Raw genomic sequence first — 57671 nt, 5'->3', positions numbered from 1 at the left:
AAGTAAGTAGCTTTTTTTATATCCTCTTTTTCCTTCGGAGCTAATGCATCCAGTAAAAATTGTGCATGATCAGTAAGTACTTTTAACCAAAATTGATGCTCAAACAACGCACTTTCTTCATAATTTCTCTCCACTAAATCCCCTCCGTCTATTCATCCTTCTCTATCACTTGAAGTTTATATCCATCCGGGTCTTGTACCACAATACTCTTCTCACTTTTGTTTTCTGTGTATGCGATTTTATAAAATACTAACCTCTTCTTTACATTCTCTATGTTAGAAATTGAAAACGTTAGAACATCAACTGAGTCCGTAACACTCTTCTCACGCCCGCCCAAACTGCGCTTCATAATAAAACTAATTCTCGTTGAGTCAGCATCATACCAAACCCCTGTTACATCTAATTGAGGTCTTTCTAAACTAGGTTTAATTCCTAAAATCCCTTCGTAAAAATACAAAGTTTCCTTTAAGTTTTTCACTTCCAATACAATGAATTGTTTCACATTCTCCACATTCATTCCCCCCGTACCTATTACTTTTTTATATGTGTCATAAATGCCTATTATGTCTGAATACAATACGTAGTAATGAACACTTAAGGAGGTTTATTCGTGAATAAATATATGAGATCATTCGTGCCCTATCATAGTCCTCTCGATCCCTGTCCTCCTATTGGAAAAAAATATTATTCTACTCCTCCTAATTTATTTTTAGGCTTTCAACCGCCAAACTTACCACAATTCACACCAAAAGAAGCACTACAAAAAGGGACTTTATGGCCTGTTTTTTATGACTATTATGAAAATCCTTATAAAAAAGGGCGGTGACTACTGTCGTGAATCAATCGCTACCAGAAGAATACTATAAACTTTTACTGGAGCTTCAAGAACTGGACTTTGTACTAGTTGAACTCACTCTTTATTTAGATACACATCCAGATGACACCGCTGCGATTAATCATTTTAATGACTTTTCCTATAAACGGAGAGTATTAAAACAAAAGATGGAAGAAAAATACGGACCACTCCAACAGTTTGGAAACAGCTATTCTAATGCCCCTTGGGAATGGAGCAAAGGTCCTTGGCCATGGCAAATATAAAGGAGAGAAACTATGTGGATTTATGAAAAGAAATTACAATACCCAGTTAAAGTGGGAACTTGCAATCCCGCACTTGCAAAATTATTAATCGAGCAATACGGTGGTGCAGATGGAGAATTAGCTGCTGCACTACGTTACTTAAATCAACGTTATACAATTCCTGATAAAGTCATTGGCCTACTTACTGATATTGGTACAGAAGAATTTGCTCACCTTGAAATGATTGCTACGATGGTTTATAAGCTGACGAAAGATGCGACCCCTGAACAAATGAAAGCTGCTGGTCTTGACCCTCATTACGCTGATCATGACAGTGCTCTTCATTACCATAACGCTGCTGGTGTTCCATTTACTGCAACCTATATACAGGCTAAAGGTGATCCAATTGCCGATTTATACGAGGATATTGCAGCTGAAGAAAAAGCACGAGCAACATATCAATGGCTCATTAACTTATCCGATGATCCAGATATAAATGATAGTCTACGCTTCTTACGTGAACGTGAAATCGTTCATTCACAACGTTTCCGAGAAGCGGTTGAAATTTTAAAAGAAGAACGCGATAGAAAAATATATTTTTAATACACGTATCCTAGCGATATGTGTTTTTTTACGTTAAAAGTTAAATCCTTCCTATTAAACATATAAATAGTATATTTATTCGATTTAATGCATTATTTTTTAATATTTTCAAAATTCCCTATTGCTTTCTAGTCATCAGACCTTTAAAATAATAACAGTTACTCGACAAATTGTTTGAATTTTCGACAAAAACACTCATTAGGAGGATTTTCTTTATATGCATACAACTTTAAAACCAGCGCAAATACTTTCGATTAGTTTATTACTATTCGCAGTTTTCTTCGGTGCTGGTAATATGATTTTCCCGCCCCTTCTCGGTCTTTCTTCCGGAGAAAATATGTGGGTTTCCATTACAGGTTTTATTATTACAGACGTCGGTTTATCTTTACTTGCTATCGTTGCTGTTGCCCTTGCTGGTGGTAGTTTTAACACTTTAGCGAGCCGTGTTCATCCAAAATTCGCAGCAGTATTCGCTATCATTATTTATCTTTCAATCGGCCCACTATTTGTTATTCCACGAACTGGATCTGTATCTTATGAAATCGGGATTGCACCACTTTTCCCAGATCAATGGTATTCTATGTTAGTTTTTAGTGCGATTTTCTTTACATTCGTTTACTTCTTATCATTAAATCCATCCAAGCTAGTAGATCATATCGGTAAAATATTAACGCCAATTTTACTTGTAATTATTGCAATTATGGCAACAAAAGCGATTCTTTCACCAGGGACGTTTGCAGAACCTATCGGTGACTATAAAGACATCCCGTTTTTCAAAGGATTTCTTGAAGGATTTTTAACGTTAGATGCAATTGGGGCTCTCGTACTATCAACAATTGTTGTAAATGCAATTCGTCAAAACGGTATACAAGAGAAGAAATCTATCGCAAAATATACAATCATTTGCGGAAGTATCGCTGCTCTATTCTTAACAATTGTTTATTTCTTACTCGGTTATATCGGAGCTTCAAACGGAAACTTAGGGCAATTCGAAAACGGTGGTCAACTATTAGCTACTGTTATGTATCAATTCTTTGGGACAAGCGGTAATGTTTTATTAAGTATCGCCATTATCTTCGCTTGTTTAACAACGGCAATTGGTGTTGTAAGTGCATTTGCAAATTACTTCACAACAGTGCTAACAAATATTTCATACAAAAAGCTTGTGCTATACGTTTGTATCTTTAGTTTCGTTATTTCAAACTTAGGATTAAGCTTATTAATTAAAATCACACTACCTGTATTAATTATTTTGTACCCAATTACAATCATTTTAATTTTCGCATCATTTATCGATAAATATACGAAACGTAAACCTTCTGTCTACATCGGAGCGATGATCGCAGCATTCATTATTAGCTGTATTCATGCACTTGATAATGTGGAAATGATACCAGATTTTATCGCTAATATCGTACACACCATTCCTTTTTATAACTTAGGAATTGGCTGGATCATTCCAGCAATAATCGGTGGTATAATTGGATACTTTATTCCGCAAACAGAAGCTGCAGGTGAAGTTTCTACAAAATAAAGAAAAGAAGCAAGCATGAAATCCATGCTTGCTTCTTCTTTCTCTTCACATCGTATGTTTAAAAGTAAATAACTCTTCTTTTGACTGCAAAGCAGATTGTTCCTCTTCTACATCTTTCCTCTTTCTCTCCCCTCCTAACCTTACTTTCAACATTGCCTCTTCTATACTTTTCACAATCATATTTCCTGAAAAAATAGTTAGTCCGAAAAATGTAATTGGGACTAGAGGAATCCATGGATGCACTGTTAATGATCTAAAGTATACTCCAATTAAACCTGACCATTCATGCGTATAAGATTCCACCTCTTTTATAGGTCCACCAAACGTAACAGTCCCACCAAAGAACACTTCAAGTAATCCTAAGTGCAGTAAAATAGTAAGACTCTGCGTAAACTGTTGAAGAAATACGAGTATAAAAGTCATATAGAGATGCGGAAAAAGATGTTTTATAACAATACGTCTTCTCGATCCGCCTAATATGCGCGCGGCATCAACAAATTCTTCCGTTCGCAATTTACGAACTTCCTTCGCAACATACAGTGCAATAACTGGCATTACAAGCAGTACAAGTAATACCACTTGAAACGAAGCCCTTTCAAAAAAGGTTGTGGTCTCCTCTCCGCTTCCAAATGCATTTGCAGATTGAAGAAAAAAATACGCAATCATAACTGTTGGAATAACTGTAAAACTATCAAAGAAAGCCTCAATTTTTGAAAATCCTCTTTTTATATACGTTCCGAGTACGACACCGAAAAACACACCTATTACCATTCTAAGTGCCGCAATTAAAATAGATATACCAATCGTCCACTTCGCGCCTTCAATGACTAAATGTAACAGGTCATACCCTTTCCGGTCTGTCCCGAGTAAAAATTGTAATGAAGGTGGAAACGGTGGCACTTGTGGATTTTCATCCACATCATATTGCAATGTAACTTGTCTAATATGTCCATCATTCCATAACGTATTTCCGATGCTCAAAAGAACTAATAGGAGAAGAAACCCAATGCTTATCCAAAATCTTTTATCACGTTTTATATACGTCCACATATTATAATCTCTCCTTCATCGCAGCCGGAATGAGATAATGAAACAATTTAAATAAAATAAAAATCGGAATATATATAAGAAGCACACTAACGATGAAAACCTCAACTCTAATACCGAAATACGATTTCAAAAACATAAAAATACCACCCGTATTAAAAATCCATTCTATAATATATAAATTAGATAACATAAAAAAGATATTCGTTTTCGCAAAGAATAATGTACTAAGCAACACATTTCGTAAAATATGACGATTTAAAATATGAAAACGCCCCAGCCCTTTCGCCTTAGCAAATAGTACATAATCTTTTTCTAGTTCATTTTCAAAACGAAGCACGACCATTTTTACAAACATAATCGTAGTCGGGATGCTCAAACACAATATTGGCAACCCTCTAATCGACTCGCCTCCAATTGAAGCAATTTGAAAAGGTAAAAAACCTGTTTGTTTAAAAAACCATACAACTAAAATTTGTGATACTAAAATAAGAAGGATATCTGGAATGGATTCTAGGAAGATGAGAAATGATTTAATTCGATGTTGTATACGCGGTGAACTACTCATAATTACATAAACAATACAAAATGCTACAAATAATGAAATAAAAAAAGCAGCTAAAAAAATAATAATCGTTTCTTTATAATGGACGAACAGCTGCGGAAATAAAAATTTACCTCTCACATATTGCAAATTGGAAATATCCATTAAGTTCACAAACACTTCTTTTAAACTCTGTATGTACTTTGATACATCCAGCTTAAATCCATAAAACAATTTCGGCAGAGCCCCTAAAATAATAATCCCCAAAATCGAAATAAGAAATTGAATCGTCACTTCCATCCCATTCAAAAATACCTTTTTGACCATTTTCACCCTTCTCTCTCTATAATTTACCCCCTAATTTTATTCTTAATTTTCTGAATTGTAAATATTTTAAAGACAAAAAATCACTAAGCTATGATCCTAGTGATTCTTTATGCGCATGCCTTTCTCTTTTCGCAAACGGCATATATAAAATAAAACACCCAATAAGCGCTGCGAGTTCTAATGAAATAATATAGTAAGGATGCGGTCCTAACATATCGAGTAATGAAGCTGTTTCTGGCTTATGAGCTAAAAACATATAATTACCACCTGTTTTGTAATTCACAAACGAAACAAGCGGAATCAATATGTTTAAAAATATCATCGTACGCTTAATAGATTGCAAGGTCGGTCTATAGCCTTCCACCCAAGTCATAAAGAGTGGTGCCCAAATAAGCAATACATGCGCGATAAAATATTCAATGAAACGAAAATGCGGAAAAACATATTGCAAATTTGGTGTTAAAATGGCTTGTGATGCACCAATAATTCCCGTAAAAAATACAATCTCATATATACGGTAACTTTTCGTTACAATCATAATCGACGCTAACAACAAACTAATTGTACATAACTCAAACGGTAATGAAGTAGCTAGCTCAAAAATCCCCGCTTTCCACTCCCACATATGAAGCCCAATTTCACTACCTATAAATAAAAATGCAATCGCATATCGAACCGTTATATTCCACTCATTTTGACGTAATAAATCTTGGTATTGATACAGAAAAAATATCCCCACCAACATAATAAATAATATAATGGCATGTTGCCTTGAGTATGGAATAAACGGTTTTAATGGATGCGCACTAAAATAAGCTTCCATCTTCCTTCCTCCTTTCCTCCATACAATATTATTGTAAGAAAGAAACGACGAGTCAATTCATTTGCTTACACTAGGACAACCTCTACCTTACATTTGCATATTCATACCTTACAAAACTGTAAGGTTATTGTAAGCTAAAACGATTTGTCAGATTCTTCACCTCTTCTATACTTAATGTAGATACTAAAACGAACGAAAAGGTGATAAATAGATGAAGAAGAAAAATAAAGTGTTAATTACTAGTGTAGTAGCAATCGGAATTGCAGCTGGATCATACTTTGCATTTGCTGGTGGCGGTTCAGAAGTAGCAATGGCATATAGCGGATATAAAGTAACTGAAAAACAAATCCAAAACGCGCAAAAATTTGGTGGCGAAGTTATTCCAAATGGAATTGAAACTATTTCATTCGATCCAACAAAAGGAACATATGAATTAGCTGTTAAAAAAGGCGATGAAGTGAAAAAGGGTCAGCTTCTATTTAAATACAATGATCCGACTGCGAAACAAGGTGTAACAGAAGCAGAAATGCAAAAGAAAATCGCACAAAAAGAAGTAACGTTGTTCCAAAAACAAATTGATGCGGCGAAACAAAAATTACAAAAAGATAAAAATGCAGGCCTTCCTGCTGAAGCATTAAAAGCATCAGAAGCTGAAGTTGGGCAATTAGAATCACAACTTGAAATGAAAAAGTTTGAAGTTGAAAAAGCTGATGAAATGATTAAAGCAGCAAAAGAGAAAGTAAACACTCTTTCTGTAACAAGTCCTGCTGATGGCGTAATTGATGATATTGTGAAAACTGCTGACGAAAAAACAGGTATGAGCGGGGTTACTCTTCGTCACGCTGGTCAATTTAAGGTAAAAGGTCAACTTTCTGAATATGAGCTTGCTAGTATGAAAGTTGGGCAAGAAGTAACTGTTTCATCAAAAACTGTCGCTGGTAAGACTTGGACAGGAAAAGTAACAGAAATCGGTTCTACACCATTAAAGAGCATGGATGAAAATAAAACTGTTTCTAACTATCAATTCACTGTCACATTAGATAATAGTGACGAATTACAAAACGGCTTCCACGTTTACGTAACAAGTAAATCTGGCGAAGCAACTGGTACAATTGTTCCGAAAAGCAGTATCGTGAAAAAAGGTGACAAAAATGTTGTCTTCGTTGTAAAAGACGGTAAGGCGAAAGAACAAGCAGTTACTGTTGAATTCGAGACTGATAGCGAAGCAAAAGTTTCTGGAGTGAAAAAAGGAGAGGAAATTATCTCTAAACCTGAAAAAGACTTAAAAGATGGTATGGAGGTTGTCGCCCAGTGATTAACTTAAAAGGCATCACGAAATCCTTCCAAAATGGTGCAGAGTCCGTTCAAATATTACACGGAATTGACGTAACACTGAACCAAGGAGAATTCACTTCTATTATGGGACCTTCTGGTTCTGGTAAATCAACATTAATGAACATTATCGGTTGCTTAGATAAACCGACGACAGGTACGTACGAACTAGCCGGTCAAAATATTTCAAACATGACTGAAACAGAACTTGCACACGTACGTAATAAAGAGATCGGATTCGTATTCCAAAACTTCATGTTATTACCGAGACTTACAGCGCTTCAAAATGTAGAACTACCTCTTATTTACGCTGGAGTCGATAAAAAAGAAAGACGCGAGCGCTCATTAGCTGCTTTAACAAAAGTCGGTTTAGCTGATCGCGCTACTCACTTACCGAACGAATTATCAGGTGGACAAAAGCAGCGTGTCGCTGTTGCACGTGCAATCGTAAATAACCCAAAATTCATTTTAGCCGATGAACCGACGGGAGCACTTGATACGAAAACAAGCACACAAATTATGGACCTCTTTTACGAATTAAATAAACAAGGCTCAACAATCATTATGATTACCCATGACCGTGAAATCGGGGAAGCTGCAGCACGTCAAATTGTAATTCGTGACGGAAATATCGTCCAAGATTGGAGAGGTTAATTTTGAATACGAGTGAAAATATACGCATGGCCCTTTCCTCTATCTTTGCTCATAAAATGCGTTCTATTTTAACGATGTTAGGTATTATTATCGGTATTAGTGCCATTATTACTATCATTTCAATGGGTGATGGTACAAACGCAAAGTTTAAAAAAGAATTAGGCCAAGGAAAAGATAACGAAGTAACGATTTACTACAACAATCCTGATTACGGAACAGATAGTGCCAAAATCACACCTGATATGCTAAACCGTCTGCAAACTGTACCAGGCGTTAAAGATGTGTATCCAGACGTAAGTATGAAAGTAAAAGCATCTGCTGGTTCAAAAGATGTAAATCTTGATTTAAAAGGTGGAACAGGCGCCTTTATGACAGATTCGAAAATAAAATTAGTTCACGGTCGTGAATTAAATGACAGTGAATTAAACCAAGCAATCCCTGCTGTTATATTAAATGAAGAAGCTTTCAACAAATTATTTAGTAGTGGTTGGGAATCAAATCAATACACAGATATAAAAGGAAAGCCGTATAAAATAGTTGGTGTATACGAAACGAAAAACGACTTTGGAATGCCTATGCCTGAAGGTTATACATCACTTGAAAATGCGCCTGTCATTTCAGGAGTAAATGAGTATGACTCTGTAAGATTAACAATGACCTCTCCGACAGAACGTAAAAGTGTAGAAAAACAAGCCGTTTCTGTCTTAAACGAAATGAAAGCTCCTAAATTTGAGCACAAATTCGAAGCACAAGACTTAGGTGAATTTACGAAACAACTAGACGAATCAATCGGTATGATGAAAATGGTATTTGGTGGTATTGCTGCTATCTCCTTACTTGTTGGTGGTATCGGTGTAATGAACATCATGCTCGTATCTGTAACAGAACGTACACGTGAGATTGGTATTCGTAAAGCACTTGGTGCAACACGTGGTAAAGTATTAACACAATTCTTAATCGAATCTTGTATTTTAACAGGACTTGGTGGTTTCATCGGATTCATGCTCGGTATTTTCTTCGCTTGGATCGTCTCAATCTTTGCTGGATGGCCACTCGTTGTCTCAAAAGAACTTGGACTTCTTGCAGTAGGTATCTCCATGTTAATCGGTATTATATTCGGTTTACTACCAGCTAACAAAGCTGCCAAACTGGATCCAATTGAATGTTTACGATATGAATAAACAAAAACGTAGGAGTTTACACTCCTACGTTTTTTATTTATCTACTGAATTGAGTTTCTTCTATTATATATGTTTCACGTTACAACTATCATTCTAATACTCTTCATTATTTATAGGTACTAAGGCTATTATCTAATTCTATTATTGCAAAAATACTATGTAACAGACGAAAATCAAGGCGTAATTTTTTCCATACTTCGACTGATTTTGTAACAATTATACCGATATTTTTTTAAATTTCACCTCATTTATATATTTTCACGCCTAAAAAGATTATCGTTTTATAACTAATTTTCCATTCAAACAGTAAAATATGCTACTTTCGTAACGCTATAGATATCACCTAGAAATATTACTGTAACATTATTAACGTTACAGTAATTGAAATACTACTCATTTTGTGTTTCATATGCCCTGATACGCCAAAAAACAACAAGGAAGCGCTATCAGGATATTTATGGAATTGTTACAGAATATTAATGCCCCGTTACGAAAGCTTTGTAATTTTATGTTTTTCGCAAATAAGAAAATAATGGTTGCTATAATGAGGTCAACGAAAACAAATGCAATGGAGGCTATTATGAAAAAATTTATGGGTATAGCAACAGCAGCGGTTTTTGGTCTTGGGATTTTCACAACATCTGCTAAAGCAGAAACAATCGTAACGACTGACGTACTAAACGTACGAGAAAACCCAACTACTGAATCAAAAGTTGTAGGAAAATTATTAGATGGATATAAAGTAAATGTTTTACATACAGAAAATGGTTGGTCAAAAGTTCAATTGAATAGCGGTAAAGAAGCTTTCATAAGCGCTGACTATACAAAAGACACTTACTACGTAACAGCAAACGTATTAAACGTACGTGCTGGAGCAAACACAGACTCAGAGATTCTTGGTAAGTTGAAAAAAGATGATGTAATTGAAACAACACACCAAGTACAGAATGATTGGATTCAATTTGAATATAACGGAAAAACAGCTTATGTTCATGTTCCTTACTTAACAGGTAAAGCACCAGTTAAAGTTCAACCAGTAGTTAAAGTTGAAAAAACGACTAATGTTCAAGATACAGCTAAAGTTCGTGAAGCAGTTAAAGCTCAGGAAGTAGCTGAAACTCAAGCAAAAGCTAAAGCTCAAGAAGCAACTAAAGCTCGTGAAGCGGCAGAAGCTCAAGCAGAAGTTAAAGCTCAGGAAGCAGCTAAAGCTCGTGAAGCAGCTAAGGCTCAAGCAGAAGCTAAAGCTCAGGCAGACGCTGAAGCTCAAGCAGAAACTAAAGCTCAAGAAGCGGCTAAAGCTCGTGAAGCAGCTAAAGCTCAGGAAGCAGCTGAAGCTCAAGCAGCGGCTAAAGCTCAAGAAGCAGCTAAGGCTCAAGCAGAAGCTAAAGCTCAGGCAGATGCTGAAGCTCGTGAAGCAGCTAAAGCTCAAGAGGCAGCAGCTGAAGCTCGTAAAGCAGCTAAGGCTCAAGAGGCAGCTGATCGTGAAGCGGCTAATAAAGTTCAAAAACCAGCTACACAACAACCTGTTGCAAAAGAAACTGAGAAAAACACACAATCTTCTTCTCGTGAGTTCCAAGTTGTAGCAACAGCTTACACAGCAGATCCACTTGAAAATGGTTATAAAGCAGGCGACCAAGTAAAATCAGCTTTAGGTCATAACTTAACAGCTAATCCAAACATGAAACTTATTGCAGTTGATCCAAGTGTAATTCCATTAGGTTCAAAAGTATGGGTTGAAGGTTACGGAGTAGCAATCGCTGGTGATACTGGTGGAGCTATTAAAGGTAATAAAATCGACGTTTTAATGCCAGATAAAGGTACATCAAGTAGCTGGGGACGTAAAACAGTTACGGTTAAAGTATTAAACTAGTTAGTAAAAAAGAGTCAGTCTCATCCTTGAGGCTGGCTCTTTTTTTACTCTATTAAACTACTGAAAAATGACATAGTAAATGAAATTATATCAACGATTTTTCGAATATATCTATCGTAACTTATAATATATCAACGATTCGACAAGAGATATCGATTTACCGACAAATTTTGATATTAAAAGTACTTTAATATTAAAAAGGCGATCCAAAATTTGGAACGCCCCCTATCTTCCCTATTCCACACAAGTAAACTGCGTCCAAGCTCCTACATAATCTAGTAAGAATAACTCCTCTTCCGCAATTGTACCGACGATATTTTTCCGTTCATCTATCGGCATTTCTTTCAGAATGATTTGCAGTTCACCTTTATACTTACCAAATGAATTGTTTCCAATTACAACTTGCCCTCTTTCCTGCAGCACACTTTCACGCACTGGGAAGTCATAATCTTTGTACTTTTTACGTACTTCTGTAGAACGTATCATATACTCTGTTATGTCGCCGCGTCTTACGTGTAACTCTTGCAGCGTCGCTTTCTTTTCTATTTCAGTCGCTTCGTCTACAAAATGTACCTTTAGCTGTAACATGTAACGATTGAAGTTTCCTAGTTTCTCTAACTCTTCTTCACTCGCATAAGCATTTCCGATAATCACATCATCGATAAGCCCTGTTGCCCATAAGTGCTTCGCTTGTACTTCAATCGGCAAGTTACGATGCTCTTCTAACGTACATAATCCGTCGTTAATATCCCATGGACCGATGTTTGCAGCATGTGATGTAATAAAGGCTGCCGTACGAATACCGTGTTTTTTAAAGCGTTCACTACAGCGAATGAAATAATCATACGGAAGACCAGTGAATTTTTGCGGATAAAAATTATGGCAACCAATTAAAGCTGATTTATTCGCTTGATGCGAAAGAATATTTTCTAAGTACGCAATATCGTTACTTACATTTAACTCAATTTTTAAACCGTACGGATTATTCGTCATTTTCGCTTCAGTTAACCCGTCGAAGCCTACATCTAAACGAATACCGTCTGCGCCTAACTCCGCGAAGAATGATAAATCGCTATAACTAATACCAAGCTGATCAAACACAGCCGGAGCTACATCTAAAATAACTTCCATATTGTTATCTTTTGCGTGATTGATAATCTCTTTAAATTCAGCTACAATTTCTTCTTTCGGACGATTCACAGATAACAAACAAGTAAATATTCTTGAAAAACCGTGTCGTGCCGCTGCGGAAATATAAGCCATATCTTTTTCTTTCGTTGAATGTTCTGGGTAAAGTGAAATTCCTAATTTACGCTCCATGCTTTTGCATCTCCTTCATACGTTGTATTAATGCCATGCTCGTAAATCTATATTTTGCAGATAAACACGTTGCACATAAAATTGTCGGTACAATAATTACGTACGGTGATTGCAATCCTAACATTACATATGCACCCATTGAACAACCGATAAATAAAACTGATACTAGTAGTAACACTAATAAAGATTTACTTTGTACCCATTTCGAATAATGGGCAATACACTGTCCGACCACGAATGTAATTAAGATGATAATTGCTCCGAGCATTCTGTTTTCTCCTCTCCTGCTAATTGTTGTTTCTCATACATTTTGAAGAATGGATAGTAAATAACGAACGAGATAACAAAGTTAACAAGTACAAGTACACCAGCCATAATTGTCCAGTCCGTACTAATCACCGCTGCAATTGGTGCTAACATCGTAAATGGCAGTTTCGCCATCATGAGTGGAATCATACCTGAAACAACTGCGAAATATGATACTGTCGTTGTCACTAACGGTGTAATAACGAACGGAATAATTAAGATTGGGTTCATTACAATTGGTGCACCGAAAATAATTGGTTCGTTAATATTGAATAAACCTGGTACGAATGATAATCTACCTAACTCTTTTAGGAACTTAGATTTAGAGAACATAAACATAATTACTAAAGCTAACGTTGAGCCTGATCCGCCAATCCATACGAACCATTGAATGAATTGCTCTGTAAATAAGTTTGGTAACTGATGTGCATTTCCTGTAGCCGTGAACACTTCCATATTTTCAAGAATTGCTGAATCCCACATCGGACGAATAATTGGTCCTAAAATCGCTGGTCCATGTATACCGAATGACCAGAAAAACACGATTAAGAATACTGTTAATAAACCACCGAATAAATTATTTCCTACTAATACTGATTTTAATGGTGCGATTAAATATGTAATTGCTGTATTTACATCGAATTTCAAACCGTAGCGAATGCCCCAGAATAAAAGAATAACTGCTAATGTTGGAATTAATGCTGCAAACGAATTTGAAACTGCTGGTGGTACACTATCTGGTAATTTAATCGAGATATTATGCTTAATCATAAAATGATAAATTTCTACTGCAATTAATGCTGTAACAATTGCGCCAAATAAAGACGTTGCACTTAATGTTCCTACTGAAATATATCTACCTGCATCAATAACACCTGGTACAGCTTTCGTAATTTGAATTGGTTCAACTGATGCTAGTAAAAAGGCGAGTACAGATAATAACCCTGCACTTAACTGATTGAGCTGATAAAAGTTCGCGAGCGAAGCCCCTACACCAAACGCTGCGTATAATGCCATTAGTCCTACTGTAAATCGAAATGGAATATCTAAAATATGGCGAAACGGTGCAATCCATTCCATATATGCATCAATTGGTAAATTTAAAAAGATAACGAAAAATGATCCGACGATCGTTAACGGTAATGTAGAAATAACCCCGTTTCGAATTGCTAATAAATGTCGTTGTCCTGCAATCTTTTGCGTTGTTGGCATAATCTTTTGTTCCATAAAACTCATAAACCCATTCATCAATAGCCCTCCTCTTTCTCTCTACTATAAAAGAATGAAATAAACTTTATAACATTATAATGTTTATATTTAAAAAGATATAATTATGCTAAAACTAATTGTTCTGCTTGCTTAAGCACTTTCAAACCATCACACATACCATAATCTCGTTGGTCTATAATCGCAACTGGTATGTTGTATGAGTTCGCAAGAAACTCTACAGCTGGAAATAAATATTTCACTTGTGGACCGATTAAAACGACATCTGCTTCCTTTATTTCAAGTTTCACAAGTTCTGAATCAACCGCCTTAATTTTATAATTCTTCCCCTGTTTCTTTGCCTCTTCTTGCATTTTTCTTACGACCATACTCGTTGACATACCTGCTGCACAACATAATAAAATGTACATCTTATACGGTCACTTTCTCTTCTACTCGTTTATGAAGAGCAATAAATTCTTCAGCCAGTTCTTTCACTGTAATTGCATTCATTAAATGATCTTGTGCGTGCACTAACAGTAAACTAATTTCTGCATGATTTCCTCTTGCCTCTTCTTGAATTAAATCCGTTTGAATACGGTGTGCTGCTGAAATTTCCTCACTAGCAAGTTTCATCTTTTCACCGGCATTCCCGAAATCTCCTTGTCTTGCAAAAGCAATTGCTTCAAGCGCCGCGCTTCTCGCATTGCCACCATGTAAAATTAACGCAAATGGAGTTTGCATATCAGCCATTTTAAATTCCCCCAAGCTATATGTTTTCTATATTTTTATCTTATTATGAAAACGCATACAATTAAACATAAAAAACTTCCGTTATGTAACGGAAGTTTTTATATACTTTTTCAAAATGATAATAAAATTTCTTGAAAATCTTCAATTACCTCGGTCTGAGTAAGTTTCTCTATCGTAGTTTGACTAGACATAATATCATATAAAAAATCATAAAGCCTTTGCAAATCTTCATTATTATTGCGCTTTACACTAAATAAAATAATTACTTGTACTTTTTTATCTCCCCAATCAACAGCCTTTTCAAGTGTGCAAAACATCAGAAAAGTTTCCTCACTTAATAACTGCATCGGATGCGGGATTGCAACTGAATTCCCAACCGCTGTCGGAGACGTATTTTCTCTTTCCATAACAGAAGCATAAAAGTTTTCTGGTACATAGCGTTTCTCAGCAGCTTTCTCACATAAAAACTGAATAACATCCTCTTTCGTAGAAGCATTATGATTTAAAAAGATTAAATCTTCCTTAATATAAGGCTGCACACTAGTATTCACATGCGTAAACAACCGCTGACCAATCGATTTAATCTCTTTATCATCAAATATTGAATTCACTTTTATAACTGGAACAGGCAAGCCACTCGGTATATGAATCGTACTAATAATACAATCTATTTTTTCTTTATAAAGATCTTCTACTTTCAATTGATAATAGCCTGTAATACCTACAATCTCTAATTTATCTCGGAACTGTGATAAAATTTTATATTTTAATAGTTGTGCACTTCCTTGACCAGTCGCACAAACTAATAAGCATCTTTTCTTTTGATTTTGCTCCTGCAAACGGCTCATCGCTCCGCCGAAGTGAATTGCAATATAACCAATTTCACTTTCAGGGATTGATTCACCCGTATATTCACCAATGATATCTCCAACAAGAACCGCAATTTCAAAAGCATACGGATAATTCTTTTTCACTTCTGCCAAAAGAGGATTTCTCGTATTTAACTTATACTTCAAACGATTTAATAACGTTTTTAAATGAATACCAAATCCAAATAATAATTCTTCATCATAATAAAAAATAAGATTCCGTTCTTCCGCTACTTTAAAAAGAATATGTTGCATAAATGCATATATATCTTTTCCTAATAGCTCTTCTACATTTTCATAGCGATCTCTCGTTGTAACAGCAGTACTTAATAAATGCATCGTCACATATAATACTTCTTCTTCTGGAAATGAAAATTTCAACTCTTTCTCTAAATCTCCTAAAATCTGCTTCGCAATTGTATATTCTTTCTTTAGTATAAGTTCTGATTGCTCCGCATGCATTCCTTTTATATAGTGTTGACTTTGACAACGCTTTAATGCGATTGCAATATGAATGACTAAATTATCAATTTCTATATCAGATAAATATATTGTTCCGCCTTCAATATACTTTAATATAATTGAACGAATGAGTGATATATGAGGTAGCGATAAATATGTCTCCGTCTGCTCAAATTGCTCATGAAACGGAGTATGATCATAACGCGGTAAACCATATTGTGATAAACAAGAACGAATATTAAATTCCTCTCCAACAATACGTATACCATAATACGGTCTCTTCTCAATTTGTAATTCATAGCAACCACATATATCTGTAACATCTTTCATAATTAAATTGACCGTTGATTTGCTCACATACATCTCTTCCGCTAATTCTGAAAGCTTCACATATCCCTCTATCATTAAAACACGCTGCAGAATGTACGCTATTCTTTCTTCATAAGAAGTTGGGATCTTTTCCATCTGTTTTTGAAATAGACTCACACAAAAGTCTTCAAATTTCTTCTTTTGTATAATTTCTAATTCGTACCCATTCCCTCTTTGCGATTCGATTTTCGCTCCGTTTTCTTCCAATATATCATTTAATAATTTTATATCCTTTTGAATCGTCTTCGTTGATACATGTAAACGGCCTGCTAAAAAAGCTCGATTTAACATCGATTTCTCTTCTAAAAATTCCTCTAAAATAGAAATTAATCGCTGATGCACCTTTGTCATAGCTCTTCCTCTCGCTCTTTATATATAAAGGGGGAAAAGCTGCTGAAATCAGTAGTTTTTCCCCTTTATATTCTCTCTATTTCTTTAATGTAAATCCGAATTTATCCCATGCTTGTAAATAGTCTAGTAAGAAAATCTCTTCTTCTACAATTCGACCAACTACATTTGTTTTTCCTGTATTCACCATATCTTTTAATGCAATTTGTAATTCGCCTTTATACTGGCCATATTGTTCATTATCAATTAATAAATCTCCACGCTTAATTTCGCGCGTATTATGAGGTTTAAATTCTTCTTTTTTATATTTCACACGACTTTGTGTAGAACGAATCATATATTCAGATACATCTCCGCGATAAAAATGTGGTTCGTCTAATACGATAATTCTTTCTAGTTCTGTCGTTGTATCATATATTTCTATATCAAATGTTTGTTTCTCTTTATTTAATGCACCTAGTGCTTGTAATTCTTCTTCTGACGCATATGCGTTTGCAATAATAACATCATCAATTAATTCAGTCGCGAATAAATGCTTCGCCTGTGTTGTCATCGGTAATTCACGATGCTGCTCTAATGTACATAACCCTTCTGTTACTGGCCAAGGTCCGTATGTTGCATCAAATGATGAAATAAAAGCTGCCGTTCTCATACCGTAATCTTTAAATTGTTTCGAGCATTTAATGAAATGATCGTATGATAATCCTGAATAACGATGCGGATAAAAATTATGACAACCAATTAAATTTTCACGATTTGGTCTATGACTCATAATGTTATCTACATACTTCGTACCATTGCTCATATTAATCTCAATTTTCAAACCATACGGATTATAAGTCATAATTGATTCTTCTAATCCTGAGAAACCGACATCTAAACGAATACCGTACGCACCTAATTCATGGAAGAATGATAAATCATTATACGAAATACCTAATTGTTCAAAAACAGATGGACTAATATCAACTAATACTTGGAACCCTAATGCATTCGCATGAGAGATCGTTTCTTTAAATTCTTCTATAATTTTCTCTTTTTCTCCATCCACAGATAATAAACATGTGAACACACGTGTAAATCCATATTTACTTGCTAATGTTAAATACTCCTTATCTTTCTCTACTGTTGAATGTTCTGGATAAATAGAAATACCTAATCGTCTCATATGTACACGCCTCTTTCTTCACCATATTGTAAACCTTTTCAAATATATGTAGTGAAAAAGTATATATCCCCTTCTTGTTCACTACTCTTTTGAATCCGCTTTCTTTAAAGAAAAAACAATTTCTATCATTCTTAACACCTACAAGTCTATACATCTATACTTTACATCTTTTTTTCATAGTTGTGTAGCTTTTACACAAATTTGTCAGTTTTTCATCTTAAAAATTGTTATCCGTTTTCAAGACACCTTCCTTGACTGTTACATTGGCCAATACATATACTCGAAAGAAAAGAGAAAACTTTATATAGGGGATGAATATATGGGAGAAGCAATACTCGTAAAACGAGAACCGTTATGGACGAAAGAGTTTGTTGCTTTAATTTTTGCAAACTTATGTATGTTTTTAGGGTTTCAAATGTTAATTCCAACCTTACCTGTTTATGTGAAAGAAATTGGTGGCACAAGTTCCAATATCGGATTTGTTGTCGGCATGTTTACCGTTGCGGCACTTTTTGTTAGACCGCTAACTGGGAACGCCTTGCAAAAATTCAATAAAAAAATCATTTTAATGATCGGCACTGCTATCTGTTTACTCGCTATGGGCAGTTACCTTTTCGCCTCAACTATCTTTCTCTTGCTTGCTGTTCGTATTTTACACGGAGCTGGTTTCGGTATTACAACGACTACATATGGAACTGTCGTTTCTGATTTAATTCCCTCAGCTCGCCGCGGAGAAGGCATGGGATATTTTGGCCTTTCTGGAACAATTGCAATGGCCCTCGGTCCACTTATCGGACTATGGCTTATGCAAACATATAACTTCACAATTCTTTTTTTATGTGCATTATCGTGCACAATTGTTTCATTAATATTAACGAAACTACTTCAAATCCAAAAATCGAAACAGCCTCCACAACAATCATCTAGTACTTTTCTCGATGGATTTATTGAGCGTAAAGCTTTACTTCCTTCATTATTAATATTATGTATTACATTAATGTACGGAGGAATCGGAAGTTTTATCACTCTATTTGCTACAGAAGTCGGCATAGCTGATATTAGTCTCTTCTTTTTATGTAACGCACTAGCAATCGCTGTAACTCGTCCATTCTCTGGAAAGCTATATGATGCGAAAGGCCATACATTCGTCATCATTCCGGGGGTTATTATAACTTTTACAGGCATTATTTTATTGTCGTATACGACGACAATTCCGAGCTTAATTATTGCTGCAGCATGTTACGGAAGTGGTTTTGGAGCGATCCAACCTGCACTACAAGCATGGATGATTGACCGCGTAGCACCGCATCGACGCGGCGTAGCAACGGCTACATTCTTCTCCGCATTTGACCTTGGAATCGGCGCTGGAGCGATTATATTTGGATTTATTGCTCATTTTACAAACTATGCAACTGTATATCGTTACTCCTCTCTATTACTTATTGCTTTTCTCTTCATTTACATTACAAGCATAAGAAAACAAAAGCATGGCGATAAAAACACGGAAAAAGCTGCTGGATAATTCAGTGGCTTTTTTATCGTGTTAAAAGAATTATTTCCCCTCGTTTTGCTGTTATAAAACTACATGCATTTTCCTACATATTTTTTAACTTTCATCAAAAAATATACGATGAACTCGCAGACGCTTTCCTTAATATTCGACTGAACAATATTATTCTAAAAAGTGTGATTTCTTTACAAAATTAAGATTTATACAAGATGAAAACCAATAGAACACAGCTGTTTCTTTAAGGGATTGTAAACTTTTCTTCTCTTTGTAAATTTAGTGTAAATTTTACTAGCAAACCGTTTACAGTGCCTCAAGGTTCAGTTAATAATTACATCGTACATGAAATTTAAGGAGTGGAATGCGTGGAATATAATGTTCAAGATATGATCTTCCAGTTCATTGGTGGATTAGGTATTTTCTTATTCGGGATTAAATACATGGGCGATGGACTGCAACAAGCAGCTGGAGATCGTCTTCGCGATATTCTAGATCGTTTTACAACAAACCCACTTATGGGTGTACTAGCAGGTATGTTAGTTACGGTATTAATCCAATCCAGTTCAGGAACAACTGCTTTAACAGTCGGACTTGTAAGTGCCGGATTTATGACATTAAGACAAGCAATCGGTGTTATTATGGGTGCAAACATCGGTACGACAGTTACTGCATTTATTATCGGAATTAAAATCGGAGAATATGCTCTCCCAGTTATGGCAATTGGAGCAATCTTACTATTCTTCTTTAAAAATAAAAAAGTACATTCTGTAGGTCAAGTTGTATTCGGTTTTGGTATGTTATTCTTCGGTTTAGAATTAATGAGTGCAGGTATGAAACCTCTTCGTTCTTTAGAATCATTCCAAGAATTAACAGTTAGCATGAGTGATAATCCAATTTTAGTAATTGTTGTTGGTACAGTCTTTACTTTAATTGTACAAAGTTCAAGTGCAACTATTGGTATTTTACAAGAACTATTCGGTCAAGGTGCAATCGATTTACAAGCAGCTCTTCCTGTATTATTCGGTGATAACATCGGTACAACAATTACAGCTGTATTAGCAGCAATCGGTACTTCTATTGCCGCAAGACGTGCAGCATTAGTTCACGTTATCTTTAATATTATCGGTACAATTATCTTTACAATTTTATTAGTACCATTTACAAGTTTAATTCAATATTTCCAAACATCATTAAACTTGAATCCAGAAATGACTATTGCATTTGCACACGGAACATTTAACGTAACAAATACAATCATTCAATTCCCGTTCATTGCAGTGTTAGCATGGATCGTAACAAAAATTATTCGTGGTGAAGATGCAGCGATTGACTTCAAACCACAACATTTAAATCCAATCTTTATTGAACAATCTCCAGCCATCGCTTTAACTGAAGCTCAAAAAGAGATTATCCGTATGGCTGAGTTCTCATTACATGGATTAAAAGAAGCAAATCAATTTTTAAATACACAAGACAAAAAACACGCAAACATGGCTACTCAATTAGAAGGAGCTATTAACAATTTAGATAAAAAAATTACCGAGTATTTAGTTTTATTATCAGAAAAGCCACTTTCACCTACGGATTCTGAAAAACATTCTGTTTTAGCAGGTGTTGTTGGAGATATTGAACGTGTCGGTGATCATGTAGAAAACCTTGTAGAACTTGTAGATTTCCAAATTTCAAACCGTGTTTCACTATCAGATGAAGCATTAGCTGAATTAAACGAAATGCTTGAGTTAACAATTTCAACACTGCACGACTCAGTTGAAGCTTTAACAAACTTCGATACTGAACTAGCTCAAACTGTTATTGCAAAAGAACGCAAAATCGACCAAATGGAACGTGTTCTTCGTAAACGTCACGTATTACGTCTAAACGAACGCAGCTGTTCAGGTGATGCAAGTATCATCTTCGTCGATATGGTAAGTAACTTAGAGCGCATTGGCGATCACGCTGTAAATATCGCTGACGGTGTTTTAGGTGAACAAGGAAAAATCAATTTAAAACAATCATTATAATAAGAAAGAGACGCTAACGTAAGCGTCTCTTTTTTCATTATATTTTAACAACTGTTCTTCCTTTTAACTTTCCTTGCAATATAAGTGTAAACTTCTTCTCTAATTCTTCTAATGTACATTCTTCTATATAAGACAGTAACTCTTTATTTCCCCATTCATTCGCTAAAAGCGTCCAAACATCTCTTCTCACATCTACTGGACATTGCACGGAATCTACCCCTAAAAGGCTTATGCCCCGTAAAATAAACGGATATACCGTTGTTTGTAGTTCCTGACCTGCCACATTACCGCATGTCGTTACACAACCACCATACTTTACTGTTTTTAAAGCTGTTTCTAACATACGTCCACCTACAGTATCAATAACTCCGGCGTATATCCCTTTTAACATCGGTCTTCCTGATTCATCATTCAATTCCGCGCGATGAATCACTTTTTTCGCTCCTAGACGTAGTAGCATATCTTTCTCTTCCATTTTTCCTGTCGCTCCTACTACGTTAAACCCTAACTTACTTAATATACTAACAGCTACACTCCCTACGCCGCCTGTAGCACCCGTTACTAAAACATCTCCCATATTAGGCTTGATTCCTGCTCCAATAAGCTTATATACCGACAAAGCCGCAGTAAAACCTGCTGTCCCATACATCATACTTTCCTTTAATGACATTCCTTCTGGTAAAGGCACGACCCAAGATGATGGCACGCGAATATATTCTCCGAAACCACCAGAGGTATTCATACCTAAGTCATATCCCGTTACAATAACTTGATCTCCTACCTTAAAAGAGTTATCTTCACTACTCACAACTTCTCCTGCAGCATCAATTCCCGGCGTATGAGGATATGTTCTCGTAACACCTTTATTACCAGTAGCTGAAAGAGCATCTTTATAATTTAATGAAGAATAATGAACTTGTATGATTACGTCTCCCTCAGGTAAACTACTTACTTCTCTCTCAACAACTTTACTTACAAACTGATGATTTTCCGTTTCATTCACAACGATTGCTCGGAATAATGTATGATTCATTATGCTCTCTCCTTTATCCGTCAAATTCTTCCTTATTATATAGAAAAAATAAGTAAGCTTACTCATTTCTTCTTGGCTATATTTCAACAAATCTTACTTCCCTATCACTTTCTCATAATATATATTTTCATTTCTACTAAAAGCCCTTATACTTATTCTACATCTGACAAATAATATATAGAAAATCTGACTTTTTATAAATAAATTGAATTTTTACGAAATGTAAATGATTTGTAATGTTTTTTTTCGCTAAATTTCATTATAATAAGTGGATATGAGTGTCGTATTTCAATCCAAATGAAGGAGTACAGGAAATGGAGCAAAACCCATCTTTGCAAGAAAATACACGCAGTAACCCGAAAAAAAATAAGAAAAAAATAAAAGTTATTATAAGCGCTATACTATTCGTTTTATTAATAGGCGGCGGTTATACTTGGTTTTTAGTAAATAAAGCATCTTCTGCTGTTCGAAATGCCGCACACGATTTAGCACGCGGTGATAAATCTGATTTACGTGATAAAGCTGTTAAACCTATTACGAACAATGTCTCTGTTTTAATAATGGGTGTTGATGAAAGCGATGTCCGAGGAAAAGAATATGGTGACGCTATAAGAACAGATGCGCTTTTACTTGCAACTTTTAATAAAGATAGCAAAACTGTTAAACTATTAAGTATCCCACGTGACACATATACTTATATTCCAATAGAAAAGAAAAAAGATAAAATTACACACGCTCATGCATTCGGTTCTGCTAAAAACGGAAAAAATGGTGGACCACAAGCAAGCATTGATGCAGTTGAAAAATTAATGAATGTTCCTGTCGATTATTTTGTAAAATTCAACTTTAAATCATTTATAAAAATCGTCGATGACTTGGGCGGTGTTGAAGTTGATGTACCAGTTGAATTTACTGAGCAAGATAGCAATGATAATGCAGAGGCAATTCACCTAGAAAAAGGTGTTCAAAAGTTAAATGGCGAAGAAGCTCTTGCTCTTGCTAGAACAAGACACATCGATAGTGATGCAATGCGTGGACAACGTCAACAACTCGTTATCGAAGCTATTTTAAAGAAACTAACAAGTGTTGGTTCTGTAACAAAAGTTGGCAACATCATTGATGATATTAACGGACAATTCGTTACAAACTTAACATTTGATGATATGCTTTCATTCTATAAATATGGATCGGATTCGGAAATTGAGAAATTACAAATCCAAGGTGATGATTGCTATATGGCAAAAGGTGACGATACTTGTAGCAAATCTGCTGGTGGTGGTCGAACTTACTACTACAATCCAGATAAAAAAGAATTAGCTAATGTTACAAATGAACTTCGTACTCATCTTGGGCTACCTGCATATACAAAGTCTGACTCAAACTCTGATTCGAAAAAGACAAAAGAATCTAAGTCTGAAAATTCAAGTGAACGCGAATCAAATAACAATGAAGTGAAAAATAAGAACAAAAATAGCAGTGAAGATACAGAAACATCGTCTAATGACAATGAATAATATAGAAGCGGTTCTCTATGGAGGTAGAGAACCGCTTCTTTTTATTCTTCCAAATATAAAAATCAGAACTTTCTAACTATCTTTTTTAATATTTTTAAATTATAATAAATAGTAGCAATCTATTCCAATTATCAGGGGGCTCATACATATGAAAGCTGCAGTAAAACATAACATCTCAGATTTTAAAGACTACTTAAAATCTAACGATATATACATGGAAGAAAATATAGATGAAAATGATGGCTCTGTTCATTTTTCAGTAGGATTAGAGACTGAAGCTGGCGCAAAGATTCAACTTATCGCTGCTTTCCAAAACGAACATCCTACGGTGGATATATACTGCTTCAATGTTGCTCACGTGCCTGATGCAACATCAACAAATGATATTTTACATGTCATCAATGAATTAAATACATCTTATCGCTTTGCAAAATTCACATTAAATAAGCAAAATGCAATTGATATTTCAACATCTCTTGCATTCTCAGAACCAAACTTTAATCCCGCACTTGTCTTTGAACATACGAGAATGCTATATAAATTAGCAAATGACGAATATAAAAACTTAATGAAAGTTATTTGGGCATAAAGTAAAACTATAATCCGTTAGGTTTACGGGCAATAAATAAAAGGATGGGCTGTAAGCAGCACCATCCTTTTATTTTGATATCATATCGATCCACATTTTAACAGCAGTGCCTACAATTAAAGTGGACAATACATATTGCAGTACTTTTTGATTTAGCCTCTTCCCGACTCGTGCTCCAAGTGGCGCAGCAAATATACTGGCAACCGCAATAATTAGAGCTGGAATGATAACTACTTGCCCAGTAACCATTTTTCCTATAGTAATCCCTATTGAGGAAATAAACGTAATAGCGATAGATGTTGCGATCGTCATGCGCAGTGGTAATTTTAAAATAACTAGCATAATGGGAACTAAAAGGAACGAACCTCCAGCTCCTATAATGCCTGAAGCTCCCCCTACAACGAACGCTAACAAGCTTGCTAACCATTTATTATACTTCACATCTCCACTATTATTTTGTTTCGGTACAAACATCATAATAGCTGCAATTGTAGCTAATGCTGCATAAACAACATTGACTGTATGTTCCTCTAATATGTTAGCACCGAAACTCCCTATGAAGCTTCCTATTAATATACTAGCTCCCATATACATAACTAACGTTTTATTCATGTCATTACTTTTCCGGTATGCCCAAGCGCCTGCAAAAGTTGCAAAGAATACTTGTACCGCTGTAATACCGCTCACTTCATGTGATGTATAGCCAGAAAATCCCAGCAATACCGGAATGTATAAGATCATCGGATAATTAATAATCGCACCGCCAATTCCAACCATTCCTGATATAAACGATCCTATAAATCCAATTATAAAAAGTAATACGACTAAGCTCATCTTACATCCCCTCCCTTCTAGAAAGAAGATGAATTAAATGAATAAGTTTACATTCCCATCCGAAGCATCTGCTAAATAAGCTCCTACTCCTGCAAACTCTACCCCTTCCATAATCTCTTCCTCTTTTAACCCTAATAAATCTACTGTCATTTGACAAGCGACAAGTTTAATCCCCTGTTCTTTCGCCAAATCGATTAAATCTGGTAAAGGCATCGCATTATGTTTTTTCATAATACCTTTAATCATCTTTGGTCCCATACCTGCAAAATTCATTTTTGATAATCCCATCTTATCCGCACCGCGTGGCATCATTTTTCCAAACACTTTTTCTATAAAAGTTTTCTTTACCTTCACATGCTCATCTTTCCTTAAAGCATTTAATCCCCAAAAAGTATGAAAAATAGTTACCTCTTGATCATACGCCGCTGCACCATTTGCAATAATATAAGCAGCCATTGCTTTATCATAATCTCCGCTAAATAAAACGATTGTTGTTTTCTTCTGTTGTTCCATGTTGTTCTCCCTCCGATTACCTATAGGGGTATTTTATCATTTATAAAAAGGCTCAAATCATGTATCCCTGTACTATACGACTTTACCTTCCCATGCTAACATACCACCTACCATATTAATTGCTTGAAAACCGTAGCTCTCTAAAAACTGAACTGCTCGTGCACTTCTTCCGCCAGAACGACAAACGATAATATACTCTTTCTTTTTATCCAACTCATGCATACGAAACTCTAATAGTCCTAGTGGAATATTACACGCTTCTGGAATTTTCCCTTCGGCTACTTCTTCTACTTCACGTACGTCCACGATATTTACTGCTTCTTTACGTAACAACTTTTCTTCCAATTCTTTTACTGTCATTTCTTTCATTTTAAATTCCCTCCTCACAAACCATTCATACCGCCTGAAACATTGATAACGTGCTGAAATCCTAATTTCTTTAATACCTTTGCTGCTTGCTTACTTCTCATTCCACTTTGGCAAATAACGATTACTTCCTTATTCTTATCTAATTGATTCGCCTTACTTGCTAGATCATTTAGGGGGATATTTTGAAAGCCTTTCATATGATTCCCTCTATATTCACCTACTGTACGGACATCAATAAAATACTTCCCCTTTTTCCCCACTATACTTTTCAATTCTTTGCCATTTATATTTTGAACACCTTTCACTGGTAAAAATCGTGAAATAACAAACCATGCAGCAAGTACAATGAAAAGCGTACTTAATATTGTGTTCATATAACCAACCTCTCTACATTTATAAACATGCTACGCCTTCTTAATCCAAAACTTCAGCACCTCAGCTTCTTCTACATGCTTTACGATGTCATGACCACTTTTATTTGCCCACGCTGGAATATCCTTAACTGATCCTTTATCCGTTACATGTATTTCTAACACTTCTCCAGTTTGTAGAGCATCCATTGCTCTCTTTGTTCTTACAATCGGCATTGGACATGCTAAACCTTTCGCATCTAACACTTGTTTTATATTCATCATCAATTCCTCCATTTTTTATTTATTTCATTATTCGTGCACTGCACAACGATTTGGACCAATCTCCATTTCACGCTCTTTATCCACACTTGGGTGAATTTTACCCATATTGGTTTGACGAATTTCTTCATATGCATTTGGCTGAGGTGGTAAGTTTTCTGTTACAACTTTACGGAACTCTCCCTCATCCTCAATATTTAATCCTGCATTATGCTCAAATAAATCTTTTAATTTTGCACTAACGATACCACTTTCGTTCATTTCACTTATTTTTGAATAATGAGCCGGTAACACAACTAAATTTTGAGATAGCTCTTTATATCGGCTATACAAAGTATTACGTAAATCACTCACCCAATCTTCAGCCTTACCAGCAAGATCAGGACGCCCAATTGAATCTACAAATAAAATATCGCCTGATAATAAATAAGAATCATCTACAATGAATGACGTACTTCCAATCGTATGCCCTGGTGAGTATAATGCGTCAATTACAATTTTAGTACCCCCCACCGTAATAACAGATCCTTCAACAAGCGGTTCGTATGAGAAAACAACTTCCTCTGCATCTTTTGGTGGTAACCAATACGTACCACCTACCTTTTCCGCTAACTTACGTCCTCCGGAAATATGGTCTGCATGTAAATGTGTATCCATTACATTCGTAATCGTAACGCCATGCTCTTTCGCAAATTCTTCATATGCTTCAACTGTTCTTACTGCATCAATAACTGCTGCTTCACCATTTGAAACGACCATATAAGATAAACAGCCTTTTCCAAGGCGGTTAAACTGATACATACTTCCACCATTTTTTAAATCTCCAACTTTTATAGGCTTTACATATTCACTCCAAGCCTTCATGCCACCAGCTAAATAATAAATATTTTCTAATCCAGCCTCTGTTAATTGCTCTGCTACAAATATAGAAGACCCTTCTTTTGCACATACTACTAAAACATCTTTATCTTTAGGTAATTCACTTACAATATGATCTACACCATCTAACAAGTCAAAGTAAGGTCTATTAATAGAAGAAACTTGTTTCCCTTCAATTTTCCAATCTTCATAATCCGCCTCATTACGAACATCTAAAATGAATAACTCTCCGAATAACACTTTCTCTGCCACATCTTTTGCTTGTAATGCTTTAACATTCATCTCATTACCCCCGTAGGTATATTTTTATTTAAAAAATTTTATTTTTCAACATTCCCTTTCCACTCTAACGTGCCTGGGATGACATTTTTCACATTTGCATAACCTTTCTCTTTCAACATGTGACAAGCTACATCACTACGGTTACCAGTTCGACAAACGACGTAAATTTGCTTCGTCTGATCTAATTCCGCACTACCAAGTTCGCCTAATGGAACTGAAATAGCCGATGGAATATGACCAAAAGCGAATTCCGCTGCTTCGCGAACATCTAATACAATGCTCTCTTCTCCATGAGACAATATAGACTGTAATTCTGCATTCGTAATTGTATGTGGATATTTCACAATTTCATTCACTTCATGCTCGTTTGCTTTCCTAACATAATGCACCAATACATTATCCTCGTGTTTCGTCCCGATATATTGATGTCCTACTTTACCCGCCCAACTTTTTATATCTACCGTAGATCCTTTATCTGTTGCCTGAACTTCAATTACTTGCCCTGGTGCTAATCCTTCTATCGCCTTCTTCGTTTTCACAATCGGCATCGGACAAGCCAACCCTTTACAATCTAAACTCATATCCACTTTTATACTCATAATTGATTCCTCCACAACTTATATACATATACCTGTAGGGGTATATTAAAATGTTTTTGAAAATCTGTCAACAATTATGTCTGACAGATTATCGGCTTTTTACAAGTAATTGAACAGCTTCTTTAATTAACTCTTCATTTGAAGCATTACCGCTTTCAAACTGCTCACGCAAACATTGCTCTAAATTTGTCCCAACAACAAGTCCAATTGTACGATCAAGTGCAGAACGAGATGCCGTTAACTGTGTAATAACCTCTCGGCAATCTTTTCCTTCTTCCATCATACGAAGTACACCACGAACTTGACCTTCAATACGTTTCAATCTATTTTTCATATCTTGATTATATTCCATTCTATAATCACCTCATTACCATTATGTCACTATTTATAACCTATGACAATATATTATACCCTATAGGGTATTTTGTAAACCCCTATTTTTAATATTTATCTTATATGTTCACAAAACAAGAAGTGAAACCTTACTATATAGGCTTTCATCTTCCACCAAATTTTGAAGTGGAAGATGAAAAAATATTAATATACAACACGTTCTGGTACTACTGTTCCGTATAATTTAAAGCCACCATCTAAGTTCTTTACCTTATATCCTTTTTCCATTAACATGCGCGCTGCAACATACCCTCTCATACCAAGTTGGCAAGTGATATATATTTCTTTGTCCATTGGCACTTCATCCAATCGATCACGTAATTCATCTAACGGAATATTAATAGAGTCTTTAATCATTCCCTGTTTTAGTTCATTAGGCTCTCGAACATCAATAAGATATCCACCATTTTTAACAATGTGATCTATTTCATGCCATTGCACTGTGTCCACAAAACCATCTACTATATTACTTGCCGCATACCCCACCATGTTTACTGGGTCTTTTGCAGAAGAATAGGGCGGGGCATATGATAATTCTAAATCCGGCAAATCGATTACAGTTAAGTTTGCCTTCATTGCCGTTGCAATAACATCAATACGCTTATCTACACCATCACGCCCTAACGCCTGCGCTCCATAAATTTTTCCACTTTCTTTATTAAAGATTAATTTTATTAGCACAGGCGTAGCATTCGGATAATATCCCGCATGAGAATTTGCCTGTACATGTACTACCTCATAGGGTATATTTAGTCGTTTTAATATTTTCTCATTCACTCCAGTCGAAGCAACTGTTAAATCAAAAACTTTAGCCACAGAAGTTCCCATCGTACCTTTATATAAAGAATCCGTATGACCATGAATAATATCTGCTAACATGCGACCTTGACGATTAGCTGGCCACGCTAAAGGAATCAGCGTTTCTATTTCTGTAACAAAATCTTTCACTTCAATCGCATCACCAATTGCATATACATATGGGTCAGATGTTTGAAATTTCTCATTTACCTTTATCGTTCCTCTAACTCCCAATGCTAATCCTGCCTCTTTCGCTAAACTACTCTCTGGTTGTACACCAATTGCTAAAATAATCATATCTGTTTTTATAACTGAGCCACTTTTTAAACGTACAATAGCCCCGTCTTCTTCTAACGCATCTACACCATCTTCTAAAACAAGCTCAACATTGTGATTTCTCATATGTTCATGTATGTATGCTGCCATTTCATAATCGATTGGTGGCATTACTTGATTCGCCATCTCTACAAGAGTAACATCAATCCCGCGTTCTCTTAAATTCTCAACCATTTCCACTCCAATAAATCCTCCACCAATAACCGTCGCATGACGTGGTTTCTTCTCATCAATATACGCTTTTATACGATCTGTATCAGGTACATTTCGTAACGTAAACAACGCCTTCGCTTCTTCAATGCCCGGAATAGGTGGAACAATTGGTTTCGCCCCTGGTGAAAGAATCAAAACATCATATTCCTCGTTATATGTTTCATCTGTAGTTACATTCTTTATCGTAATTGTTTTCTCTTCTTTATTAATCTTTACAACTTCACTCAATACACGTATATCTAAATTAAAACGTTTTGACATCCTTTCAACAGTTTGTACTAATAACTTTTGTCTTTCTGTAATGACACCGCCAATATAATATGGCAATCCACAGTTTGCGAACGAAATGTATTCACCGCGTTCAACCATAATAATTTCATCTTCCTCACTTAAACGACGAAGCCTTGCAGCTACTGATGCCCCGCCAGCAACTCCGCCTACTACAACAATTTTTCTAGACATATTTCAAACCTCCATGTTATTTATTATTTAATTTCCTCATGCATTAAACAAAAACCTATACCTGTATGGGTATATGATAGAGTGTAAAAAATTTAATTTCAATCAGTATGTCTTTCTTTCACAAATTTGAAACAAATAAAAAAGAACTTAGATACCTCCAAGTTCTTTTGCGTATAGTTCTATAACTTTCTGCACGATTAAACCAATGTATAAATACGTGTTTTGAAAATTTAAATACACCTGTATTTAAAGTTTCAAAATCAATAGCTTCTTCACATAAGGTTAGATCCATTCCACGTAAAATTCTTTAATGCCACAACCTGAGAAAACGAATCCCAATGGACTCTTTTTCTACAATGATATATTTATTTTTTTCGTTGCACCTCTATCATTAATCATAACCATCTGTGTCTCGTTATTTGGCAAAAATACGATATATTTTCCCGTTCTCACATTCCTCCAAATAACTTTTCCTTCTTCGTCTGTTTTCCCTATTGAGATCCCAATTTCTTTACTGGGTTCAGGTGATTCGTCTTTCATAAGTATAATTTCAAAATCTTTTATTGGCTGTTTTTCTTTATTTTTCACGTGAAAAGTTACAGAATTAACAACCTTACTAAACTTCTTTTCATTATTTACTATATAACTAGTCATTACGATTATGACCAATACACAAAATAAAATCCATAAAAGCTTATTATATTTATTCAGACCATTTTTTAAGATTATTAAAAACATCGTCTGTCACCCGGTTTCCAGAATTCCAAGAATTACTTCCTACTGTATGGGTAGCTATTATTGTTACACCCGTACGAGAATAGTCATGATATACGGGTGCTCCACTTTGACATCCATAAGTGTCCATCCTATATGTTAAAATTCTAGGACTAGTGCCTTCAATTGGTCCATAATCTGTCCACATAGTATATTTTTCATTTCCTACTTTATCACACGGATACCCTGGAACTACTGCGAGTAACCCCCTTTGGAGACTCTACATTAGTAGTTCTATATCCTAACCACCCTGTATAATCTCCAGGAGATCCATTTAATTTAATGGCTCCATAATCAAATTCCGAATCTCCATCATCAGTCCATCCACTTACTGAATAAAGCTTTGTCCAACTATAAGGCAAATACGGTGCTTGGTTTCCATTTCTACCAGGAGTCACAATAACATTTTTTGCCCATCCACCAAGCTTTTTATTGTAAACACAGTGCCCAGCTGTAAATACTGTATCTTTACTAATTAGCGCTCCTGTACACCCATAAACCTCTTGTCCATTAAATTGAATTACTATGTGTACTATAGCCCTATAAGGATACAAAGTTGTATCAGTAACTCTAATTCGATCATCTCTTCCTATTATAGAATGTGTAAGGATATTAGATGGATAATTAAAATTACTGTCTCTTAATAAGTATCCCCAATCTTCCCTACCATGTTTACGCCCTTCAAATGAAGGCGAAACAAGATCTTCTCCCCTTCGATCATTACTATACAAAGATTGTTCTTGAAAAAGTACACGTTCTCCCTCATTTGAAACTGATGTCCACGGTACATCTTCTGCATACACCTTTTGATTCACCAAAAATACTATACAAAAAAGATTAAAAGAACACCAAAACTATAAAGAGCCAACCTACATCTTATAGAAATAAAGCTATACAACATAACTTACCTCCTATACAAATGATAGCGAACAATTGAAGATCCCTTTATAAATTCTAGTTTTTCTTTTTTTAAAAGTCAACGTAATTAATAATGATAATCACTATTAATTATGTTAACTTAACAAAACCACACAATTAGTCATATTCTTTACTCTGCGTTCAAAAATCTGTCTCATTAAAGTTTCACCATATTACATAAATCCATAACCTTTTTCACAATCAACTCCGCAGTATTCTCTCCCGGTGGCATTAACAAATTTGTAACTGTTCCATACACAATAGGACTTAATTCTACTTCATATCCGCCATATGCATATTCGTCTTTTGTCGGTAAATAACCAATATATCCGTTCATATATCCACCAAAGAAAGCCAATTCATTTTGAAGGCTCTCTTTCATTGCTAAGGCAGTTTCTGAAAAAGGTTCCATCGGTATACCTGAAAACATACCATCATTAACTTGAAACAGTTGAACTTCTAAATCTATACGTAACTTCCGAATACCTTGCCTATATTTCTCTAATACGATAGCAAGCCATTCATCCGTATTCACGCCCCACTGCTTCTCGGCTAATCGAGCCATGCTTCGTATCTCATCAATTTCAGGAATATCCTTCAACTTCATTTGCATCATACTTGAAACTGTCCTTAATTTTACAATTGGACTATATGTAACTGTTGGTAACATCGTTAATACATGTCCACTAAGTATGTAAGCCATTTGTTTTAACGCTTCCCTTGAACCGCGATATTTCGCATTCACATTTCCAGCGGCACCTTGAACAATAATAACAGGGCAGTTCACTATCTGCTCTAGAATCTCTCTCGTTATTCCAGGATAATCTGCTGATAATTCATCGCTATCACCTTTTAAAACATTCGGATGCGCAGTACAAAATACTATAATCCCAGATAGCTCCTTTGTTTCAGCATTTCTGATTGCCAGCATGCCAATTCGTTTATCGACAACACCCTCAATATTTGTTCCCATCTTTGCTTTTCCATCAGATGTTCTCTCTCGTCGGTTTACACCGATATCACCTGTCGTAACACCCCATCCAACTTCGCATCGTTTTAAATTGTTATTTGCAGTAACAGCACCATGTACTACATTATTTACTAAAATCATTTTATACGACTGCACTAGCGGATCATCACCGACTGTCTCTGGACCGGAATGCGTATGAGTATAAACAACCGTTATTCGCTCAAATGGCACATGAAGCCCACTTGCTACTCGCTCACGGATCATATTCGTATCTTCTACTAATATCCCAATATTATCGATACTTATAAACACAGTTTTCATTTCATCTTTTTCAAATACAAAAACTGTCCCATAAATACGCTCTTCAATATTATTTATTCCTGTCTCTCTATGATATCCGACAAAATCAATACCTACAGGCGGCGTAATATCAACCTTACATACCCCTATTTTGCTCATTTAAATCACTCCATTTCTCTATATAACTCCCTTTTTTCAAGAATAGCATATTTAACTTGGTTCCAAATAAAAAGAACGGACACAGTATCCTATGTCCGTTCTTCCCCTCACACATACTTCCGATGCACCATCTTACCATCATAAGAAAACACAACGCCCTTACTCTCCACAATGGACTCCATATGCACCGTTCTTCCCCATAGTTGATGAAGATATGGTAATACTTTTTCTAAATATTTTAAATCGAGCTCGATTCCTTCGTAACTATGTTTAATGTATAACTCTCCGTTTTTTAAGTAGTCTCCGTCTTCTACTACTAAGTATGGGAAGCCACCATTTGTACGCATATTTACGAGTTGATCACGCACATTTTCCCATTCTTTATCTATTACTTTATATTCTTTTCCTTGGCGCTGGAATAAGTACATATCTTCTCGCATAACAAGATCTTTATTTAAGTAGTTTCTTAGGAACGATACGTCCCATTCAATTTCGCGTACTTCAAACATTTTGTCACGGCCCGATCCTGGTTTTACGCCCCGTCGCTTCATTTCTTCAGTCGGATTGTTGTACCGTTCTTCAATATCTTCAAAGATTTTAATACCTAGGTAGTATGGATTAATACTTGTTTTTGATGGCTGTACAACACCTGCATTTAATTTCGCAAATTCAATTGCTTCATCAGATGTTAAGTCCATTTCACGAAGTATGCGTTGATGCCAGTAGGACGCCCAGCCTTCGTTCATGATTTTCGTTTCAAGCTGCGGCCAAAAATATAACATTTCTTCGCGCATCATCGTTAATATATCACGCTGCCAATCTTCTAACTCACGGCTATATTCTTCAATAAAGAGAAGTAAATCCTTCTCTGGTTGCGGTGGGATTTTCTTCTTTTTACGTATATTAGAGCGCTCTTGTTTTTTATTTCGGTTATCTAAATTCCATAAATCATCGTATTGCGATACCTTTTTCTTTTCTACTTCTTCCTCTTCTAAATCATCAATACTCCATGCGAGCTTCGGACGCATAAGCGACGGATCAATATGCTCTTGAATGGCAAGTACTGCATCTAAAAATGTTTCTACCTCTGCTTTTCCGTACTTATGCTCATACGCTTTCACACGGTCCGCTGTTGCGGCCATACTCTCTACCATATCTCGCTTCGTATTTGAAAAACGAATATTATTTTTGAAGAAGTCACAGTGTGCTAAAACGTGCGCTACAATTAATTTGTTTTGAATTAAAGAGTTCGTATCTAATAAAAAGGCGTAACATGGATCAGAGTTAATAACGAGTTCGTATATTTTACTAAGTCCTAAATCGTATTGTAATTTCATTCTGAAAAATTGTTTTCCAAAACTCCAATGTGAAAACCTTGTCGGCATCCCATATGCACCAAATGTATAAATAATTTCCGCTGGACATATTTCATAACGCATCGGATAAAAATCAAGCCCAAATCCAGTCGCAATTTCCGTAATTTCCGCAATCGCATATTGCAGTGCTTTATCGTCACTTGCTCTCATTATTTTCCCTCCTTACACTTTCCCTTAAGAAAGTGTATGACGAAGAACAAGCTTTCATGAGGATTGATTGCATAATAAAAAGACACCCCCGCAAAAACGAGAATGTCTTATCTATTAACCTTCAATAATCTCCATCTTCTCCGTAATCGGAGTACGAGCTTTTCCTTCTGGTGCTTTATCGAAATAGCCGATATGAAGAATTCCAACGATACGTTGACCTCTTGTTAAACCGATTCCTTCTATAAATAATGGATTGTAGTTTAATCCGCCAGATTTCCAAACGCAACCTAATCCGCGTTCCCAAGCAAGAAGTTGGAAGTTTTGCATAAATGCACATGTTGCAGCGTAATCTTCGTCACGCTGAATTTGACGCGGATCTTCATTTATATATACAACGATTTGTGCAGGCGTGCTTAAAAAACGATCTGATAAAATTTTACCGCGTTTCGCTCTTTCTTCTTCTGTGAAAGAGTTTAATACTGCATCTACTAATTTCTTGCGGCCTTCTCCAATGTATAGTTTACAATTCCATGGTTCACGGTGCTTATGATTTGGTGCCCATGTTGCATCGTTTAATAGTTCAATTAATAACTCTTTTTCTACTGCTTTGTCTGTAAATGTACGAACAGAGCGTCTTTCTTTAATCACATTAGCGATGGAAGTATATGTAGTCATATTTATCTCTCCCTTATTTTTATCTATATGTATAAGTTTATCGTCATCATTGATATTGATTTTCAATTTCGATTATACCTTAGTTTTTTACTATTAATCAATGTTTTATGTTGGAAAACTTCTAAAAACGTCATTTCATACTGTGAATAAAAAAACTTGATTTGTTCACAAGTATTTCACATTTTATGGAAATGATATATGTACAGTTTTCTACATTATCCATCTAGGAGGAGTTTACATGTACAAAAAAATCGCTGTTTGTATGACTATGGCAGCATTATTATGCGGGATATCCACCTTCCCTACATCCGCTGCCACACCAAAAGAAGTAACAATGCATCACCATAAACCAATTCCAGAAGAAGAAATGCAATCGCTAGAAAAACTCGGCTATAACAAACATGAAATTTGGAAAGCTGCTCATATTGCAAGAATTAGTAATAAAGAAATAAAAGATGTTTTAGCTTACTATAAGCAAAATAAATCTTGGGAGAAAACAGCCGAGCATTTCGGTGTAGATCCAAGTAAGCTGAAAAAGCATCATATGAATAAAGAAACAAAGCAAGCACTGCTACAACAGTTAGCAACTATGCAAAAATCCACACCTGATCAGCTAAAGCAAAAAATGAAAGAATATAACATCAAATTGCGTCATCTTACTGTGTTAACAATCATCTCTCAAAAAAGCAATACCCCTCTTGATGATGTATTAAAAATGAAAAAAGATGGAATGGACATTAAACAAATTGCCGAAAAATTAAATGTAAAAAGAGAAGATATACGAGCGGAAATGATGAAATTAGTGAAGTCTATTAAAGAACAAAAAACAAATTAAAATGCTAAAAAGGAAGAGGCTTTCACTACTCTTCCTTTTCTTTATGAACTTTCAATTTTTAAGTATAAATTCCCGTCTTTCCCAAAAACTAACACAAGTAAATGATGTAAGTTAGGGGTGAGAAAATGTTCGGTTTATCATCTAAGAAATCAAAAAAGACTAATACAAAAACACTTTGTTCTATCCCAGAATTTATACAAACCATGAAAGAATCAAGCGATTTTGTCTCTTATAACATACTTAAAGATGAAACGTTGTGCTTGTTTTATTATAAATCTGTCGTGGAAGCACTTATTATTAAACAATTCATTTTAACTCCTATAAAAAAGGAATCGGAACAAATCCAAAACATCTCTGATTTATGTAATATTATCTCTATTGAAGACATTATTACCTCCCCTTCTATTGATGATATTCGTGAAAAATTATTAGGTGGATATATTTTAATACGCTTAAAAAACAATTCGAATCCTGATCAATATGCTTTAATTCGTGCCGAAAGTACTGTTTTAGGAAAACGATTATATAACGATACAGAAAATGAGTATAGCGTAATCGGGCCTAAAATCGGTTTCGTTGAAAACCTTGATACAAATATCCACTTATTACGCCGAAATATCGTAACGGAGCAACTCATTTTTAAAGAAGTTACCGTCGGATCTATATCAAAAACAAAAGTAGCAGTTGCTTATATAGAAGGAATTACAAATGAACAATTTGTCAACACCGCAATTCAACGGCTAGAAGACATTGACTTTGATGTCCCATTTGATTCAACTATGATTGAGCAATTTATTAGTGATAATAGCAATTCACCTTTTCCTGTTCTATTACCTACAGAACGATTAGATCGAGCTGGATTTGCATTAATTAACGGGGAAGTTTTAATTTTAACAGATGGTTCTCCATATGCTTTATCAGGACCAACAACGTTACTGGATTTTTTCATTTCACCAGAAGATTATTATTTACCGTGGATGATTGGATCGTTCTTTCGTATTATTCGTTTTTTCGGAGCTATATTTTCTCTTTTTTCCTCCGCTATTTATACAGCGGCTTTAACATATCATTATCAAATGATCCCTGCCGATCTACTAGGTCCTATTATTTTCTCGAGAGCTAACGTACCTTTTCCTCCTATTCTAGAAGCACTCTTTTTAGAAATTACAATCGAATTGCTTCGTGAAGCAGGGGCGCGTTTACCAACAAAAGTCGGACAAACGATCGGGATTGTTGGGGGGATTGTAATTGGCCAAGCATCTGTTGAAGCAGCTTTAACAAGTACAATTTTATTAATTGCAGTTGCTTTATCCGCCCTTGCATCTTTCACAACACCGACTGTAAAGATGTCTTCTACTATCCGGTTGTTACGCTTTCCGCTTATTCTCTTAGCCGGTGCATTCGGAGGATTAGGCCTCGCTGTCGGATTTGTATTTATTTTAGCTCATTTAATTAAATTAAAATCGCTTGGATCACCTTATTTGTTACCTTTATATCCATTTCGTGGTTTAGGTACAGCAGAAGGTTTTCTTCGATTACCATTTAGTCAAACGGCACAAAGACCTTCTTTTCTTAGACCAAAATCAAAATGGCGCTACAATCCAAACAAATCGAAGCAAAAACGTGATGGTGAGAATGAATGAAAAAAATTTTATTGCACCTTATCATTATCTTCTTCGTTTTACAAACTGGCTGTACACAAACGTATATAGTGGATGCACAGCGTATTATTCATATTGCTGGATTTGACATCACAAAAAACAAAAAATTCCAAGGAACTATTCTATTCCCAGAGTACACACATGGTGTAAAGTCTAAACCAGAGACGCAAACAACATCTGCCCGTTCACTTGAAACAATTGCTTCACGATTAAATGCGAAATCTCCTCACAATGTTGTTGTAGGTCAAATGCGTGTCGTCCTATTTGGAAAGGCTCTAGGGGAACGCGGAATGGGAGAGATTATTACTAACTTACAACGTGACCCAAATATCGGGCGTGATGTACAACTAGCAATTGTAGATGGATCGGCTGAAGAGCTTTTAAATTACGGAAAAAAAAATGGGTCTTTATATATTGCTGATTTACTCGAGCAAAATATAAGAAATGAGAACATTCCACAAACTGAATTAAACATTTTTTTATATAATTATTACTCTTCTGTATGTGATGCCTATGTTCCTTATATTAAAATGGACGATAATCATTCTGTCGCTGTCAAAGGACTTGCCTTTTTAAAAGGCGATAAAGTCGTCATGTATACGGATAAAAGACATTCTGTTTTAGCAAAATTACTTATTAATCCTACGAAAAATGGACGTTACGAAGCAGCAATAAAAAAGGATAAACATAAAGGTATAGTTGTGATACAAAACTTAGCTGGGAAAAACAAATATGATATAGATCAAACTGGCGACATACCAAAAGTAAAAATCCATTTAAAATTAAATGGATTAATTAAAAACTCTCCTAATTGGATTGATTTAAGAAAAGAAACAAATATCAACTATATAAAAAAACAAATTGAACGAAATGTCGAAAAAGACTGTGAAGATTTAATAAAACAATTTCAAGAAAAGGAAATTGATCCGTTAGGAATACGAGATGAAATTAGAAGCCATACGAGAAAATGGAATATAAAACAAATTCGAAATATGTATAAAAATGTAGCGGTAGATATAAATTTAGATCTTAATATTGTACAATCTGGAATCGGAGAATAGTGAGGTGAAATAAGCAATGAATACAATGAATAAAACAAAGACAGTATCTCCATATTTTGCATTTATTTTATTGCATTCTCTCCAGATTGGTATAGGAATTCTCGGATATCAACGTGTAATTTTGAAAAATGCAGGTTATGATGCTTGGATTTCTCTTATTATTGCAGGTATTGCAACTCATATTGTACTGTTTTGTATGTTAAAAATGCTTGAAAAAGACGGAGATTTAATTAGTATTCATACAACAACCTTTGGAAAATGGGTTGGCTCTATATTTTCTGTAATTTTCACTCTTTATTGCTTATTATTTTGCCTTACTGTTCTTCGTACATATATGGAAGTGATACAAGTTTGGATTTTCCCTACCATTAAGTTATGGAAACTTACGCTTATGTTTTTATTAGTCACTTACTACATTATAAAAGGTGGCTTCCGTTCTGTGACAGGGATATGTTTTTGGGGTATTGTTCTTCCTATGTTCGTTGTATTCTTTTTAATCTATCCGATGAAGTATGCACATTTTCGTAATATTTTACCTATTTTTACACATTCACCTTTTGACATGCTTATATCTGCAAAACACTCTGCATTGGAATTTCTAGGGTTTGAAACAATTCTTATCTTTTATCCCTTTATTGAAAAAGGAAAATCTTTAAAAAGATGGGCCCATGCTGGAATTGCTTTTAGCACCTTAATTTATGTAGTTTTAGCTATCGTATCTTTTATGTATTACAGCGAGGGACAATTAAACCGTACTATTTGGCCTACTTTAACGATGTTAAAAATAATTAAAGTTCCTTTTATTCAGCGCTTTGAATATATTATTATTTTCGTTTGGTTTTTAATTATTTTACCAAACCTTTGCTTAACCATTTGGTCATCATGTCAAACGATGAAGCGTTCCTTTCATATTTCATTTAAATTTACATTACCGTTTTTTATTTTCATCATATTTTCAGCTTCTCTACTTTTCACAAACCGTGAAAGTATCAACACATTAAATACCGTACTATCTCAAGCGGGTTTATATATTGTATACGCTTATATCCCAATTTTATTTCTATTCCATTCGCTAAGATGGCGCTTCAAAAATTAGTCAAAAAAATCTTCAACCGATACACCGTAATCTCTGATACAATTTGATTAATACATTTGTAAAGGGGACAAGCGAATGAAAAAGTATGTATTTTCTTTACTTGCAGTACTAAGCTTAATTCTTGCTGGATGCGGAAGTACTGGTACAAATGACCAAAAATCTTCTGAATCAAAACAAGAAGAACATGACCACGCATCGCACACTCAGCAAGCTGACATTCAAGAGAAAACAAAAGGAGTCGACACACTTCCAACCTTCCTAGATAAGCTTGATCCACAAATGAAAGATATCTACACCGTCGCTGGACAAAATGCAGAGCTATTAGATTGGATTCCATGCTATTGTGGTTGCGGTGAAAGTGTAGGACATAAAAATAATAAAAACTGCTTTATTCGTGAAATTAAAAAGAATGGTGAAGTTGTTTGGGACTCCCATGCAACGACTTGCGTCAATTGCCTAGAAATTGCAGTTGAATCTGCTTCCATGAAACAAAAAGGAAAATCAACGCTTGAAATTCGTAACTATATCGATAATAAATACAAAGAAGGCTATGGCAAACCAACACCTACGCCAATGCCAAAAGCTTAAAAAACGAGGGAATTCCTCGTTTTTTCTTTTCATTCTCATTTTTTCTTAACAAATTCTTTCAAGTGTATTTCTTCTTACTTATCACACACTATATATAACTCTCGGTAAGGAGGGTACACAGTGCAAACATATAACGACTATGATAAAGCTCTCTATTACACGTATTGCTGTAATTGGGATAAATTACTCGTTCTCATGGTTCAAACGAACGATCAATTATTTTCTAAGCGTATTGAGCATTTTTTACACGCTTATCAATACAGCAAGGAACTGCCAGAAGTTGATAAACAATTGCAGCTCCTATTTCAATATATTGACCACGCATCCCAAAAGTCGCATGTAGAAGAAGTAGAACAAATTCAAATGTAAACTATAGCGCTATTCTCTTCCGGAGAATGGCGCTTTTTTTAAATTTTTATATCAATAAAAGTTTCTCCTCATAAAACTTTTATTGATAAACATATTTTTTCTTTCTTTTCCATACCACTTCATACTATAATTTAGTATGTAACTATTATAAGAGAGGTATAAAATATGGGACGAGAAAAAAAGCAAGAATATGCTTTACTTACCGCATGGGGAGCTTCTTTTATCGCTACACTGGGAAGTCTTTATTTTTCCGAAATCATGAAATTTGAGCCTTGTGTACTTTGTTGGTATCAACGTATTTTTATGTATCCATTCGTTTTATGGCTCGGTATCGCTGTAGCAAAAAAAGATTATCGCATCGCAAGTTATTCTTTACCAATTGCAAGTATTGGTGCTTGTATTTCTTTATATCACTATGCAATTCAAAAAGTCCCAGCGTTTTCAGCTGCTGGAGCAGCTTGCGGTCGTGTACCCTGCACCGGAGAATTTATAAACTGGTTTGGTTTTATTACAATCCCGTTTTTAGCACTTATCGGCTTTATTACAATCGCTGTTTGTAGCTTTATTGTCATCAAAAACAAATAAGGAGATGAAAGAATGAAAAAAATGCTTATATTTGGTGGTATTATTATCGCCTTGTTCGTAGCAATTTTCGCTGTCACACAAATGGAAGAAAAAAATGCTACTAGCCAAAAGATTGATAATCCTACTGAAAGTAAGACAAACGGTCCTGACTACTACACAAATAAAATCTCTCTTTCAGATCTTCAAAAGAACTTAAAAGAGAAAAAAGAAGAAACAGTATACTTTTATCAAACATCTTGCGTTCATTGCCAAAAATTATCTCCTGTCCTAGTGCCAATGGCTAAAGACTTAAACGTTGATATGAAAGTTATGGATATTGAAAAATTAGATGCTCCTTGGGATGAATATAAAATTCAAGGAACACCAACAATCATTCATTTTAAAGATGGCAAAGAAGTGAGCCGTATTAGCGGTGAACAGCCGAAAGATAAATTAAAAGAATGGCTTGAGCAAACGAAAAAGTAACTAGAAAAGGAAACTCCTTCTACACATGAAATGGGTGTAAAATCCCACACTAATGTATAAGGAGGGGGTTTTATGCCAGAAGTAAGATGTTCTGTTTCCAACTGTTCTTTTTGGGGACAAGGTAACTTTTGTCAAGCAAGTGCGATCATCGTTCAGCCTGATGCAGATGAAACTGGTCAAACTGAAAATGATTCATATACAGCTGCTGTTTTAACAAACGAGACGCTAGAAAGTTCTGTAGCAACGAGTGTAGAAACTTGTTGTCATACATTTAAGCCTAAATATTAAACAAAAAAAGCATGCGATTAATCGTATGCTTTTTACATTCCCCTCCAAAAATCATGCATAATAAAAAAGTACAAAATAACGAGAACGGCCGTCCCGCATAAGGTAATGCGCCGATATATACTCTTCTCTCCTTCCCTCGCTTTCACAAACGCCCAAATAAATCCGAAGAACAATATTAAATCAACATATGGAACATAAAAAGAAAAGACGAGAAACGCATATAAATACACGATAAATAAACAGGTCGTTACTAAAAAAACTTTAAACGCAAATTCACTTTTCATAATATAACCGCCCCCTATCTGTACTGTATTATATTCAGCAAAATATAATAGTTGCAGTTAAACTCCAAGTATAAATAAGCTACCGTCTATAAAACGGTAGCCATTACGGAACATTGTATTTCCGTTTATATATATTACTTAAAATCGAAGAAGGAATTTGCTCGTAACGAATTTTCTCTCCTGTTTCATCTATAATATACAAATTGTTTCCTATATAATATATTCCATCTTTTCGTTTTGAGTACACTGGATATCTTTCATTTGGCAATACCGTTTTCACTTTTGTTAACTGTCCATTTGGTTCTTGCCAATATATATCCGCGCGGTCTACTAGCGTAAGTACTCCAATTTGTTCTTCTTCTATTTTCCGACTATTCCAGCTCACAACCCGATAACCAAGCTTATTCGCTTCATATTCGGGGCTCGTATGAAAACGAGAAATGATTACTTTTGTTTGTAATTGTACTCTGTCATATAACCATTGTATATCCCTGTCATGCATGCGAATACAACCATTTGATTCCCTACTTCCAATCGTCCATTCCCGATTTGTCCCGTGAATCGCATATTCATTCTTATCTAGTCCAAGCCACCTCGTACCGAGAGGATTATTCGGTGCACCCCCAGGTATTTTTTTTCGATGGTATTCTTTATTTTTAAATTTAGTTATAATACAAAAGTTACCTTCAGGCGTAGGTGTACGATCTCTTCCAGTCGTTACTGGAAATGTTTTTGTATAATTTCCATTCTCAAAAAAAGACAACTGATTTGTCGTAAGATTCACTAATATTAAATGATCTGTATTAGCAAAAGCACTAACCGGTAGGATGAAAAATAATAGTATGACGAAACATAACTTTTTCAGCTATATCCCCCCTAGCGCTCACTATAATAAGTGGAATTAACATTACTTTGCTCTTATAAATGAAAACTATCCATTTACAATAACGCCCCCATTTACATGTATCATTTGTCCAGTAACATAAGAAGAATCACCAGACGCTAAATATACGTATGCCGGCGCTAACTCATATGGTTGACCAGGCCTTTGCATTGGGACATTGCTCCCAAACTGAGAGACTTTCTTCTCATCAAAGCTCGATGGAATAAGCGGTGTCCAAATCGGTCCTGGTGCAACACCATTTACCCGAATCCCTTTTTGCACTAACGATTGAGAAAGTGATCTTGTAAAAGCTACGATTGCTCCTTTCGTCGCGGAATAATCAATTAACGTTTCATTTCCTTCATATGCAACGATAGATGCCGTATTTATAATGACATCCCCTTTCTTCAAATGAGAAAGGGCTGCTTTCGCAACGTGAAAATAAGAAAAAATATTAATACGAAAAGTCTTTTCTAGCTGTTCTGCTGTAATATACTCTAGTCCTTGCTGCGGATATTGCTGCGCGACATTATTTACTAAAACCTGTAAACTACCTAGCTGCTGGACGGTCTCTTGAACAACATCTTTACAATGCTGTTCATCACTTAAATCACCCGGCAACAATACACACTTTACACCTTCTTTCTCAACATATTGCTTCGTCTCATTAGCATCTTCTTCCTCATCTAAATAAGCAATCGCAACATTTGCTCCTTCTTTTGCAAAAGCGATGGAAACTGCTCGTCCAATTCCGCTATCTCCCCCTGTAATTAATACATTCTTTCCTTTTAACTTTTCGCTACCTTTATAATTGGGATCTTCAAACTGTGGTAGAGGATTCATTAATGATTCAATACCAGGCTGCTTATTTTGATGTTGCGCAGGCATTGTTATAAAGTTTTTTTGCTGTGGCATAGCTGCTTTCAACTCCTTTTCCTTAGCATGTGCACAATAAAAAGCTGAAATTCACACATCGTTTTACGATTAATATTCGAATTTAAGACACAAAATATGAATTGTTATAAACTTTTTATGCAAAACTATTGCAAAATAGATAAAAAACGAATATTATATATAACTGTTGTGAAAATTATTCGTAAACAGAAAGGATGTTTATATGTTTAACCTTTCAAAACATAAAACTTCTATTAAAACTGAAATTATGGCAGGTATTATTACCTTCTTAACAATGGCATATATCATTGTCGTAAACCCTGTTATCCTTGGAGATGCAGGTGTTCCATTTGAACAAGCATTTACAGCAACAATTATTGCTGCTGTTGTCGGAACATTATTTATGGCAATCTTTACAAACTTACCAATCGCAATCGCGCCAGGTATGGGATTAAATGCTTACTTCTCTTACTCTGTTGTAAAAGCGCATGAAGGCATGACTTTCGCAATTGCATTCTCTGCTGTATTCGTAGCAGGTATGATTTTAATTTTGCTATCATTTACATCTTTCCGTACAAAATTAATGGAAGCAATTCCTGAAAACTTAAAACATGCAATTACTGCTGGTATCGGGCTATTTATCGCCTTTATCGGTTTACGTTTAACAGGTATCGTTACAAAAAATGATGCAAACTTAGTTGGACTTGGTGATCTTCACTCTGCTCCAGTTCTACTAGCATTAGCTGGACTTGGAATTACTATTATCCTTATGTCTTTAAATGTAAATGGCGCACTATTTATCGGTATGCTATTAACTGGTATTATCGCTTTCTTCACAGGACAATTAACATTCTCAAACGGTGTTACATCAATGCCTGGATTACCAGAAGGAATTATCGTTTCAAATCCAATTACTGCTGTATCTGACGTAATTAACTACGGATTATACGGCGTTGTATTTTCATTCTTCCTTGTTACATTATTTGATACAACAGGTACATTACTTGGGGTAGCTCAACAAGGTGGATTTATGAAAGACGGAAAACTCCCAAAAGCTGGACGAGCTCTTCTATCTGACTCATTCTCAGCAACTATTGGTTCTATATTCGGAACGACACCATCAACAGCTTACATTGAATCATCTGCTGGTGTTGCAGCTGGTGGTCGTACTGGTTTAACAACTGTTACAGTAGCTGTTCTATTCGCACTAGCAGCATTCTTCGGACCATTAGTAAGTGCTGTCTCTGGTGTATCAGCTATTACTGCTCCATCATTAATTATCGTTGGTAGTCTTATGATGGGTTCAGTTCGCCACATCGATTGGGACGCATTTGATGAAGCATTCCCAGCATTTTTAGTAATCTTAAGCATGCCTCTTACATCAAGTATCGCAACAGGTATCGCACTTGGATTTATTTCATATCCACTTATGAAAGTGGCCAAAGGTAAATTCCGTGCTGTTCACCCACTTGTATATGTATTTGGAATTTTGTTTGCTTATCAATTGATATTCTTACCACATTAAAAAAGTAGAGCATCGAAATCCGATGCTCTACTTTTCTTTTACAACAATCATTCAAACTATAAAGGCACCTCCAAAATATGAAGAAGGTTATAACCTTTTAATACTTCTCTTCTACCTTTAATTCTTTACTATACTTTTGAATGAAAACTGATGAAATAACCATTACTATGCCCACACTAAAACCAATAAGTTGATCTATTAACATTTCATCATGAATAAACCAGCGAAGTAAAAATACGCTACCAAAAATAAACATCATAATAAACCCAGTATGCCTAAGTCCTTTATAGACATTTTCCATATGTATCACCTCTTCACATAACATTATCCATATTATACCATACAACCATCAAGTAACCGTATCGTCCTCTGACAATATGCAGCTACCTTTTGATCATGTGTAACAACTAACACTGTTTTTCCTTCTTTATTAATCTCTTGTAAAATACTCATAATTTTCTCCCCATTTTCTTGATCAAGAGCACCAGTCGGTTCATCAGCAAGTATAATTTTTGTATCTTGTGCTAAAGCCCTTGCTATTGCTGTTCTTTGCTGTTCTCCTCCTGATAACTCGTAAGGATATTTGTTAATATGCCTCTCAAGCCCTACCATTTTCAGCATTTCTTTTGATATTTGCATACGTTTCTTATGAGAAATTCTTCTATATATAAGCGGAAGCATTACATTTTCAACAACTGTATAATCATCTAATAGCGAAAAGTTCTGAAACACAAAACCAACTTCCGTGTTTCTATACTTATGATAATTTGACTTGAATGTACTCGTATCCATTCCATCTAAAAAATACTTTCCAGTAGAGGGGCTATCAATTAAGCCAATAATGTTAAGCAAGGTTGATTTCCCAGAACCAGATGGTCCCATAATGGCTATCATTTCGCCTTTTTCTATTGTAAGATTAATATCTTGTAAAGCACTAAAATTACTCTTTCCGTATCCCTTAGCCACATTTGCGAGCTGAATCATCTATAACACCTCTTTCATATATGTATTTTTATTTTTAGTACATTGAAATAAATGATTGCATATATAACGAGGATCATTACAAATGATAAAGCACCTATAACAACCAATGATTCTATAGAGACTTTTAACGTTCCAAAGAAAGATACTATACTATTTTCTAGCCCTTTCTGAATTTCAATTACTCCGCTATTCTCCCATTGAAAATACATTATGCCTATACATATCGCTAAAACGAATAGCAACATATACTCAATAATAAATGGAAGACATATTTGAAAAGTGCTTGCACCTAACGCTGATCTAATAGAAATATTTTTACGCTCCATATAAAGTGCTGCCATTGATGTTAATACAATAGATAGAAATGAAAAAAATAAGACTGTACCGCTTAATAATAAGGGGTATGACATATTATCAATACCTTGTTTTTCGTTTTCTAACAATTTATTCGGATTTGTAACATAATACGAATAACCCTTACCTTCTGTTACCTTTAATACTTTCTTTTGAAGTTCATTTATATTTATCTTATCATTTGTTTCTATAATTAACCCATTGTATAAAAGTTCTACACTATAGAACTCTATTTCTTCTGTTCCAATTGGTAAAATCGCCATGTCATCTAATAATGTAATACGATTATCCGATATTTCACCACTTCGAGGATATGTAAATGGTGAATTTTTTTCTAAAAAACCAATTACTTTTAGCTTCATTTTTCCAGATGGTATAACATCACCAATAGATACCTTTTCTATATAATTAGCCCCTAATATAACAGGTCTAATATCAAATACTGATTTATGAAATTCCGATTCCTCAAAATATCTTCCTTGTGAAATTCGTATACGAAAGTACTTATTAATATCTTTATCAACAATAAGAGTCTTTATCGTTCCATTTTCTTTTTTTAAACTAAGTGAATAGTTACGGAACAGATAATTAGTTTTATTTGTTATTGGTATCATATTAGATAACCCTTGCATGAAATGTTGATAATCATTTTTCGCTTTTTCTTCGCTAAACAAGGTTATATCTTGCGTCGCATAAAGTTCATAGAAATTTTTATGAGTCGATAAATTATTTGCTACCGTCATCATTTTTCGATATCCCGAAAGATTACTAACAAATTCTATTGCTGAAGAAAATGCAATAATTAAAGAAATTACTATAATCAAACTTGGTAACAACCGTTTTTTCACAGACCGTATAGAATCAAATATAAAAAACATGACGACCTCCTACGTTCTTAAATGTTTTCCGGGATATATATTTATAATGTGCTTGATTGGAATTACAGTAACAAAAATTGTAAGAAAAATTATAAAAATAACATTGCATATCAATACATATAGTGTTAACGGTTTTACTAAGTATGTCTGAAAATAAGTATGAATTGTTCCCGAAAATATTTCTAACGTAATAAAAACTAAGAACATCGCTGCTAGAGAAATAAACAAAATTTGAATATATAGTTCGCAGTAGATAGATATATTAGAAGCACCTACTGCTTTTTTTAATGAAATCTCTCTTTCTTTTTTATAAATCCAAAATAAAACCGCAGAAATGCCAGAAACAATTGCAACAAGAATAAATTTATAATAATACTTATTTGCTGGATCTATATGTGTCACATGTAGTTCTTGAAGATCTCGTTCATTCAGCATTTAAACATCTCCCGAAAGCACTTCTTTACTCCTACCCATAAACTTTTTTATTTCGTTATGAATAGATGATATAGGATTAACAACTGTTAATTGTAATTGTTTACTCTCGATAATACCTTTTTTAGATATAGTAGGTAAGTTTTGAAGTGGAACGTATATGCCTGCTACACCGACGTCACTGTCTTTTCTTGATATAGTTCCTATTTTTTTATATGTATCATCAAATTCATATAACTCCTCTACATTCGTTTGATCGCCAACAACCATATCGTTTACATTTTCACGATGAAAATATTGTCCTTCAGAAATATATGGCTTCCAATAATAATCATCTTTTAAATTCACAGCTATGATCTTTGTTGCCCCTGAACTATTTAATGCTTTTAAATGCTCTACATAAATATCACTTTTAACAAAAGTATCTTGTATGAAAGGAATTATCTCTTCCAATTCAGTTGCATTCGCTATCGGAACAGTTAAAACTTGGTTCTTCTCTGGAAAACCGATTTGAAAAGCCGATATAAAGTTTCGTTTAGACTCTGTTAAAAGTGCGGCTATTGATATAGAAAGAAAAGAAATAAAAAATGACATAAGGAGAATTAAGAAAAACAGTTTATTGCTTTTTATATTTTTAAAAGCTAGGTACATGTCTGTGCTCCTTTTAAATAAGAAGGAGATGATGAACATCCCCTTCTCCTTATCTAAATATTTATAAAGACAACTGTTTAATGCTTTTTACCACTGTAATCGTAAGTTACCATTACTATCAAAAGTACCTTTGTGTGTATCTTCTTGATAGTCATTATTCTCATTTGCATAATGCTCCGAGTATAGTCCTTTTGCACCAAAGGCGTTATATGCACCATTACTCACATTTGCGTATAATGCTCTTCCAGATTCATGGGATCCTAATTTGTCTGAAGCGCTTTCAATATATGAATTATTTCCATTTGATTTAATAAAAGAAATTGCTACTGAACAACGAGATGCATTTTGATTCGTAGTAGTTTGAGCTCTGTAAGATAGTAGGTTACCGCTTTTGTGACCGCTTAGAGTTGGATAGAATGCACTTGTTGAGATTGATGTTGCTAATAATACTAAAGTCGTAATTGAAAAAACTTTTCCTTTCATTAACAATCACCTCATAAATTTAATAGTTTAGTAGCGCTACATCATCATAATATCCTTCAAATAAATTCTCCTCAACAAGAAACCCCGATGTTTTACAAACTCTTTAAACACTTAAACATTCATACATTTTTAAAAAGTAACGGATAAGCAAGCAATACAAAAAAGGCTGCAGAGAACTCCATCTCCGCAGCCTAATACTTATTTTTGCAAGAACGCCTTTAAATCTGCAAATTGTCTCTTTGCGTCTTCATAGCCTTGCTCGTATAAATTTTGTAGTTTTGCTGTATCTTTTTCCATACGATCTACTTGAAGCGGCACTTCTGGACGAATAACAAATAAATTCCCAGCTTGTTCTTCTTTTTCAATGTAGTGAAGTGTTTCATTATACACTTCATAACGATTCAGCATCGTGTTAACAAGGTTCGGATATTTTTTATAAGCTTTCGCTGCAACCCATCCAAACCTTGATTTTTTCTTCGCGTAGCCATGATTTCTCGTTAAAATAACGACTGATTTTTTAAATCCATCCTCTTGCGCTTTACGAACTGGAATCGGATCTGAAATCCCACCATCTAATAATTGCTTACCACGGTAATTTACTACTGGTGCAATGAAAGGCAATGAACTAGACGCTTGTAATAAATTTAGCGCATCATCATTCGTTCCTTCTTTTTCAAAATAAACAGATTGCCCAGTTTCACAATCCGTCGTTCCTACAAGGAAACGTTCTGGGCTATTAAAGTATGTTTCAAAATCAAACGGAACATGCTTTTCTGGGATTTCATGAAAAATGAAATCCATATCAAATAGTTGACGTTTTCTCCATAAGTTTTTATACGATAAATATTTCGGATGTGATGCATAATCAATATTGACCGTTTTATTTCTATTTCTTTGTCTGGAAAGATACGACGCTGCATGACAAGCACCAGCTGATACACCGATTACATATGGAAAATATAAATCTTGTTCCATAAAGTATTCTAATATCCCGCCCGTGTACACACCACGCATACCGCCGCCTTCTAATACTAACCCCGTATTTTCAAGCATGTTACTCTCTCCTCTATATATATTGACTCTTTAATTATTCACCATGTTAAGTATCTTTTTCTATTATATATGAGTTCTTTCAGAAATTATATTTAAAAGACTTGAGAAAAAGGAGTTTTTTCTTCCAATTATATTTCCAAATGATCGGAGACATCCTTTATAAACCTTTGGATAAAGTCTTGCTCTTCTTTCCTATATCCATCTAAAAGTAACAACCACTTTTCTTCAGCTTGCTTATGCAATTTTTCATGAGCTTTATATATTTCATTCCCACTTTCCGTTAAGCGGAAGAAGATTTCTTTTTGATTATCTAACATTTGCATCTTCTCAACGAATTGCTTTTGAAACAACTTTGTACAAATTTTAGAGATTGCTCCCTTCGTCATGCCCATTTCTGTCGTAATTGCCGTTACATTCATCAAACCATTTTTTCCGATACATTCGATTACATGTAACTCAGATAAAGACATACTACTTACACCTGTCTCATAAAGAAACTTCTCGTTTTGTCGTTTTAAATGTTCTTCTTTTTTATGCAAAAGTGTACGAATGTCCGACAGTATTTCCATTTGCTTCGTTGCATGCTTCAATCCGTTCGCCTCCTAAGTTTCCGAAGAAACAATTTAACTATATACCATTTTAAAATTATTTTTTCATCTTTACAAGTGAGAAAATCATGTTAAAATAAATTTAGTTTCCTAGGAAACTAAATTACAAGGGGGTTAACAAGATGAAAAAATCTAAACTAAATTTCATTTTATATGTTATCTGTATTAGTGCCTTATTCGGTTCCTTCGCTCAAAATATTTACACACCTATCTTACCGATGATTCAAAATTCTTTTCATACTTCTCTTTATCTTGTAAATGTAACAGTTTCACTTTTTACATTCGTTCTTGCGATTATGCAGCTCATATATGGCCCTTTAATTGATACAAAAGGGAGAAAATCTGTCCTTATTCCTAGTTTAATTATTAGTACGATTGCTTCAATCGGATGTGCTTTTTCGGCAAACATTTATTTATTTCTCTTTTTTAGAGCTATTCAAGCTATAGGAATAGCGGCTATACCTGTAGTTTCAGCAACGATTATCGGCGATTTATTTGAAGGAAAAGAACGCGGAGAAGCGATGAGCCTATACCAAATGTTACTTGCCCTCGCACCTGCAATGGCTCCTCTCATAGGTGGTTATCTTGGCAGTATAAATGGTCACTTATCTGTATTTCTCTTTTTATCTACACTTGGCATTATCTTATTAATGATAAACATTTCACTACTTCCAGAAACAAAGCCAAATGTAATTAAGCAGTCTAAAGCACAAAAGAATTACTCTCTTATCTTAAAAAATAAAACTGGATTTTCTATTACTCTTATTGGCTTCATTCAATTTTGTATTTACTTTTGCTTTCTCGTTTTTTTACCGAGTATTTTAACAAATTCATTTCATTTAGCTGCAAATGAAATTGGTCTTATGTTTGTGCCAATGTCTCTTTCTATCATGCTAGGAAGTTTTTGCTACAAGTTTTTGCAAAAACGCCTCACAACAAAGCCAACTTTATTTATTACGAGTTTCTTCAATATTATATGTGTCTTTTTATTCTCTTTCACATATAACATCAATATCCCATTCATCATTATCGTTACATCTTTGTACGGTTTTAGTATGGGACTTTCTATGCCAACTCACACTACTTTATTAACAGAAGAATTCGTACAAGAACGTGCAACAGCTATCGGTATATACAACTTCATCCGCTATCTTGGTATGGGTACAGGGCCACTTATAGGTGGATTTCTTTTATTTAACCAAAATTACTTTTGGATTTTCTTCCTAGGCGCAATTATGTTTTTACTTGTAATCTTATATGCAATGAAAATGCTAAGTTTTCATGCTGTACAAAAATTAAAATAGAGCCCCCAAAATGTCGGCTCTATTTTACCCTCTTTGATCCGCAACAATATGAATATCAATATACTTTGTTTGTCTCATAATTTCATTTACAATAGAGCCTTTTCGTATTTCTTCCCACCTTGTTCTTGCAGATTGTCCAAGTAAAATTTGCGTCACTTGTAATCTTCTTGCGACTTCAATAATAACATCCGCTGGTTTTCTCCCTTTCGCCTCTTCTAATACAAAACTCGCATCAAATTGATTGATTAACGATTTCCACTCTTCAATCGTCTGCTTTTTTCCAGCTGAAATAGAATCTATATTTTCCCTCTCAACGTTTAATACGTACAATTCAGCATTTAATCGATCAGCCATGCGCCATCCCCGTCTTATTAATTTCTCCGCTGTTGAACTGTATTGTACACAAACGAGAATTTTTTCTTTTACGCCAATTGGTTCTATTACTGTTTGGCTAATTTTCTCGTCCATATCATCGGCAACTTCTCGAAGTGATAATTCCCTAAGTGCTCCTAAATTATTAAGTGTAAAGAAGTTTTGTAAGCTTTGCTGAATTTTTTCTTCTTTATATATCTTTCCGTCTATTAGTCTCTTCCTTAATACCTCAGGCGTTGCATCAACGAGCTGAATTTCATTTGCTTTTTGTAAAATAAAATCTGGAATTCGTTCTCTTACTTTTACATTCGTAATTTGAGCTACAATATCATGAACACTTTCTAAATGTTGAATATTAAAAGCTGATAATACCGATATACCAGCCTCTAACAATTCCTGCACATCCATATAACGTTTCTTATGTTTAGAACCAGGAACATTACTATGAGCAAGTTCATCCACTACGACTACTTGCGGCGCGCGTTTTTTTATTCCTTCCACATCAAGCTCATAAAATACCTTTCCTTTATACTGTATTTCTTTCAAAGGAACTTTTTCTAAATTAGCAATTGCTTCTTCCGTCTCTTTTCTTCCATGCGTTTCAATTAAACCAATTACAATATCAATTCCATCTTTTTTCATTTCCCTTGCATCAAAGAGCATTTTATAACTTTTTCCTACGCCTGGAGCTGCTCCTACATATAGCTTTAACTTTCCCCGATTTTGCTGACGAATATATTCTAAATATTCCTCTGGCGTTCGCCTTTGAAACTTCGGTTCATAATCATCTGCATACAAAATAAACACTACCTTTCATTCGAAACAACGCTACCTCAATCCTTTAGATTGAGGTAGCACTGTTGCTATTTTATTAATTTCTGTAATGCCAAATTTAGCTTTAAGACGTTCACTCGATCTTCTCCAAATAAACCAAGCGCAGCGCCTTCCGTTTGATCCTTAATCAATTGATTAAGCTTTTCTTTCGGAATATTCGTTAATTTCGAGATGCGATCTACCTGTACGGAAGCCGCCTTCGGACTAATGTCAGGGTCAAGTCCTGAACCTGAATTCGTCACTAAATCTATCGGTACTTCTGTAACTGGCACACTTGGATTTTGTACCTTCCAATCTGCAATACTTTTCTCTACTCGTTTCGCTAAATCTGGATCAGACGGTGCATAGTTATTAGACCCTGATGCTTCTGCTTTATATTCTATACTAGAGACACGCCCTTGAAAATAACGTGGATCCGTGAAGTTTTGACCAATTAATTTAGAACCAATCACTTCATTTTTATCATTATATATTAGACTTCCATCCGCATTATCCTTCATCACTGCTTGTGCAATACCAGTAACAATAAGTGGATATACAAGTCCACACAATACTAGAAATGTAAAAGTAATACGGATAATTGGTGATAGTATACTTTGTTTCTTCTCCATCTTTTTCCCCTCTTCCTTATATAAACAAGCCGACAATCATATCAATTACCTTAATTCCAATGAACGGAACGATAACTCCGCCAAGCCCATAAATAAGTAAGTTTCGGCTAAGCAATGCATTAGAACTCATCGGTTTATATGCAATACCTTTCATCGCTAACGGAATGAGTAATGGAATAATAACAGCGTTAAATATTAATGCTGATAAAATCGCTGACAGTGGTGATGTTAATTTCATAATGTTCAATGCCTCCATTTGCGGAATCGCAAGTGTAAACATTGCTGGAATGATTGCAAAATATTTCGCTATATCATTCGCAATACTAAACGTCGTTAAAGCACCTCGCGTCATTAACAATTGCTTACCGATTCCTACAACCTCAATAATTTTCGTTGGATTCGAGTCTAGATCAATCATGTTAGCCGCTTCTTTCGCTGCTGTCGTACCACTATTCATTGCTAATCCAACGTCCGCCTGTGCTAATGCTGGAGCATCATTTGTACCATCACCTGTCATCGCTACAAGTTTCCCTTTATCTTGCTCTGCTTTAATAACAGCAATTTTATCTTCCGGTTTACACTCGGCAACAAATTCATCTACTCCAGCTTCTTTTGCAATCGTTGCTGCTGTTAACGGATTATCCCCTGTACACATAACCGTTTTAATCCCCATTTGGCGTAACTGTTCAAAACGCTCACGCATACCCGGTTTTACTGTATCCTTTAAATAAATTAAACCGTAAATACGATTATCTACTGCAACTACAAGTGGTGTTCCGCCCTCTTTTGAAATTAAGTCTGCTTTTTGATTTACATCTTTCGGAATTGTTCCGCCTTGTGACCCAACCCACTCAATAACGGCACCTACAGCACCTTTTCTCACTTTCGTTCCGTCTTGTAAATCAACACCACTCATTCTCGTTTCTGCTTTAAACGGAACAAACTCACCTTGTTCTGCAAGTTCTCTATTATATGATATAGATTTTCCCTGCACATACTCGATAACAGATCGACCTTCTGGTGTTTCATCTAAAACAGAACTAATAGCGGCCCACTTTCCAACTTGCTCAATCGTTTCATTTCCTACAGGCAATAATGTGTGAGCCATCCGGTTCCCAAAAGTAATTGTGCCTGTTTTATCTAAAATAATTGTATTAATATCGCCAGCAGCTTCTACTGCTTTCCCCGACATCGCTAACACGTTAAACTTTGTCACACGGTCCATCCCAGCAATACCAATTGCCGATAATAGCCCACCAATTGTCGTTGGAATTAAACAAACTAATAATGCAACTAGCACAGCAGTATCAATTTGAAACCCTAAATAATTTGTAAAAATCGGCAACGTCACAACGACGATCAAGAAAATAAGAGTTAAGCTCGTTAATACTGTATTTAAAGCAATCTCATTCGGCGTTTTTTGACGAGCAGCTCCTTCTACTAAAGAAATCATTTTGTCGATAAATGATTCACCAGGATTACTCGTAATGACAATTGTAATTTCATCACTTACGACCATCGTTCCACCTGTTACGGAACAAAAATCACCGCCTGCTTCTTTTATAACAGGAGCTGATTCCCCTGTAATTGCAGATTCATCTACAGATGCTAATCCTTTGATTACTTCGCCATCATTCGGAATCATTTCTCCTTGTTTTACGATAACAACGTCACCTTTTGTAAGATCAGTTGCTGAAACTTGGACAATGTCTCCATTTTCTTTTACAACATTTGCAAACACATCTTTCTTCGACTGCTTTAAAGAATCGGCTTGCGCTTTACCACGACCTTCTGCTAATGCTTCTGCAAAATTCGCAAATAAAACTGTAAATAATAGAATGAGAGAAACTGTTATATTAAACCATCCTGGTATACTACTAGAACTTCTTGGAAGAAAAGATAAAATGAACGTAATGATAAATCCAATTTCCACAACGAACATAATTGGATTCTTTATCATGACTTTCGGGTTCAATTTCGCAACCGATTGCTTCATCGCGTGTGTTACGATATCACGATCCATCGTTTTCGCTTGTCTAACTTCATCTTCTACAGCATGTATTTGTGACTCATTTAATTTTTTTTCTTTTACTACTACCGGTCTCATCATTTACCCTCCATTACTTCAATGTAAGAAATTCCGCAATTGGACCGAGTACTAACATCGGGAAGAATGTTAATGCACCGACAATTACAATTGTTCCGATGAAGATACCACCAAATAAACTATTATCTGTACGGAACGTTCCGACTGTTTCTGGTACTACCGTTTTCTCTTTCAATGAAGCTGCCACAGCTAACATCGTAATTAAGCTAAAATAGCGTCCTAAAAACATAACTAAACCAGTCGTAATATTCCAAAACGGTGTATTATCCCCATGCCTATCCACTTAAGAATGGAAACACAATGAACTTTCGTTCATATAACCAAAAAACTCTCGAAATATTTGGTATCTTTAAAAATGGGCATACCAAATAAACCTA

60 protein-coding genes and 4 pseudogenes (1 of these 64 running past the window's edge) are annotated in these 57671 nt (G+C 35.1%); 23 read left to right on the top strand and 41 right to left on the bottom strand.

From position 1 onward, the window contains the following. Both ACS2CR_RS19160 and ACS2CR_RS19155 read right to left on the bottom strand, forming a co-directional pair. On the bottom strand, nt 1–134 hold the start of the coding sequence (locus ACS2CR_RS19160; protein ID WP_000440974.1) for a DUF2935 domain-containing protein. Its footprint begins 646 nt before the window's first position; the window shows 134 of its 780 coding nt (coding positions 1–134); it begins with the start codon at nt 132–134; its stop codon lies beyond the left edge, outside the window. A 14-nt stretch (nt 135–148) separates the two neighbouring features. Further along, nucleotides 149–517 (bottom strand): VOC family protein, encoded by a 369-nt coding sequence (locus ACS2CR_RS19155; protein WP_044129442.1) that lies wholly within the window; start codon nt 515–517, stop codon nt 149–151. A 93-nt stretch (nt 518–610) separates the two neighbouring features. On the opposite strand from ACS2CR_RS19155, the gene ACS2CR_RS19150 reads away from it, so the two are divergent. The 4 genes from ACS2CR_RS19150 (at nt 611) to brnQ2 (ending at nt 3214) form a co-directional block, all read left to right on the top strand. Then, nucleotides 611–826: a spore coat associated protein CotJA gene (locus ACS2CR_RS19150; RefSeq protein WP_001046257.1), complete on the top strand. Its 216-nt coding sequence runs from the start codon at nt 611–613 to the stop codon at nt 824–826. A gap of 8 nt (nt 827–834) precedes the next feature. Beyond that, nucleotides 835–1098 (top strand): spore coat protein CotJB, encoded by a 264-nt coding sequence (locus ACS2CR_RS19145; RefSeq protein WP_053512559.1) that lies wholly within the window; start codon nt 835–837, stop codon nt 1096–1098. Between the two features lie 12 nt (nt 1099–1110). Beyond that, nucleotides 1111–1680 carry a spore coat protein CotJC gene (gene cotJC / locus ACS2CR_RS19140; protein WP_000265274.1) on the top strand — a complete coding sequence of 190 codons (570 nt, stop codon included), beginning with the start codon at nt 1111–1113 and terminating at the stop codon, nt 1678–1680. A 217-nt stretch (nt 1681–1897) separates the two neighbouring features. Continuing rightward, a complete protein-coding gene (gene brnQ2, locus ACS2CR_RS19135) occupies nt 1898–3214 on the top strand; it encodes a branched-chain amino acid transport system II carrier protein BrnQ2 (RefSeq protein ID WP_438906072.1) in 1317 nt (438 codons plus the stop codon). A 45-nt stretch (nt 3215–3259) separates the two neighbouring features. Here brnQ2 and ACS2CR_RS19130 read toward each other — a convergent pair whose 3' ends face one another. From ACS2CR_RS19130 to ACS2CR_RS19120, 3 genes are all read right to left on the bottom strand, one after another. Next, nucleotides 3260–4264: an ABC transporter permease gene (locus tag ACS2CR_RS19130; protein ID WP_000269984.1), complete on the bottom strand. Its 1005-nt coding sequence runs from the start codon at nt 4262–4264 to the stop codon at nt 3260–3262. Between the two features lies 1 nt (nt 4265). Continuing rightward, complete coding sequence (locus tag ACS2CR_RS19125; RefSeq protein ID WP_000239682.1) at nt 4266–5132, bottom strand: ABC transporter permease subunit; 867 nt, start codon at nt 5130–5132, stop codon at nt 4266–4268. Nucleotides 5133–5220: 88 nt separating this feature from the next. After that, nucleotides 5221–5955 (bottom strand): YwaF family protein, encoded by a 735-nt coding sequence (locus ACS2CR_RS19120; protein WP_053512561.1) that lies wholly within the window; start codon nt 5953–5955, stop codon nt 5221–5223. A 211-nt stretch (nt 5956–6166) separates the two neighbouring features. Here ACS2CR_RS19120 and ACS2CR_RS19115 point away from each other — a divergent pair, with 211 nt between their 5' ends. The 4 genes from ACS2CR_RS19115 (at nt 6167) to entC (ending at nt 10992) form a co-directional block, all read left to right on the top strand. After that, nucleotides 6167–7270, top strand: a complete 1104-nt coding sequence (locus ACS2CR_RS19115; protein ID WP_000728830.1) for an efflux RND transporter periplasmic adaptor subunit — start codon at nt 6167–6169, stop codon at nt 7268–7270. Beyond that, nucleotides 7267–7941, top strand: a complete 675-nt coding sequence (locus tag ACS2CR_RS19110) for an ABC transporter ATP-binding protein (protein ID WP_000609104.1) — start codon at nt 7267–7269, stop codon at nt 7939–7941. Before ACS2CR_RS19115 ends, ACS2CR_RS19110 begins: the two co-directional genes overlap by 4 nt. 26 nt (nt 7942–7967) lie before the next feature. Further along, nucleotides 7968–9122 (top strand): ABC transporter permease, encoded by a 1155-nt coding sequence (locus ACS2CR_RS19105; RefSeq protein WP_001986269.1) that lies wholly within the window; start codon nt 7968–7970, stop codon nt 9120–9122. 457 nt (nt 9123–9579) lie between these two features. Next, nucleotides 9580–10992 (top strand): cell wall-binding protein EntC, encoded by a 1413-nt coding sequence (gene entC, locus ACS2CR_RS19100; RefSeq protein WP_000421970.1) that lies wholly within the window; start codon nt 9580–9582, stop codon nt 10990–10992. Nucleotides 10993–11226: 234 nt separating this feature from the next. On the opposite strand, the gene ACS2CR_RS19095 is transcribed toward entC, so the two are convergent. The 7 genes from ACS2CR_RS19095 to ACS2CR_RS19065 form a co-directional block, all read right to left on the bottom strand. Beyond that, complete coding sequence (locus ACS2CR_RS19095) at nt 11227–12312, bottom strand: DUF871 domain-containing protein (RefSeq protein ID WP_053512563.1); 1086 nt, start codon at nt 12310–12312, stop codon at nt 11227–11229. After that, nucleotides 12302–12580, bottom strand: a complete 279-nt coding sequence (locus ACS2CR_RS19090) for a hypothetical protein (RefSeq protein ID WP_000900047.1) — start codon at nt 12578–12580, stop codon at nt 12302–12304. The genes ACS2CR_RS19095 and ACS2CR_RS19090 overlap by 11 nt, the downstream gene beginning before the upstream one ends. Further along, the gene (locus ACS2CR_RS19085; RefSeq protein ID WP_053512564.1) at nt 12556–13866 is read right to left on the bottom strand and encodes a PTS sugar transporter subunit IIC; all 1311 of its coding nucleotides are present in this window, start codon (nt 13864–13866) and stop codon (nt 12556–12558) included. The genes ACS2CR_RS19090 and ACS2CR_RS19085 overlap by 25 nt, the downstream gene beginning before the upstream one ends. An 83-nt stretch (nt 13867–13949) precedes the next feature. Continuing rightward, entirely contained in the window at nt 13950–14255 is a 306-nt protein-coding gene (locus ACS2CR_RS19080) for a PTS sugar transporter subunit IIB (protein ID WP_000275642.1), read from the bottom strand. A 1-nt stretch (nt 14256) separates the two neighbouring features. Beyond that, nucleotides 14257–14577, bottom strand: coding sequence for a PTS lactose/cellobiose transporter subunit IIA (locus ACS2CR_RS19075; RefSeq protein WP_000774631.1), 321 nt, complete (start codon nt 14575–14577; stop codon nt 14257–14259). A gap of 110 nt (nt 14578–14687) precedes the next feature. Then, a complete protein-coding gene (locus ACS2CR_RS19070) occupies nt 14688–16628 on the bottom strand; it encodes a BglG family transcription antiterminator (protein ID WP_053512565.1) in 1941 nt (646 codons plus the stop codon). Between the two features lie 76 nt (nt 16629–16704). Beyond that, on the bottom strand, nt 16705–17793 hold the full coding sequence (locus ACS2CR_RS19065; protein ID WP_001253348.1) for a DUF871 domain-containing protein: 1089 nt from the start codon (nt 17791–17793) through the stop codon (nt 16705–16707). Between the two features lie 319 nt (nt 17794–18112). Between ACS2CR_RS19065 and ACS2CR_RS19060 the strand changes: the two genes are divergently transcribed. Next, nucleotides 18113–19315: an MFS transporter gene (locus tag ACS2CR_RS19060; RefSeq protein ID WP_000503237.1), complete on the top strand. Its 1203-nt coding sequence runs from the start codon at nt 18113–18115 to the stop codon at nt 19313–19315. 350 nt (nt 19316–19665) lie between these two features. Continuing rightward, complete coding sequence (locus ACS2CR_RS19055; RefSeq protein ID WP_438906071.1) at nt 19666–21321, top strand: Na/Pi cotransporter family protein; 1656 nt, start codon at nt 19666–19668, stop codon at nt 21319–21321. Nucleotides 21322–21358: 37 nt separating this feature from the next. Here ACS2CR_RS19055 and ACS2CR_RS19050 read toward each other — a convergent pair whose 3' ends face one another. Next, on the bottom strand, nt 21359–22354 hold the full coding sequence (locus ACS2CR_RS19050) for a YhdH/YhfP family quinone oxidoreductase (RefSeq protein ID WP_058840069.1): 996 nt from the start codon (nt 22352–22354) through the stop codon (nt 21359–21361). Nucleotides 22355–22668: 314 nt separating this feature from the next. Here ACS2CR_RS19050 and ACS2CR_RS19045 point away from each other — a divergent pair, with 314 nt between their 5' ends. After that, a complete protein-coding gene (locus tag ACS2CR_RS19045) occupies nt 22669–23868 on the top strand; it encodes an LCP family protein (protein WP_000437430.1) in 1200 nt (399 codons plus the stop codon). Nucleotides 23869–24016: 148 nt separating this feature from the next. Continuing rightward, on the top strand, nt 24017–24457 hold the full coding sequence (locus ACS2CR_RS19040; protein WP_000642362.1) for a hypothetical protein: 441 nt from the start codon (nt 24017–24019) through the stop codon (nt 24455–24457). A gap of 69 nt (nt 24458–24526) precedes the next feature. Here ACS2CR_RS19040 and ACS2CR_RS19035 read toward each other — a convergent pair whose 3' ends face one another. The 14 genes and pseudogenes from ACS2CR_RS19035 to ACS2CR_RS18970 all read right to left on the bottom strand — a co-directional run bounded on the left by ACS2CR_RS19035 (nt 24527) and on the right by ACS2CR_RS18970 (nt 36089). Beyond that, nucleotides 24527–25291 (bottom strand): sulfite exporter TauE/SafE family protein, encoded by a 765-nt coding sequence (locus ACS2CR_RS19035; RefSeq protein WP_153602599.1) that lies wholly within the window; start codon nt 25289–25291, stop codon nt 24527–24529. A 33-nt stretch (nt 25292–25324) separates the two neighbouring features. Continuing rightward, nucleotides 25325–25804 (bottom strand): DsrE/DsrF/DrsH-like family protein, encoded by a 480-nt coding sequence (locus ACS2CR_RS19030; protein WP_000437728.1) that lies wholly within the window; start codon nt 25802–25804, stop codon nt 25325–25327. A gap of 72 nt (nt 25805–25876) precedes the next feature. Further along, on the bottom strand, nt 25877–26173 hold the full coding sequence (locus tag ACS2CR_RS19025) for a rhodanese-like domain-containing protein (protein WP_000661816.1): 297 nt from the start codon (nt 26171–26173) through the stop codon (nt 25877–25879). Nucleotides 26174–26187: 14 nt separating this feature from the next. Next, nucleotides 26188–26547, bottom strand: coding sequence for a rhodanese-like domain-containing protein (locus ACS2CR_RS19020; protein ID WP_001092317.1), 360 nt, complete (start codon nt 26545–26547; stop codon nt 26188–26190). Nucleotides 26548–26577: 30 nt separating this feature from the next. Next, on the bottom strand, nt 26578–26808 hold the full coding sequence (locus ACS2CR_RS19015; protein ID WP_033667001.1) for a sulfurtransferase TusA family protein: 231 nt from the start codon (nt 26806–26808) through the stop codon (nt 26578–26580). A 27-nt stretch (nt 26809–26835) separates the two neighbouring features. Further along, nucleotides 26836–27966: an MBL fold metallo-hydrolase gene (locus tag ACS2CR_RS19010; protein WP_053512568.1), complete on the bottom strand. Its 1131-nt coding sequence runs from the start codon at nt 27964–27966 to the stop codon at nt 26836–26838. 38 nt (nt 27967–28004) lie between these two features. Continuing rightward, entirely contained in the window at nt 28005–28565 is a 561-nt protein-coding gene (locus ACS2CR_RS19005; RefSeq protein ID WP_153602598.1) for a sulfurtransferase TusA family protein, read from the bottom strand. A gap of 88 nt (nt 28566–28653) precedes the next feature. Next, nucleotides 28654–28917: a metal-sensitive transcriptional regulator gene (locus tag ACS2CR_RS19000; RefSeq protein ID WP_000456205.1), complete on the bottom strand. Its 264-nt coding sequence runs from the start codon at nt 28915–28917 to the stop codon at nt 28654–28656. Between the two features lie 185 nt (nt 28918–29102). Beyond that, nucleotides 29103–30767, bottom strand: coding sequence for a CoA-disulfide reductase (gene cdr, locus ACS2CR_RS18995; protein WP_053512570.1), 1665 nt, complete (start codon nt 30765–30767; stop codon nt 29103–29105). A 351-nt stretch (nt 30768–31118) separates the two neighbouring features. Next, nucleotides 31119–31505 (bottom strand): DUF2606 family protein, encoded by a 387-nt coding sequence (locus ACS2CR_RS18990; RefSeq protein ID WP_053512571.1) that lies wholly within the window; start codon nt 31503–31505, stop codon nt 31119–31121. Further along, nucleotides 31471–32442, bottom strand: a pseudogene (locus tag ACS2CR_RS18985) (trypsin-like serine peptidase). Before ACS2CR_RS18985 ends, ACS2CR_RS18990 begins: the two are co-directional and overlap by 35 nt. A gap of 174 nt (nt 32443–32616) precedes the next feature. Further along, entirely contained in the window at nt 32617–33888 is a 1272-nt protein-coding gene (locus tag ACS2CR_RS18980; protein WP_053512572.1) for a neutral/alkaline non-lysosomal ceramidase N-terminal domain-containing protein, read from the bottom strand. Between the two features lie 107 nt (nt 33889–33995). Continuing rightward, nucleotides 33996–35414, bottom strand: coding sequence for a stage V sporulation protein SpoVR (gene spoVR / locus ACS2CR_RS18975; RefSeq protein ID WP_001202701.1), 1419 nt, complete (start codon nt 35412–35414; stop codon nt 33996–33998). Between the two features lie 114 nt (nt 35415–35528). Then, a complete protein-coding gene (locus ACS2CR_RS18970) occupies nt 35529–36089 on the bottom strand; it encodes a nitroreductase family protein (protein ID WP_053512573.1) in 561 nt (186 codons plus the stop codon). Between the two features lie 238 nt (nt 36090–36327). Between ACS2CR_RS18970 and ACS2CR_RS18965 the strand changes: the two genes are divergently transcribed. From ACS2CR_RS18965 to ACS2CR_RS18925, 9 genes are all read left to right on the top strand, one after another. After that, nucleotides 36328–36924, top strand: coding sequence for a hypothetical protein (locus ACS2CR_RS18965; RefSeq protein ID WP_000276967.1), 597 nt, complete (start codon nt 36328–36330; stop codon nt 36922–36924). 125 nt (nt 36925–37049) lie between these two features. After that, on the top strand, nt 37050–38567 hold the full coding sequence (locus tag ACS2CR_RS18960; RefSeq protein ID WP_153602597.1) for a spore germination protein: 1518 nt from the start codon (nt 37050–37052) through the stop codon (nt 38565–38567). Beyond that, on the top strand, nt 38564–39646 hold the full coding sequence (locus ACS2CR_RS18955) for a Ger(x)C family spore germination protein (RefSeq protein ID WP_016109275.1): 1083 nt from the start codon (nt 38564–38566) through the stop codon (nt 39644–39646). The genes ACS2CR_RS18960 and ACS2CR_RS18955 overlap by 4 nt, the downstream gene beginning before the upstream one ends. Nucleotides 39647–39662: 16 nt before the next feature. After that, nucleotides 39663–40742, top strand: a complete 1080-nt coding sequence (locus tag ACS2CR_RS18950; protein ID WP_053512574.1) for a GerAB/ArcD/ProY family transporter — start codon at nt 39663–39665, stop codon at nt 40740–40742. A 75-nt stretch (nt 40743–40817) separates the two neighbouring features. Beyond that, a complete protein-coding gene (locus ACS2CR_RS18945) occupies nt 40818–41330 on the top strand; it encodes a PCYCGC domain-containing protein (protein WP_000761029.1) in 513 nt (170 codons plus the stop codon). A gap of 120 nt (nt 41331–41450) precedes the next feature. Further along, nucleotides 41451–41699: a YhdB family protein gene (locus tag ACS2CR_RS18940; RefSeq protein WP_001195459.1), complete on the top strand. Its 249-nt coding sequence runs from the start codon at nt 41451–41453 to the stop codon at nt 41697–41699. Nucleotides 41700–41864: 165 nt separating this feature from the next. After that, nucleotides 41865–42284: a disulfide formation protein C gene (locus ACS2CR_RS18935; RefSeq protein WP_000532264.1), complete on the top strand. Its 420-nt coding sequence runs from the start codon at nt 41865–41867 to the stop codon at nt 42282–42284. A 12-nt stretch (nt 42285–42296) separates the two neighbouring features. Continuing rightward, nucleotides 42297–42749: a thioredoxin family protein gene (locus ACS2CR_RS18930; RefSeq protein WP_000738450.1), complete on the top strand. Its 453-nt coding sequence runs from the start codon at nt 42297–42299 to the stop codon at nt 42747–42749. 72 nt (nt 42750–42821) lie between these two features. Beyond that, nucleotides 42822–43037: a DUF1540 domain-containing protein gene (locus ACS2CR_RS18925; protein ID WP_001115481.1), complete on the top strand. Its 216-nt coding sequence runs from the start codon at nt 42822–42824 to the stop codon at nt 43035–43037. A 32-nt stretch (nt 43038–43069) separates the two neighbouring features. On the opposite strand, the gene ACS2CR_RS18920 is transcribed toward ACS2CR_RS18925, so the two are convergent. The 3 genes from ACS2CR_RS18920 to ACS2CR_RS18910 form a co-directional block, all read right to left on the bottom strand. Beyond that, the gene (locus ACS2CR_RS18920; RefSeq protein WP_000834195.1) at nt 43070–43321 is read right to left on the bottom strand and encodes a hypothetical protein; all 252 of its coding nucleotides are present in this window, start codon (nt 43319–43321) and stop codon (nt 43070–43072) included. A gap of 103 nt (nt 43322–43424) precedes the next feature. Further along, nucleotides 43425–44186, bottom strand: coding sequence for a L,D-transpeptidase (locus ACS2CR_RS18915; protein WP_025118307.1), 762 nt, complete (start codon nt 44184–44186; stop codon nt 43425–43427). A 66-nt stretch (nt 44187–44252) separates the two neighbouring features. Then, nucleotides 44253–45119, bottom strand: coding sequence for an SDR family oxidoreductase (locus tag ACS2CR_RS18910; protein ID WP_001136259.1), 867 nt, complete (start codon nt 45117–45119; stop codon nt 44253–44255). A gap of 202 nt (nt 45120–45321) precedes the next feature. On the opposite strand from ACS2CR_RS18910, the gene ACS2CR_RS18905 reads away from it, so the two are divergent. Next, on the top strand, nt 45322–46623 hold the full coding sequence (locus ACS2CR_RS18905; RefSeq protein WP_053512575.1) for an NCS2 family permease: 1302 nt from the start codon (nt 45322–45324) through the stop codon (nt 46621–46623). A gap of 97 nt (nt 46624–46720) precedes the next feature. Here ACS2CR_RS18905 and ACS2CR_RS18900 read toward each other — a convergent pair whose 3' ends face one another. The 7 genes and pseudogenes from ACS2CR_RS18900 to ACS2CR_RS18870 all read right to left on the bottom strand — a co-directional run bounded on the left by ACS2CR_RS18900 (nt 46721) and on the right by ACS2CR_RS18870 (nt 52048). Continuing rightward, nucleotides 46721–46924, bottom strand: a complete 204-nt coding sequence (locus tag ACS2CR_RS18900; RefSeq protein WP_000432806.1) for a hypothetical protein — start codon at nt 46922–46924, stop codon at nt 46721–46723. Between the two features lie 32 nt (nt 46925–46956). Next, nucleotides 46957–47607, bottom strand: coding sequence for an ABC transporter ATP-binding protein (locus tag ACS2CR_RS18895; protein ID WP_000615295.1), 651 nt, complete (start codon nt 47605–47607; stop codon nt 46957–46959). Further along, nucleotides 47608–48839: pseudogene (locus tag ACS2CR_RS18890) on the bottom strand (ABC transporter permease). Nucleotides 48840–48848: 9 nt separating this feature from the next. Next, nucleotides 48849–49922: pseudogene (locus ACS2CR_RS18885) on the bottom strand (ABC transporter permease). 87 nt (nt 49923–50009) lie between these two features. After that, entirely contained in the window at nt 50010–50405 is a 396-nt protein-coding gene (locus tag ACS2CR_RS18880; protein ID WP_053512576.1) for a hypothetical protein, read from the bottom strand. Between the two features lie 198 nt (nt 50406–50603). Then, on the bottom strand, nt 50604–51458 hold the full coding sequence (locus tag ACS2CR_RS18875) for a patatin-like phospholipase family protein (RefSeq protein ID WP_000892680.1): 855 nt from the start codon (nt 51456–51458) through the stop codon (nt 50604–50606). A gap of 128 nt (nt 51459–51586) precedes the next feature. Beyond that, nucleotides 51587–52048 carry a MarR family transcriptional regulator gene (locus tag ACS2CR_RS18870; protein ID WP_053512577.1) on the bottom strand — a complete coding sequence of 154 codons (462 nt, stop codon included), beginning with the start codon at nt 52046–52048 and terminating at the stop codon, nt 51587–51589. A 140-nt stretch (nt 52049–52188) separates the two neighbouring features. Here ACS2CR_RS18870 and ACS2CR_RS18865 point away from each other — a divergent pair, with 140 nt between their 5' ends. Next, nucleotides 52189–53370 (top strand): MFS transporter, encoded by a 1182-nt coding sequence (locus tag ACS2CR_RS18865; protein WP_053512578.1) that lies wholly within the window; start codon nt 52189–52191, stop codon nt 53368–53370. 24 nt (nt 53371–53394) lie between these two features. Here the strand turns inward: ACS2CR_RS18865 and kdpDN are convergent, their stop codons facing one another. The 4 genes and pseudogenes from kdpDN to ACS2CR_RS18845 all read right to left on the bottom strand — a co-directional run. Next, nucleotides 53395–54549, bottom strand: coding sequence for a KdpD-like non-kinase potassium sensor (kdpDN, locus tag ACS2CR_RS18860; protein WP_309567982.1), 1155 nt, complete (start codon nt 54547–54549; stop codon nt 53395–53397). A 56-nt stretch (nt 54550–54605) separates the two neighbouring features. Next, nucleotides 54606–55187, bottom strand: a complete 582-nt coding sequence (gene kdpC, locus ACS2CR_RS18855; RefSeq protein WP_053512579.1) for a K(+)-transporting ATPase subunit C — start codon at nt 55185–55187, stop codon at nt 54606–54608. Nucleotides 55188–55203: 16 nt separating this feature from the next. Continuing rightward, the gene (kdpB, locus tag ACS2CR_RS18850; RefSeq protein WP_016109268.1) at nt 55204–57294 is read right to left on the bottom strand and encodes a potassium-transporting ATPase subunit KdpB; all 2091 of its coding nucleotides are present in this window, start codon (nt 57292–57294) and stop codon (nt 55204–55206) included. A gap of 13 nt (nt 57295–57307) precedes the next feature. Beyond that, a pseudogene (locus tag ACS2CR_RS18845) lies at nt 57308–57565 on the bottom strand (potassium-transporting ATPase subunit KdpA); the annotation flags it as partial. Nucleotides 57566–57671 lie beyond the last annotated feature (106 nt).

It is taken from the genome of Bacillus cereus group sp. BceL291 (genome assembly GCF_051776705.1).
Classification (GTDB): domain Bacteria; phylum Bacillota; class Bacilli; order Bacillales; family Bacillaceae_G; genus Bacillus_A; species Bacillus_A cereus.
The sequence above is the reverse complement of the archived record's forward strand: the minus strand, read 5'-3'. Positions and strand labels throughout refer to the sequence as shown.

What these genes read in the sequence shown, in the direction of transcription:
- ACS2CR_RS19155 (WP_044129442.1), bottom strand. Translation starts at nt 517, where the DNA reads ATGAATGTGGAGAATGTGAAACAATTCATTGTATTGGAAGTGAAAAAC.
- cotJC (WP_000265274.1), top strand. Translation starts at nt 1,111, where the DNA reads ATGTGGATTTATGAAAAGAAATTACAATACCCAGTTAAAGTGGGAACT.
- brnQ2 (WP_438906072.1), top strand. Translation starts at nt 1,898, where the DNA reads ATGCATACAACTTTAAAACCAGCGCAAATACTTTCGATTAGTTTATTA.
- ACS2CR_RS19130 (WP_000269984.1), bottom strand. Translation starts at nt 4,264, where the DNA reads ATGTGGACGTATATAAAACGTGATAAAAGATTTTGGATAAGCATTGGG.
- ACS2CR_RS19125 (WP_000239682.1), bottom strand. Translation starts at nt 5,132, where the DNA reads ATGGTCAAAAAGGTATTTTTGAATGGGATGGAAGTGACGATTCAATTT.
- ACS2CR_RS19120 (WP_053512561.1), bottom strand. Translation starts at nt 5,955, where the DNA reads ATGGAAGCTTATTTTAGTGCGCATCCATTAAAACCGTTTATTCCATAC.
- ACS2CR_RS19115 (WP_000728830.1), top strand. Translation starts at nt 6,167, where the DNA reads ATGAAGAAGAAAAATAAAGTGTTAATTACTAGTGTAGTAGCAATCGGA.
- ACS2CR_RS19105 (WP_001986269.1), top strand. Translation starts at nt 7,968, where the DNA reads ATGGCCCTTTCCTCTATCTTTGCTCATAAAATGCGTTCTATTTTAACG.
- entC (WP_000421970.1), top strand. Translation starts at nt 9,580, where the DNA reads ATGGAATTGTTACAGAATATTAATGCCCCGTTACGAAAGCTTTGTAAT.
- ACS2CR_RS19095 (WP_053512563.1), bottom strand. Translation starts at nt 12,312, where the DNA reads ATGGAGCGTAAATTAGGAATTTCACTTTACCCAGAACATTCAACGAAA.
- ACS2CR_RS19090 (WP_000900047.1), bottom strand. Translation starts at nt 12,580, where the DNA reads ATGCTCGGAGCAATTATCATCTTAATTACATTCGTGGTCGGACAGTGT.
- ACS2CR_RS19085 (WP_053512564.1), bottom strand. Translation starts at nt 13,866, where the DNA reads ATGAATGGGTTTATGAGTTTTATGGAACAAAAGATTATGCCAACAACG.
- ACS2CR_RS19080 (WP_000275642.1), bottom strand. Translation starts at nt 14,255, where the DNA reads ATGTACATTTTATTATGTTGTGCAGCAGGTATGTCAACGAGTATGGTC.
- ACS2CR_RS19075 (WP_000774631.1), bottom strand. Translation starts at nt 14,577, where the DNA reads ATGGCTGATATGCAAACTCCATTTGCGTTAATTTTACATGGTGGCAAT.
- ACS2CR_RS19070 (WP_053512565.1), bottom strand. Translation starts at nt 16,628, where the DNA reads ATGACAAAGGTGCATCAGCGATTAATTTCTATTTTAGAGGAATTTTTA.
- ACS2CR_RS19065 (WP_001253348.1), bottom strand. Translation starts at nt 17,793, where the DNA reads ATGAGACGATTAGGTATTTCTATTTATCCAGAACATTCAACAGTAGAG.
- ACS2CR_RS19060 (WP_000503237.1), top strand. Translation starts at nt 18,113, where the DNA reads ATGGGAGAAGCAATACTCGTAAAACGAGAACCGTTATGGACGAAAGAG.
- ACS2CR_RS19050 (WP_058840069.1), bottom strand. Translation starts at nt 22,354, where the DNA reads ATGAATCATACATTATTCCGAGCAATCGTTGTGAATGAAACGGAAAAT.
- ACS2CR_RS19045 (WP_000437430.1), top strand. Translation starts at nt 22,669, where the DNA reads ATGGAGCAAAACCCATCTTTGCAAGAAAATACACGCAGTAACCCGAAA.
- ACS2CR_RS19040 (WP_000642362.1), top strand. Translation starts at nt 24,017, where the DNA reads ATGAAAGCTGCAGTAAAACATAACATCTCAGATTTTAAAGACTACTTA.
- ACS2CR_RS19035 (WP_153602599.1), bottom strand. Translation starts at nt 25,291, where the DNA reads ATGAGCTTAGTCGTATTACTTTTTATAATTGGATTTATAGGATCGTTT.
- ACS2CR_RS19030 (WP_000437728.1), bottom strand. Translation starts at nt 25,804, where the DNA reads ATGGAACAACAGAAGAAAACAACAATCGTTTTATTTAGCGGAGATTAT.
- ACS2CR_RS19025 (WP_000661816.1), bottom strand. Translation starts at nt 26,173, where the DNA reads ATGAAAGAAATGACAGTAAAAGAATTGGAAGAAAAGTTGTTACGTAAA.
- ACS2CR_RS19020 (WP_001092317.1), bottom strand. Translation starts at nt 26,547, where the DNA reads ATGAACACAATATTAAGTACGCTTTTCATTGTACTTGCTGCATGGTTT.
- ACS2CR_RS19015 (WP_033667001.1), bottom strand. Translation starts at nt 26,808, where the DNA reads ATGATGAATATAAAACAAGTGTTAGATGCGAAAGGTTTAGCATGTCCA.
- ACS2CR_RS19010 (WP_053512568.1), bottom strand. Translation starts at nt 27,966, where the DNA reads ATGAATGTTAAAGCATTACAAGCAAAAGATGTGGCAGAGAAAGTGTTA.
- ACS2CR_RS19005 (WP_153602598.1), bottom strand. Translation starts at nt 28,565, where the DNA reads ATGAGTATAAAAGTGGATATGAGTTTAGATTGTAAAGGGTTGGCTTGT.
- ACS2CR_RS19000 (WP_000456205.1), bottom strand. Translation starts at nt 28,917, where the DNA reads ATGGAATATAATCAAGATATGAAAAATAGATTGAAACGTATTGAAGGT.
- cdr (WP_053512570.1), bottom strand. Translation starts at nt 30,767, where the DNA reads ATGTCTAGAAAAATTGTTGTAGTAGGCGGAGTTGCTGGCGGGGCATCA.
- ACS2CR_RS18990 (WP_053512571.1), bottom strand. Translation starts at nt 31,505, where the DNA reads ATGTTTTTAATAATCTTAAAAAATGGTCTGAATAAATATAATAAGCTT.
- ACS2CR_RS18980 (WP_053512572.1), bottom strand. Translation starts at nt 33,888, where the DNA reads ATGAGCAAAATAGGGGTATGTAAGGTTGATATTACGCCGCCTGTAGGT.
- spoVR (WP_001202701.1), bottom strand. Translation starts at nt 35,414, where the DNA reads ATGAGAGCAAGTGACGATAAAGCACTGCAATATGCGATTGCGGAAATT.
- ACS2CR_RS18970 (WP_053512573.1), bottom strand. Translation starts at nt 36,089, where the DNA reads ATGACTACATATACTTCCATCGCTAATGTGATTAAAGAAAGACGCTCT.
- ACS2CR_RS18965 (WP_000276967.1), top strand. Translation starts at nt 36,328, where the DNA reads ATGTACAAAAAAATCGCTGTTTGTATGACTATGGCAGCATTATTATGC.
- ACS2CR_RS18960 (WP_153602597.1), top strand. Translation starts at nt 37,050, where the DNA reads ATGTTCGGTTTATCATCTAAGAAATCAAAAAAGACTAATACAAAAACA.
- ACS2CR_RS18955 (WP_016109275.1), top strand. Translation starts at nt 38,564, where the DNA reads ATGAAAAAAATTTTATTGCACCTTATCATTATCTTCTTCGTTTTACAA.
- ACS2CR_RS18950 (WP_053512574.1), top strand. Translation starts at nt 39,663, where the DNA reads ATGAATACAATGAATAAAACAAAGACAGTATCTCCATATTTTGCATTT.
- ACS2CR_RS18945 (WP_000761029.1), top strand. Translation starts at nt 40,818, where the DNA reads ATGAAAAAGTATGTATTTTCTTTACTTGCAGTACTAAGCTTAATTCTT.
- ACS2CR_RS18935 (WP_000532264.1), top strand. Translation starts at nt 41,865, where the DNA reads ATGGGACGAGAAAAAAAGCAAGAATATGCTTTACTTACCGCATGGGGA.
- ACS2CR_RS18930 (WP_000738450.1), top strand. Translation starts at nt 42,297, where the DNA reads ATGAAAAAAATGCTTATATTTGGTGGTATTATTATCGCCTTGTTCGTA.
- ACS2CR_RS18925 (WP_001115481.1), top strand. Translation starts at nt 42,822, where the DNA reads ATGCCAGAAGTAAGATGTTCTGTTTCCAACTGTTCTTTTTGGGGACAA.
- ACS2CR_RS18920 (WP_000834195.1), bottom strand. Translation starts at nt 43,321, where the DNA reads ATGAAAAGTGAATTTGCGTTTAAAGTTTTTTTAGTAACGACCTGTTTA.
- ACS2CR_RS18910 (WP_001136259.1), bottom strand. Translation starts at nt 45,119, where the DNA reads ATGCCACAGCAAAAAAACTTTATAACAATGCCTGCGCAACATCAAAAT.
- ACS2CR_RS18905 (WP_053512575.1), top strand. Translation starts at nt 45,322, where the DNA reads ATGTTTAACCTTTCAAAACATAAAACTTCTATTAAAACTGAAATTATG.
- ACS2CR_RS18900 (WP_000432806.1), bottom strand. Translation starts at nt 46,924, where the DNA reads ATGGAAAATGTCTATAAAGGACTTAGGCATACTGGGTTTATTATGATG.
- ACS2CR_RS18895 (WP_000615295.1), bottom strand. Translation starts at nt 47,607, where the DNA reads ATGATTCAGCTCGCAAATGTGGCTAAGGGATACGGAAAGAGTAATTTT.
- ACS2CR_RS18880 (WP_053512576.1), bottom strand. Translation starts at nt 50,405, where the DNA reads ATGAAAGGAAAAGTTTTTTCAATTACGACTTTAGTATTATTAGCAACA.
- ACS2CR_RS18875 (WP_000892680.1), bottom strand. Translation starts at nt 51,458, where the DNA reads ATGCTTGAAAATACGGGGTTAGTATTAGAAGGCGGCGGTATGCGTGGT.
- ACS2CR_RS18865 (WP_053512578.1), top strand. Translation starts at nt 52,189, where the DNA reads ATGAAAAAATCTAAACTAAATTTCATTTTATATGTTATCTGTATTAGT.
- kdpC (WP_053512579.1), bottom strand. Translation starts at nt 55,187, where the DNA reads ATGGAGAAGAAACAAAGTATACTATCACCAATTATCCGTATTACTTTT.
- kdpB (WP_016109268.1), bottom strand. Translation starts at nt 57,294, where the DNA reads ATGAGACCGGTAGTAGTAAAAGAAAAAAAATTAAATGAGTCACAAATA.